The following is a 54,062-nucleotide window of genomic DNA, read 5'->3' on the forward strand; positions in this document are numbered from 1 at the left end:
ATCGAGGGCTGGTACAACCTGCACCGCCTGCACAGCAGCCTGGGCTACCGTAGCCCCGCCGACTACGAGGCAGTCGCAGCGGCCTGACCACCACAACGATGGTGTCCGTCGGAGCGGAGCAAGCTCATCGCACGGTCCCCCGGACGCCACCATGAGACGCTGAACCCTGTGGATCAACCCGCTGAAGCAGTCTTCCCTACGGACAAGCTAAGCGCGCTTCGTCTTGGCAGATCCCTCGTCGCCGAAGTCGAGGCGAGCGAGCCGCAGTACCGGGCATGGATCGAGATCCGCCCCCTGCAAACTGATGCCGACGATGCCGCCCAGCGACAGGGCTGGACCCGTAACGACGAGAGACGCAGCTTCCGGCTGACACACTGCGAATACGTCACCGAGCGCCTCGACAGCTGGGATTACGACATCGGAAGCAACGAAACCAAGCGCACCGTGGCCACCGACGAGGCCGCCCTTCTCACCCTGCTCCAGGATTGGGGCGTAGCGCCCGATCGGTTCGCCTATCCCTGGGACACCGACTTCCCTGCCTAGCGGACCCTTCCGAGGTGAAGCCTACGGCCGTCGGATTGGAAGCGGATCGCTTTCATTGCGCACCGCTCGATCGCTGAGCCGCGAAAGCTCGCATAGTCGTGGCTTCTCCCTATTTGATCATTGCGTACGTGTTCCGGGTCTTGCTGTGGTGGCGTGTCATGTTGTGGATGTGGCGAGCGCTTCCGTACGTGGGGTTCTAGCCGTAAAGCTGGATTGTCCATGGCTGGTGCTCATCTACGGGGATCCCTGGACGGTCGAGTCCCGAGACATCCGGCGTCAAGCTGGCCACCCACAACGCTCCGGACCGGCTCAATGCCGGCCTTACCAATAGCGATCAAGGCCCTGAGCTTGTCATTCAAGCACGTATGCCTTGGTGGCACTCACGGTCATCTATCGCGCATAGCTGGCGCCAGTGGTGACGCCATGCCGATTTGTCAGAGGTGATTCGAGCCGTGATGTCAGCGGAACTCGACCTCGACTCTGTGCTCGGAGAAGATCTCCAGAAGGTCGTCCAGTTCGATGCTCGGCCCCCAGTCGCGCAGGCGGTGGTCCGGCCGGTCGTAGCCGGCGACGAGGTGGCGGCGGGCCACATCAGAGTGGTGCCAGATCAGCCGGAACGGGCTGGTGGCACCCCATCCGCCGGCGAGGCAGTCGTCGAGAGCGTTGAGGTCCCAGCCGAAATAGCCGCCGGGACCGTTGATCGCTTCTCCGATGGCGCAATAGAAGGCGTCGATGTCAGTGACGAAACGACCGTCGAGGTGATAGGTCGTCCCGGCTGGCTTGTCCGGCAGTCCGCCCTGAAGAAGGTGACGACCGACTGCCAGACCAAGCCATTCGCGCTGCAGCAGCCGGTCGTAGCGTGTCCACAGGTTGGGCTGGGCCGGACCGCCGTCGTACCACATGCGGAAGATCTCGCGAGCACCACTAGGTGTCGGCTTCTCGATCCCACCGTCGAAGGTGATGTCCAGCAGCCCATTGCCCAACTTCGACGGGCGGGCGGCGATGACGGTGGCCGACAGCAGCCCGCCCTCGCCGGCGATCCGCCCGTCGTATTGAAGGGCCATGACGGAGGCCGTGAGCTTGCTTCCCTCGATGGTCCTCAGCAACGGCGGCGCTTCGGGGAGAAAGCCGATCAGGGTCACCGGCCGGATCGGCGCGGCCGGTCGCTTGCGGAAGACTCCAGCAACATCCAGACACCAGCCGAGCGTCACGTCATCAAGCGCGGCCAGCCGAAACCCTGTCACGTCCGGCTTGTCCTCCGGCAGCCCCGCGGCCGGAAGCAGCCGGACATACCCGCGCAGGTCGAGGTCGACAAGGCCGTCCCGTGTCGCCGACGGGCGTCGGCCGATCACGGTGACGTCGATGAGCTCTTCCACGCAGGTACACCCGCGCTCGTCCCATAGGCACCTGTCAGGCCGCTGGCGGTGGATGGGAAACAGGGCGATGCTGGGCAGCCACGCCCGCTCGGTCCCCAGATGCCCCAGCGCCTCCAGCAGCGGCCCCCTCGGCTCGCAGCCGAGCAGGGTGAAGGTCTCTGGTAGGGGGATGGGCTCGGGATCTGAGAAGAGCCCGTCGATGTCGTGGCACACGCCCAGTGTGACGTCCGGTTCACCCACCTCGCCGGTGTACTCGTCCAGCAGCAACCACCGCGCGCCCGGCATAGCAGGAGTTGTCATCGCGGCACACCCTAACCGCTGGCCCTCTCATTTGCACCGGTTGGCGCTGATGGCGATCTATCAGACATAGCGGACTGTGACGGTGAGGCCACGTCTGGTCGGGCTGACTCTGGCCCCGGAGCATCGGCGCAGGCACGGGGACCTCATACGGCGGGCTGAACCGGCTCCATCACATCACGCGGCTAAGGATGGCCCTGGCCGCGCTGCCGCTTCCGCGAGCAGGAAAACTAACGCGGTTGCTGTACGGCGCTGCGAAATCGAAAGGCCCCTCCCGAATCTCGGGAGGGGCCTTTGAGCTGCAGAGCCGACGAGGGGAATCGAACCCCTGACCTTCTGTTTACAAGCGAGGCCGGAGACGTCCATCGCCATCCAGCACCGACAGAAACGCCTGGTCATCAGGGGCTCCGGGCTTCGGAGACTCCAGAGCCGTCCAGGGGCGTTCAAGGGCGTTGTTAGCACCGACGTTAGCAAGATCGTGACAGTTCAAAGTGTTGTCGGCTCCAATGGCTACTCTCCAGCTCATGACAGTCCCCGAGATCATCCCCATCGTTTACGAACCCGACTACCACACCGGCACGATCGGCCCTTGGGAAGGCGGCCAGCTCTTCGGCTCCGTCGTCGCCGCCTTCCGTGAGGGCTACACCCGTACCGATGACTGGCCGACGCACAAACGCTGGTACGTCGTTCTGCACACCTTCGACACCGCCGGCCACCACCTCGACTCTCGCATCGAGCGCATCGGCACCGAAGACGACCACCGGACAGCCGTCGACCTCGCCCACGGGCGGCTGAAGCACTGGCTCGACGCGCTTCCGGGCCTTCGCTTCGACGACATCGCCATCCGGCCCTTCCAGCGCACGTTCGACGGCGTGCTGTTCGGCCTCGTCATCGAGACCTTCGAAGGCGAAGAACACGCCGAGTTCTACCCGAACAACATCGGCTTCTACGAACCATGGGACGGCCTGTACGACACTTGACCACCCGATCCGTTGGGCTCCAGCCCACGCCGCTACCTGACGGATCGTGTCGGCCGAGCTGGTCGGCAACCAGGCTCCGCGCAGGATGTTCCATAACTCCTCGCCGATGGAGTCCAGCGACGATTCAGCCTGGCGCAGGGCGTCCTTCAGGCTGCGGACGCCCTCAGGGACCATGCCCTCCAACTGGCCCATTGGCCTAGCCTGGACTGTCCGCCGGCGTACGGGCTAACAACGCTCGCAGTTCGTCTACCGCACCAGCGCACGCCCCGATAAGGGCTTGGTGCTGCCCGGTGAGCTCGCTGACGAAACGCTGAGCGGCCGGGCCGCTCCAGACGTTCTGCGCCATGAGCGCGATCGCACGGTCAAGACCGGGTCTGGCTTGATCGGTGAGTTGCTCAGCTCGGCGCAATGCCTGTTCCACTTGCTCCCGGGCCATACGTGACTCCTTCGGATGCACGATCAAGCTTCGGACCAGGGGCCTAGGGCCATTGGACTGCGCTTCACACACCTCAGCAACCGAATCGCCGGGATTGGTCTGAAGTGTCAGATGTTGCAACGTACCGCTTTAGGAGAGTGGAAGTTCGTCCCCCTGCATAGGCCAGCCGAGCTGGGGATATGGCCCACTATGCGCATGGGCTGCTCAAGATCATCCGATGCATGTCCCCAGTTCCGACTGCGAGAGCGAAGCGCTCCTCTGCGGGTGTTGGGCGGCCATGAGGTCGGAAGCCAGACGGGAGTAGGGCCGAAGGCGTTCTCATGTGGTGAGACCGAGTAGCTGCAGGACGTCGGCAGGGTGACTGCGGTAGCGGTCGGTGGCGGCGAGGTCGGTCCAGCCGAGCTTCCGTGCCAGGCCGATGCCCAGATTGCGCAGGCCAGCCAGGATCCGGGGTGCGGTGAGCTTCGGATCGGGCCGGGCTGCACTTCGTAGTCCCGGGTCAAGCGCGGCTAAGCATGAGCTGGCCGAGGGCGTGCTTGTCCCATCGAGCGGGGGCGAGCCTGTGGTGGCCTGGTCGTGGGTGACGACTTGGAGGTCGATGCCCAGGGTGGTGGCGCGATCGATTACGGCGATGCGGGTGGGCGCTGTTGGCTCAGGCATTGGTGGGTACAGGCTGGGCAGCGACGACCTGGGTGAGTAGCGGTAGGCCAGCGGCGTTGTCGGGCCCGCTGGCAGAGGTTTCACGCTGGGGGGCGTCAATCGATGCTATGAAGAGTCGACCACCATCAGGTAGATACCATGGATCTACGGGCAGTCTCCAGACTGGCAGTCTCGTATCGGCCCCACTTGTGAGATGCGCACCGAAGTCCATGCTCGTCATGGCCTCAATCCCGAAGTGACGGTGCATGCCGTGCATTGGGGCTCGTCGGCGCTGGCAAGATCACTATCATCGCGTTGATTGCACCCAAGTGGTCGTACACTGCCCGACGAAGGAAGAGCGCTCCAATGCGAGTCTTGACGACGACGCCTGCGGTAAGTCAGCGGATGAGCCGTCAGCGCAGCCGGAACACACAGGTTGAACTCATCCTCCGCAAGGAACTCCATCGCGCGGGCCTCCGTTACCGTGTGCATCGGCGGCCCCTACCTGGTCTGCGCCGTGAGGCGGATGTCGTGTTCGGTCCCGCGCGTGTGGCTGTCTTCGTCGATGGGTGCTACTGGCACGGCTGCCCCGAGCACGCGACATGGCCCAAGACGAATGCCGCCTTCTGGCGTGAAAAGATCAACCGTAACCGGGAACGTGATCGGGACACTGACCAGAAGCTCCTCGACCTCGGCTGGCTGCCCATCCGTGTCTGGGAACACGAGGATCCAGTAGAGGCTGCCAGGAGCATCGCCGTAGTTGTGCGGGAGCGACGGCATTCGCGCCAAAGCTAGCCCTTCCGTCACCCACCCCACGTACTCCGTCGTCGCTGTTTCCAGGGAAGAGTCGTGCTGACGGCTGCCGAACCACTGCTTCCGGCCACCTCATCACATACAGGGCCCTCTGGCAGTGTCTTGGAATGTCTGGGCATCAGAACCTTAAATCAGTCACACTAGCATCCCACCAGCGAGAGCCGGCTAAGATCAGCCTATGCACAACACCGGAGCCGCTGCCCCCATCACAGTCGTAGATCTCTTCGCTGGCTGTGGCGGCTTCACTCAGGGGTTCCATGAGTTTCGTCCTCAAGGTGTGGCGAACCATGGTCCCGTGTTCCGGAGTATCACCGCAGTGGAGCACGATCCGGCGGCAGCGGCCACGTACGCTGCCAACTTCGGAAGTCTCCGCCCCGATCCTGAAGGACCTGACACTCGGATCCATGTTGGTGATATCGAGAAGTGGGAACCCACCGAAGAGGACCTTCACGCAGACGTGATCATCGGAGGGCCTCCGTGCCAAGGTTTTTCGGCCTTGAATCGGAAGAAATTCGGCCTGGAGCGAAACCGACTGTGGGAAGAATTTGTTCGGATCGTGGCGAGAATCCGGCCAAAAGTATTTGTCATTGAGAACGTCGACCGTTTTCTGAAGTCCGATGAATTTCAGGATTTGCTTAAAGTCATTCAACCCGGCGGATTGCTAGAGCATTATCATTTGGCGACCCCCCCAGGAGCAGATCCGGATGGGTCGCCGGACGAGTGGACCGCACAATTCCTGCTGAACTCCGCCGACTACGGTGCTGTCCAAGCGCGTCGCCGGGCGGTGATAATAGGCGTGCGAAAGAGCCTCGGCGAACTGGGGGATTTCAGTTATCCGAACGCATCGTACGTACCGCTCCCAAAAGCGAAAGGTAAGAAGGAGCAGCCTCCACGCCGGGAAGAAATATCAGGAGACTCGCAGCCTGCCTACTGGATCCCGGTGGACGGCGTCTTTGACGAATCTTCGGCTATGACGATCAGCGGAACCGAGCTTCCCCCGATTCGCACAAGGTTTCCGGAAATCAATGACTATGTCCCGGGTATCTTCGCCACGCGAGATCTGCACGTCGGCCGCAACCCTCAGCCCCTTTCCAGGGCTCGTTACCGGGCAATCCCTCGTGGCGGCAACAGGAACGATCTATATGGCAAGTGGTACACGGTCGACGGCAACGGCAAGATTCAGATTTACTCGGAACCCAACCCCCAAGGCGTAGTCGCTCATGTCGGATACCTGTCGACGGAAAGCTGGGACAATCATAGAACGGGTACTGGTGACGTTATGGGTAGGCTTCGCCTGGGTGAGCCTTCGGTGACCATCAGGACGGAGTTCTTCAAACCCGAGAAAGGAAGATATCTTCATCCTGTCGAAGATCGCCCGATAACACATTACGAAGCCGCCCGTATACAGGGCTTTCCCGTCGACTTCCATTGGTGCGGGTCAAAGGTTGATATTGCAAGGCAGATCGGCAATGCTGTCCCCATCCCGCTTGGCCGTGCCATCGCAGGCGCCATCTATAACTTTCTGCGGGGTTGATCGTAGAGTTCGGCGCAACGGTACGGAAGTGCCTGCAGACTACGTTGTCAACAAGGCGATAATCAGGGAACGTCGTAATCAATATCTTGCGGCCCAAGACCTTTCCGACGCCTTTCTACGCCCCTATAAGCGCCTTGTGTCAGAACTTGACGCGTGCGTGCCACCTCCTGCTCCTTCTTGGCGAAGTGAGCATCCTGAATATCGCCCTCAAGAATCGCTCGATAATGTTCATAGTAGTTGCGGGCGCGCGTCTGGATCTGCTGCCAGGTGAGTAGTGCAGCATCCTGGCGATCTTCCCATGCCTTTTGTACCCTGGTGGGGATTTCGTAATTTTCGCTTGAGATGAACGCCATGAACCCAATCGTGTGAGCGGCATCAAGGCGTGCGGCATACTTCTCGAGGTTGTACAAATCATCGATCGTGACCGAGTGGCCTGTGCGTTTGATTTCTATTACCACTAGCTTTCCATCACCCGATAGCGCTAAGAAGTCGTAGCGACCTGCATACTCGGGGTCGTCGAGATCTTCGCGGCCCCATTCTCTGAGAGTGGCAGTCACCCTCTTTTCCTCGGAGAATATCTGCCACTCCGGGTTGATCAGCCAAGGGTAGTCGGCAATAAGGTCGTGCAAGTTTTCGCGACCCTTTTTCGGGGCGGTTTCGGGAGCATCGTTCACGATCAAGTCATAGAACTTGTCGATGACGTCGAGGCGCCCCCTGACCACCTCGAGCACGGCGCGACTTTCGAGCAGCTTCCAATCGCGCATGTACTCCACGGCCTGCTGAAAAGTGTGGGGATTCGCGGCAGCAACGTCCAACTCTGATATAAAGTCGTGGAATTGCCTGTACTCGAAAGCGCGCAGGATTGTGTCCGCCAGGGGATCTATTTGGTCATTTTCCGTTCCGGACTTGCCCAGTAGTACAAGAAACTTGTACACCTGATTGGCAGATTGCTTGTCGAGCCTGGCTATTCTTGCAGCGAAATCCGTGTTCTCGTGGACTGTATTCTTTACGCGTTCGCCCCGTTTTTCTATGCGTTCGCGTAGAAGTCGCCTAGTAAGTGCGTCTCCCCAAGCTTTAAGAGGGGCCGCCAGTTCGTCATCCCAATCGATTTCCTGCCTGTCTGTCGACACTCTGTCGCTATCATCGTCGACCCCGGCATCCAGATAGTCCGCTTCGATGACCCCGGTTAGATACTTCGTGCCATGCTGACCACTGGCTGTGCCTTCGACATCGAAGAAATAAGGAGGGGCCTGAGCCGTCTTTCCATTGACGATCACCGTGAACCCTTGCAACTCCTTCGGCAGAACAGTGCTACTGAAGCCAGCCCACCATCTGACGGATTGCCCAGGCGAGATTTCGACCGTCTCGTCTCCAGTCTCCGGTTCGCGCATGTCAAAGCTGATTATTGGGTCGGAGACAGGTTCGCCATTGAGGTAGATCGTCATGTCGCCGCGTACCCTGGTGCTAAATCTGCGAGCAAGGGCCTGGCCGAGTCCAGTGATGTCGACAGGTGTCTTGTGCTTGAGGTTGCGCATGACAATGCGAGTTCCACTTTCATACATTGACATGGATTCATCCACCGGCTCGAGAACACCTGGAATGGTGACACGCTCGGTGGAGTCAGGGTCGGTCTTGAGTGTGCTCGCGTCCAACGTTAAGGTGCACGATCTCATATTGCGCCAAGTAGTGACGGTCATATTGCGAGCAAGCCCAAATCCCGCCAGCTTGCCTACTCCTTTGCGCCCCATGACCGGCCGTCCCCTATTGGGGGACTGTCCAGCCGCTCGACGGTTCCTGCCAATAACCAGGTAGTTGTGCTCGACTTCGTCGTCTGTCATGCCGACGCCGTTGTCTGTGATCGTCAGGACACTGGTTCGGGGATCATACTCATGCTCAGATGGAACCATGATGTCCACACGAGTCGCTCCGGCGTCCCAACAGTTGGCGACGAGCTCAGCAATCGCGACGTCTCGTCGCTTGTACATCTGTGTGCCAAGGTGCTCCAGAGTGCGGCCCAGGACGGTGATCTTGAAGTCGCGGACAACCTTATTCAGCGCCATGGTCGCATACTAGGACATTTGTACCGGCAGTCCAAGATTTGTCCCGGTCTCACCGCAATCCGAGGCACGGGGCATTGGCATGACCCGGCGGCTCTCTGGGGTGACTGGCGTCAAGGAGGCATGCACTTTCACCGGGGCTCAAGCCTGCGATTGCTCCCGATACAAGACGCCGGCTGTCCTGAGCCGCGTGATTGTTTCGTTTGTCAACGTGTTGCAAAGATCTCGGACTTGGCGGTCGGAGAGAGCTCGCATGTCAAGGAACGCCAGGTATCGACGCAGGCGCGCGGTGACGTCGCGGATCACCGGCCTGCGCGGGACGTCTGCGGTGTGTTCGAGGACAGCTCGGGCCATTTCTCTCACAAGGCGGGGATCACCGCCGATGCTGCGGCGTTCCATGAGCTGATTGAGATCACTCTCGGTCAGGGCAGCCAGGATGTGCTCCTGGCCGGCGAACACAACCGCGTGCCACCACAATCGGGCCCAGGTGTGTCGGGTTAAATCGGAAGCAACCCATCGTTCCTTATTGTCTGGGCCGAACCGCCACATCGTGACGTGCGGCAAGGCAACGAGGGAAATGAAGGACCAGAGGTCGCGGTTGCCAGCTTCTGCCCACGACAGATCCATGTGGCTACGAATCAGATGAGCCGCGTCCCGGTCAAAAGAGTTTTTTGTATGAATATTAGGGGGAGTCGGGAAGCCACGCTCTTTGGCCAATGCGTAGATCGCGTCGATCAACTGCCTGATACGCTTCGGCCTGATGCGAGCGCCTATGGGGGCCCACGTCTGTTCCGGATGAGTGTCCTGCGGGGCGGGAGGCCGTCCTTCGATGACATGGTCATACAAGGCTTCGCTCACGACGGCGGGTAGATGGGGCCAGAGTTCGCTCACTGGAAGATCCTCCCCCTTCCGAGGCTCCGCACTGCACCCGATAGTTGAGTCCTGAACTCCGCAAGATCTATGGGCGACGGTGGTGTGACGAGGTGCAACGGCGACACAGCGATGGTCCTTGCCAGCACGTCTCCAACGCTGTTCGAGGGCCATTCCTCACGTTCTGCCAGTTCTTCGCGGAGATGTAGAGCAAGTTCCAGGAGTAGCGTAGCGACGCTGGCCTGGAGCTCGTCGAGCAGAAGCTGTTGGCGTTTATCCTTGGCGCCGCGCTTGACGGCGGCACTCAACTCCCGGTCGCGCTTGTTGATGAGCACTCGGAACGTTCCGAAGAAGGGTGCGGTCAGGTCCGTGCTCGTCTCCAAGTGCCAACTGGCGGTGGGGGAGAGCCGTGTATGGGTGAAGTCAACCTCGTGCACTGGGAACATCGAGGACGCGTTCTCCAACACCGCTTGCTGGGTATGCTCGGCGAGCACCGAGCCAGGGATGGACGCCACACCCGCCGCTTGCTTCGCGAGAGTGCCTGCGAGGCTTATGGTGCTGCGCAGCGATAGAGTTCCGGACAGGCGTTCCCCGACAAGTGTCGCGGAGACCGTAGCCATACCGTTCGAGTCGAACCTCACCGACGGCGCGGCCTCGGTCATGGCGGTGGTCGAACTCGTCCAGGAGACGACTAGTGCGACATCCGCAATGGCTATTCCTGTTTCCTGGGCAAAGCGCGCAACATCGACTCGCACGTGTCGTGCTACCTGTAGATCCGTACCCGGATCCCAACCGTCGATCTCGTCCGACAAGAGACTCCACTCGTCTGCGTCGAACAGATACCACGGTTCCCAAACGACGGTTCCGGGACGGGGCACGAGATATGGACGAACGTCAGCCTGCATCGGATGCCACCTCGTTCACCCGGAAGCGAACGACGGCGTCGGGCACGTGCGTAGCGTAGACGTACCAGTCCGATTCGTCGCCTGCAGGTATTGTGACGATCTTCCCACGTGTGACAAATCCGTCAGCAGACTGCCAAAGCGTGATCTGCGGAACAGCGGCTCCTATCGGCGGCTCACTCTCGCGGCCGCCTCCCTCGAGAACGACGTCGACGTCCGCAGATAGAACTCTTTTGGTATCCACAGCAGGGACCTTGACGTGAGCGACGAGGTACGGGTTTCCCTCGTGGACAAGCAGTATCGGAGTTCCATGCAAGCGAGGTCTTCCCCTTCGTCGAAGGGTGGCGCCGCCTCCACCATCCCGGCCGCCTCCACTGCCGTAGTGGAGGCCGGCTCCCCTCGTTTCGCTGGCATGGCCGAAGTCGCCTGCTGTGACGCCGTCATCAGACGTTTGGCTCAACCTCGCGGGGACTATACCGGCGAGCAGCGCCGACAACTGCCCTAGTCCTTGGCCCCCAGTGCCACCGCTCTGGTATCCGAGTCCGAGCCGTTCGTCCAATTGCTTCTGCACAAACGTGCGTGCTCCCACGACAACGCCCCGTGCGGTCCCGGTCAGGCCCTTGGAGATCCAGTCGTCGTGTGTGGGCGGCTCGGCGGACGCGAACAGTGCGTCGGCGTCCTCGGATGCCTTGAACACACCTGCATAAGCGAGGTGGGGGTCGGGATGGGGAGAGCCGGCAAGGTAGTCGACAACGAGCTCGGCCACGCGCATGCGGGCGACGTGGTGGGAGGGGCCGTCGAACGGTTTGGCCGCCTCTATCAGGAGCCGATTGCTCGCGCTGCTGGCAGCGGTCAGGATCATGGCAAAGCTGCCTGCGTGCTTGGGTGGAACTGTTCGTGAGAATGCGGCTCCGTTTCCTGCCCTGATCTCCTCCAGCGCTTCCACAAAGGGCGCCAGCTCATCGAGAGTGTGGGGTTCGGGAACTGGTACGTAGGATCCGTTGACGCCCACGGCGAAGCGCATGTGTCGTCCGTGGCGGTCCGGGACCATCTTCGGCCAGAGGTTCCATAGGATCGCAGACGAGATGAAGGTCGCTGCCTCCTCGGGCGTGCGGTCGCGTGTATCCGACTCGGATCCGATGGATCCCAGGTCGGCTGCCAAGACGACGATGTCTGTACCACTGCTGCCGTCATCGAATCCGGGCAATCGCAGGGCCTTGCAGATTGTGTCGGCCTGTCCGGCGAGGATCGGGTCCGGAATGTTGTCCGGCGCCACAAGACCCCACCAGTGGCGGCCGGTGAAGCATTGCTCTCCGAGGTACCAACTGTTGCCGAGCGCCGCACCCATCAGTCGGCGGGCAGCCGGACCGTCCGTAGCAGTGTGGGTGTCCACGAGAATTGCACCCGCGTTGCTCAATTGATAGAAGATACCCTTGCCGAAGCCATATGTCCCTCCGCCGAAGCGGTGGTCGCTGGGTTCCCCTACGTTGCGGAGGAACTGGACAAAGTCCGGTGTCTCCTCGCCGTGCGCGCGTTCGCCGGCACGGAGCGGACCGCCCAATCCTCTGGTGTTCCGGTCGGAGACCACCAGTACCACGGTCTCAGGGCGGAGAGCCGCATCGAGATTGACATTGGACCCACTCGGTGGCTGCGGCAGCAGCAGGTCACGCCAGGCGTGGGCGTCATCGCCGAGTGTGCGTATATCTATACGGAATTCGATCGCACCGTCGGGAAGGCGGGCGTCCCAGCTATTCTGCGCTGCTTCTCGTACCAGGACGGTCAACGGGTCCAGCGTGGGTCGTCCCAACTGTTTAACGATGCCTTCAGCCGCTGCAGAGCCTTCCGGAGCAAACGGCTGTGACCACCAACGCAAGTTCAACGGACCGCCTCCTCAGCGATCTCCGTTAGCGAAGCTCCGGTGCTGAACGGCAGTAACGCAGCGAGATCGATCTGGTAGCTGAGTCCTTTGACGCCGTCCGGCAGCTTACCCGTGATCAGCGACGACGGGACCACACGAGGGGAGTCGGGGCCTATCGTGACCCTAAGTACTTCCTCGATCGTGAAGGTTTCCAGATCGGACCGCACCAACTGCTCGGACCAGCCTGCCGCCGATAGTCGTGCTCGCAGGTCCGTCGGTGATGCAACTGCATCAAGGAGTTGCTCGACAAGGTCTTGAATAGTGCGTCCGTTGGGATCGTCGACCACGCGCAGAAGTACGAGGTCCAATGGTCGTCCGTTATGAGTGTTCAGCTGCTCCAAACCGTGGACGAGGATACGATCGCTTGTGGCGCTCATACCTTTAACCTCGAGACACCTGCCAATGGCCTCGAAGTCATGCGGTTCGTTCAACGGCCCACGCCATGCATCCACAGAGAACCCGGCATCCGCTCCGACGAGAGAGGTGAGAACGGCGAGTTCTGCAAAGAGCCCTACTTTGGCGTGATGGGGCAGACCACGTAGCAAACTGCTCCGAAAGAGGCGACGCCACCGCGCGATAGCGTCCACCGCGGTGGCAGCGGGTCGCGGTGCGTCCGCCACGGTTTCCAGCACATCAGTCACAACCTCGTCGAACTCGGGGAAGAGGTCGAACTCGACGCATGAAACGTCCACGTAGGTGGTAGCGGGGCCGCCGAAGCCGAGTTTGCGGATCACAAGCCCCAACACCGCGGGTTTGGCATCGACGGACACGGCTTCGTCACCTACAGGAACAAGTAGGTGACGAGCACCTGCCCTGTCGACCGCCACGTAGCACGGCTCCCCATGACAGATCACCTCCAGCGGGAAAGCCGCGAGCTCCTTTGCTCGTGGCCGCATCAGAACCGCCCACGCGCGCTCCAGCATGGTCGATTCGATGTCCGTCACGCCATGTCCTCGGTATCGACGCCGAGTGCCTCGTCGACGTTCTCACTTTCGACATCGGTGAGGTCGACCGCAACATGACTGGCCTGGATGAACTTCGTCCTGACGTCGCCCGGGAAGGTGATGCCTAGACCGACCACAGCCCGCGCCGCGTCGAGCGGGATGCGCGGTGGGTGTGCAACGTCCGTGTTCTTCCTGGGATTGACAGGCTTGCTGGTCGGATCGATCAGATATAGCACGACCAGGCCGCGGTCGTGACACACCGGATGTTCATTGCGCAGGGCGACAAGCTCACTCTCGCTCTTTGCCCTGGCTTCTGCGGCCGACAAGCCAAGATCGAGTGCACGGTCCTGCTTGCTCATCAGGGTCTTGATGTCGGCGCGTTCGGTATTGCCGTCATTCAACCGCGAACGTATCGAGTACTTGATATCCAGACCGCCCAGTGCCGCATCCTTGCCCTCACCGGTGACCACGGCAACAGACCACATCGCGAGACTCGGCGGATCGCCGGTGAGCTGTTGATCGATGTATTTGATCATGAGCTCTGGGTCCAGATCAGGGGAGTCCTCATGGACCTGGTACCGGGAGAGGAATGCCTTTACAAGCGACACAGGGACGTCTCGGATCAGTCGTGCGGCACCCGAATCCTCGACGTTGCCGTGTCGGACCGCCTCCTGAACGAAGCTCTCCGCGGCCTGACGGTTGCCGTCCAACCAGTCGACGTCCCGATGTTCGAAGTATCGGGTCTGCAATCGGCGTCCGGCGTAGGAGATGAAAGCCGGCTGGGCGGCACCCATCTTGGCGGTGATCCGAAGCGACGGGTGCGTCCGGATCCGCACCGCCACCTGGGAAGGTGTCAGGTTCTCTCGCTGATATCGGTCTATGTCGTCGCGCATTTCGTGCTCAACGGTGGCCAGGTGCCGGAACGCGGCGGCGAGACTCGGCGTCATCCAGATTCGAGGCAGGTCCTCATATCCGGTTCGATAGCCGAACCAGCGGCCCATCTGCAGCAAGGTGTCGTAGGCCGTCGCACCCCGGACGAAGAAGCTGACGACGAGCCCTTCCAAGGTCAGCCCGCGGGAAAGGGTGTTGCCGCCGACCGCGATGGCGACCTGGGAGGGATCGGAGTAGTCCAGTCGATCCTGGCTGCGGTAGTTGTCGAGGACGATGCGCGTGGCGGAGATGACTTCGCTCAGATAGCGCAGGACCTCGTCGAACGTGTTCTGCGTCCGGCCGAAGTCCTCGGCGGGAACCCGTGACGACTCCTTCTCCCACAGGTTGCGCCATTCGTCGAGGACCTCGGGACGGCCGGAGGCGAGTGCGGCCAAGGCCCTCTGCTGCAGTGACCGCAAGGGGGCCCGATAGCTCTCGTGCACGGCGATCTTGACGGACGTGTGGATGAGCATCGTGCTGTGGTCCGTGTCGCCGCGCGCCCGTCGGGCGGCCGTGGCCAGCCAGAACCAGCGGACGGCCGTCACCAGTTCATCGATCATGGTGGGTGTAAAGCCGTCTGCGGATTCCTTGCTGCCGGGACGCAGCAGGGGGACATCCTCCTCGGCGACCAGTCGCACCATGTCGTAGCCGTCCGGTGGGCCCTGCTCGTCGGACGTCTCCCACTCGACGGCATCGCGGCCGAAGATCTTCTCGGGGCCGAAGTAGCCGTCGGGACGCGGCAAGTTGAGGATGAACGACTTCGGATATAGATCTTCCTGCGTAGGGTCGATGAAGACATTGGCGAAGGGCGTCGCGGTGTACCCGATATACGTGCACCGAGGCATGAGCCCAAGAAGCTTGCGGATGAGCGGGTTGATCCGCCCTGTGGCCACCGATGCCTGGTCCGCCTCGTCGTCGATGATCAAGACCGGTGCTGAGGCAAGTGCCTTCCGACTGTTCGGCTTATCCAGCCACTTGATGAGTTTGTTCAGTACAGCTGCGTTCTTCTTGACGACGGCCAGAACCGTCTTCTCGTCGCTCAACGCTGCCGACGCTTCGAGAGTCTGATCGACGAAATCCCGAGCCTCACCAGTCAGCGTCATCCAGCGGTCGGGATTGAGATGTTTGAGGTATTGGTCCAGTCGTACCTGGGTCTGGCGACGCAGTCCGTTATGGATGCCTGAGAGGACGATGACCAGGCGGTACTGTACGTCCGCCATCTTGGCAACGACGGCAGTGAAGTTGGTGGTCTTCCCGCTTTGCACATATCCCACGACAAGACCCTTGGAGTTCCACGTGGAACGGTCCGGCCTGGGGGTGTGGGCGACCACGGTGCTGGACGAGTGGTCCACGGAGTCGATGCGCTCGTCCGGCCACTTCTCGGCTTCGAACTGATCCTTCAGGGCCAGCCAGTAACGGTCAGCATCGCCCGGACCGCTGTACCAGTCGTCCGAGCCGGCCGTGATTATCGGAGGGCCACCGGCCTGTACTTTCGCTTTGTCCGCCCCGAACTGATGCCGGTACGCCTCCACGGTGTCCTCGGGCAACTCCTCCGAGAATCTGGCTACAGCTGCCTCGACGCCATGGCGTCGGGCCCAGTCCGCGAAGACGGTGTACAACAGGCCCAAGACTCATCACCCTTCTACTTGCTGAAGCAAGAAACCTAGCCGAGAAGAGCAGATTTCACCATCAGGCATCGGCAGCAAAGCACCATTGACGGATAGAGTCTGCAACCGTCAATCTACTGATGCAAAGTCGCTGACTTCGCTGGTCCTTGTCGTTTCGATATGACGTGATTGTCCCCAAAAGTCCGGTGCAACGTGCCGGATCGGGCGGACGGTGCTCCAATCGGCACGCGCTCACGGGTTGTCTTGGTGGATCACATCGGTGCGTTCACAGAGCACGCCCGGTCGGTGATGCCCAACCGCAGCTTGCCACGGTGCTGAGCATCGACGGGTCCGCGGGCACGGCCGCGCTGGACTGGAATGGGCCACCGCCACCGGGACTACGGCGGTGGATCGCCGGCGCTGGCTTCGTGGACCCTGTCCGGTGAACAGGGCCTACTCGGCAAGGTCGAGGGCTGTACCATCACCGCCATGCTGGCTGGAAGGGCAACCTCGAGTGGGGACTGCGTAGTTGGCTGGCAGTGATGAGGGAGGTGAGCGCTTCCCGGCAGGTCTGACCCATCGGCTGACTGACATCGAGGTCCTCAACGAGATCTGTCGACCCTGGACGGGAAGTGCTCATGTGCACTCACCGGACGCGGCACCTGTGACTTCATAGGAGCCTGGCCAGAGGCCCCATCACCGTCTTGTCCGCCTTGCCCGGCTGGCGCGTGCCGCCCTGCCCCCGGTCAAGACGACAGGACGACGATGACCTCCATTACACCCGACAACACACCGATCTCCGAAGTCGCCGGCGGCGTGGACACCCACCAAGACACCCACACCGCAGCGGTGATCGACCCGTCGGCCGGGTGCTGGGCACCGGTTCCCCGCCACGGCGGCCGGATACACCGCGCTGCTGGGCTGGATGCGCACCTTCGGGCGGCTGAAGCGGGTCGGGGTGGAAGGCACCGGCGCCTACAGAGCCAGACTGATCCGCCTGCTCCAGGCCAGCACATCGACGTGATCGAGATCGACCGGCCGGACCGCAAGAGGCGCCGTTTCCAGGGCAAGTCCGCCCCGATCGACGCCATCGCCGCCGCCAAGACCGCACTGGCCAGCAACCGCACCGGCACTTCCAAACAGTGCGACGGCCGCATCGAAGCGCTGCGCACCCTGCGCATCGCCCGCCGCTCGGCCGTCGACCAGCGCGCCGACGCCCAGTGGCAGATCAAGGCCCTGATCGTCACCGGCTCCGAGACCCTGAGCCAAATCCTGCGCGGCCTGACGATCCCGAAACTGATTGCCACCTGCGCGCCGCTCTGTCCCCCGACCGCGACCACGTCTGGGCCGCGTGCCCAGACGGCGAAGCCTGAGCCGGGACACTCGGATCCTGCGTATGACGGCGGCAGCAAAAAGCGTGAGGTCGAGAGCAGGGCGGGACATCAGACCTATTTGAGAAGGATCTCTTCAGGGCGTCGGTTGGTGATGGTCGTGACAGTACTGCTAAGAATGTGGTCGAGGCATTCGCCCAGGTCGCCCCCGTGGTCATCGCGGGCCATGGCGCGGAGCTCCTTGATCAGGTCCATGCCATTGATAAGTACGATTGGGTACTGATCTTCTACCATCTCCATTTGTGCGGCTTCGGAATATGAACCAGTGGTGACATAAACTCCGATCCAGCCACGGCGCAGTCTCGCGACAACGCGGGCGATCTGCTCCGCCGACACCAGGCTCTCGGGTCTGATGCATTTGGCCTGCCCCAGCACGACCAGACTGGTGCCTGCAAGCCCGCTGCCCAAGTCGAGTCGTCCGACGAAATCTGCACCACCATCGCCGGATCTTCGTGTCAGCCAGCCCTCGATATACCGCTTCCCGGAGCCACGTAGCACGCGCGCAGCCACTGCTGCTGCAACGGCCTCGAAGTCATGTTTGTTTCCGTCGAATCGCTTATAAACCGCCTCAAGGGCCGCCGCATCAGGACTGCTCGCCGGCATCCTTTGATCCTTCAATTTAACGATCCTGGCCTTGGCCACTCGCCGACGCAACCGAGGCAGTGCCGATGCGCCCTGCTTGACCCAATCACGCCAGGCGCGTGGAGCGAGTTCAAGCGTCTGAGCTATCACGAGAGATTTTTCGCGGCGAGCATGGATCCAATCCCAAGAAACGCAATCATCCTCGTCGGCAAGGTCAATCAGAGCAATATCGTACACGTAATTTATGAAAGTTTTGTGTGCACGCCCCTCCCATTGAACCAGCCGTTCGGCGCGTTCGATCAGCCCGAGCCCGCAGAATTCCACATGCCCCTTGGGTTTGCCGTTACGCGACACAGCGCGAAACAAGAGAAGCGGTGCGGCCACCGCACGCTCGACCGGGCTCGGAGCTTGATGGTCCTCGAACGCTTCCAACAGGGCGGCGTTTCCGGTGGTCCCCCCCGGTGCCACCTGTTGCCCTGCCTTATGATCGCCGTAGTATCTGACATGCCCGTTGTCGAGGTCGAAGACGTCATGCCACGGTGTGTCAGCTGTACCCGCCTTCCACGGACTCGACCGAATCAGGATTGCAGGGCGGCGGGGCCCATCGGGTCCAGTGACCTTGGCCATTCTGTTTATTCCTGCTTCCAACAGCGCACGGTTCGACCCGGGTGAGTGCGTTACATGGTGGAAGTTGTCGTAACCGTCCAGCATCGGAGGAATGGGATCCTTACCGGCTGCATAGCGGAATACCTGTCCAACTCGGAGCTTGCCCCCGGCCATGGCCCCTCCCTTGCTGACTTGGCAGAGATGATGCCACCTGGGTACGACAGTCTGCTCGGAGAACGCCGCCCCTCCATGGCACACGCTCGGCGGCATCCGTTGGCTTGTGGTGACCAAGCCAGTCTTAGACGATGACTCATTTGGTGAGTCGGCGGTAGCAGATGAGGGCTGCGGCGATGGCGGCGAAGGCTGCGAAGTGGTCGGCCCGGCGTTCGTAGCGGCGGTGTAAGCGGCGGCAGCCGGTCAGCCACGAAACCGTTCGCTCCACCACCCAGCGATGGCGTCCCAGACGTTGACTGGACTCAACTCCGCGCCGGGCGATGCGGGGGATGATGCCCCGGCCGCGCAGGAAGGCGCGCAGGTGCGGGTAGTCGTAGCCCTTGTCCCCGTGGAGCTTGCCGGGCCGCCGCCGTCGGGGTCCGCGGCGGGAACGGATCGGCGGAATCGACCGCACCAGCGGTTCTAGCGCCAGGCTGTCGTGGACGTTGGCGGCGCTGATCGCGACAGCAAGGGGCAGACCGCTCCGTTCGGTGATGAGGTGGATCTTCGACCCTTTCTTGCCGCGATCGACAGGATTCGGACCTGTCAGTTCCCCCCTTTGACCGCCCGGACGCTGACCGAGTCGATCGCGCACCGCGACCAGTCCAGCTCGCCGCGCGCGCCGAGCTCGTCCAGCAGGATCCGGTACAACTTGGCCCACACGCGCGCGGTGCTCCACTCGGTGAAGCGGCGGTGCACGGTCTGCGAGGCGCCGAACACCGGTGGCAACTGCTGCCAGGCGCACCCGGTGGTGGCCACGTACACGATCGCCGCCAGAATCGTCCGATCGTCCACCCGCCATCGCCCGCCACCTTGCGGTCGCGTCGGCGCGGTCTGCCCCTATTAGGTGTGCCATCGTAAATAGGGCACTCCGTGCTGAAGTTACTGGATCACAACGGAGCTGCACTGGGGATACCGCTTGGCCTGATCAAAGTGGACGGGACGGCGAGCGTGACGCTTCCGACGCAGCGCGTGGGTGATAGTGGGTGTACTCCACGACAGATCCCACGGATACCGGTGGCGAGGACCGACGAAGTCGGTCCGCGGCAGCCGATCGCCCCAGCCCTTTACGGCGATTGTCGAAGTGGGCGATCGTCACGGCTTCAAGTGAACACTCAGCACGAATTGGTGATGCATCATGATCATGGTCCTCAGGGTGCCGCTCCGATCAGGACCGCCGACTCCACCATGACCTGTGATGATCGGGATGGTTGCCAGATGGCTACGAGGCATGTGCATATACACTTCGGCGACGAAAACGCTTGGAGTCGTCATCGACACACGGCATGATCCGCTGCGATTACCAGGCTGCTTGGGGGTCGGTTTGCTGCATCACCCGGTTCTGTACATCTGCATAGCAAATTTCCGAAAAGGGTCGTGTGTACTATTCTGATTCCCGGTAAAGAAGCCTCTCGATGGGCCAAGGGTGGCGTATAGATATCTTGCCGGATGGCTTGCTTTCGCAGACAATCCGAGGTTCTATTGGAATAGAAACAGTAGAGCATGGAGGATAGAGATGGCCGGGGTTCCAATCAAGGCGGGTGACCTTGTTGTATCGTCAGGTGGCCGCGTCATGCAGGTCGTCGGTGTTGGCAACGTCTCACCCGATACGGTGACACTCGTTCCCGCTGCCTCCCTTGACGGGGATCGCGAGCACACCATAGCTGCTTTCGTTGCGCCCTACCCGATCGACGGTCAACTGGTCGACTGCGGAATGCATCGGTCGCATCGTTGGGTCGACGCCACGCAAACCAACAGAATGACGGGTTTTCGCCAGCGACTAATTCGCTGTGTCATGTGCTTCGTCAACGACGCCGACTTTCGCGACTGCGAGATCCACGCCGTGAGCTCAACTGCTGATATCGGCGCGTTCTCCGCGCGCTGACGTATCCAATAGCCCGCGCATCTCTTGGCGCACACGCGTTCGTCGATAGCCACGGTCTCACCTCGTTCATCCCGTACACCCTCGACCCATTGCGGGCTGGTACCGGATGCTTGCATTTCCCTGGGAGCAGGTAAGGGAGCCGGTTCTCGTCTCGGTCCTTCCGACGCTTCCCCTTCGTCGAAGGATCGTTTAGGAGTCGGTGCTTCTCGCTGGGGGCGCTGTTTCAGTCATCACTGCCTGTGGTGGCGGTCGGTTCTGATCAGTTTAGGGCTTGGTGAGGACGTCGTGGTTCTGGGCTTGATCCGGTTTGACGGACATCTGAGATCAGGGGCTCGCCCCCGGAAGGATGTCCATGATGGAGAGCATGGGGAAGAAGAAGCCGCGTCCTCGCCGCTCGTTCACGCCGGAGTTCAAAGCCGAGATCGTCGAGCTGTGCCAGCGCGGTGACCGCTCGGTCGGGCAGGTGGCCCAGGACTTCGACCTGACCGAGACCGCGGTGCGCCAATGGATCCGCCAGGCCGAGGTCGACGCCGGCCATCGCGACGGGTTGACCAGCAGTGAGCGGGAGGAGCTGGCGGCGCTGCGGCGGGAGAACCGGCGGCTGCGCGAGGACGTCGACGTCCTGAAGCGGGCAACAGCTTTCTTCGTGAGGGAGACCCGGTGAGCGTGCACCCGTTCATCGAGGCGGAGAAGCAGGGTGGCCACAGCGTCAAGCGCGCGTGTGAGCTGCTGGGAGTCTCCCGTGCCGCCTTCTACGCACGCCGCAGCGCGGTGCCCGGTCCGCGCGCGGTGCGCGATGCCGAGCTGAGCGAGCAGATCGCCGCGGTGCACGCGCGCTCACGCGACAGCTACGGCGCCCCTCGGGTGCACGCGCAGTTGCGGCAGGACGGCCAGCGGTGCGGACGGCGGCGGGTGGCCCGGCTGATGCGCGGGCTCGGCCTGGCCGGACGGTATCGGCGCCGCCGGCGGCAGACCACGATCCCCGACCCGCACGCGAGCCTGCGGCCGGACCTGATCGAGCGCGATTTCATGCCGGACGCGGCGGCCATCGATACGCGCTGGTGCGGCGACATCACTTACGTGCCGACGCAAGAGGGCTGGCTGTATCTGGCCACCGTCATCGACATCGCCTCCCGGCGGGTGGTCGGCTGGGCGACGGCCGATCATCTGCGTACCGGCCTGGTCGCCGAGGCTCTGCGTCAGGCCTGCGCCCGTCGCCGCCCGGCCGGGCCGCTGATCTTCCACTCCGATCGCGGCTGTCAATATACGAGTGCCACCTACGCCGAGCTGGCCGGACGGCTCGGCGTGCGGCTGTCGGTCGGACGGACCGGGCAGTGCTGGGACAACGCGCTGGCCGAGTCGTTCTTCGCCACCCTCAAGGGCGAGCTTTTGGACGAGCGGTCCTGGCCCACCCGCGCCGCCGCCCGCAGCGCGATCTTCGAGTTCATCGAGGGCTGGTACAACCTGCACCGCCTGCACAGCAGCCTGGGCTACCGTAGCCCTGCCGACTACGAGGCCGCTCAGGCGGCCTGACCACCACAACGATGGTGTCCGTCAAACCGGATCAAGCCCAGTTCAACGCGTGGGCGGTGCTGGCCGCGACCGGCCGGAGAGCCGCAGCGCGGCCAGCGACCGCCCGACGCGCGGCGGGCCGCCGTAGGCGGGCTGCCCTTGATGACGTGCAGATAAGTTGCTTTCTGATCTTGGTCCGTGGCCTGGCCTGGTCTTCCGATGCGTCGTCGTAGGCTCGCTGCATGGGTGTTGAGATTGAGGTCATCCAGGAGGCGAGTCAGGAGCTCGTGGTGGCCTTCAGCCGGCTCTTGCCGCAACTGTCCTCGTCGGCTAAGCCGCTGGACTTTGAAGCGGTCGAACGTATCGTGAGAGGTGGCGGCAGCACGATCGTCGTCGCTCGCGCGGGCGGTGAGATCGTCGGGACGTTGACCTTGCTGCTGTTCGCCATCCCCTCTGGGGTACGTGCCCGGATCGAGGATGTGGTGGTCGACACCGCAGCGCGTGGCCAGGGAGTTGCAGCGAAGCTCACTCAGTATGCTCTGGGGTTGGCTCAGGATGCAGGGGCGCGGACAGTCGATCTCACCTCGCGCCCGGATCGTGAGGCGGCAAACCGGTTGTACGAACGTCTTGGCTTCCAGGTCAGGGAGTCCACAGTCTACCGTTTCGCGATAGGAGGGTAGCGCCCGCCCTCTCATCCAGCGATAGGCCAGTGATGAGATCCATGTCAGTCAAGCCGATCCCTGGTAGAGGGGCCGAGTGGTGTCCCACACTCGCTCGAAGCTGGTGATGTAGGCGTCCGCCGGTCCTCGATCGCTGGTGTGCGACAGGTGCATGACGGGGGCGTTGGCTGCTGGTGTGCCGTAGGCGTGGGTGTTGACCAGCAGTTCTCGATCGGCTCGGTAGATGGAGTTGTAGAGCACGGTCCGGTGGAGGCGGATCTCAACGCCTGGGACGTCACGCAACGACCGGTACAGCATGAGCGCGTTGTTGACCCGCGCTGCCATGACCTCGGCTCCGATCCCCTCATCAACGCCACGCGCGGCCACCTCCTCCCCCACGGGGTCTCCGAGAAGGATGCGCACTGTGACGCCGGCCCTGGCGCGGTCGGTGAGGATGTCGAGGATGCCCCGGTCCTCGGCGAGGAACAACGCGCTATAGGCCAGGACGCCGATCTCCTGTCGGGCTCCACCGAACAGGTTGCGCCAGACCGTCTGTGGGACGGCCCAGCGGTGCGGATAGATCGCCTCGATGCCATCGGCGAGAACCCGGTGTGGCGCCCCGACCTCGGGCCACAGCTCGACCTCGTCGACATGGAGCAGATCAGCCACAGCCCAACGATGACGCGGATACGGAATTCGGCCTTGGAGCCATCGGCTGACGGTTTTGGGGTCGACAGCCAGGGCGGCGGCGACGTCGGTGGTGTTGAGGCGGGCGGCGGCCAGTGCATAGCGAAGGTTGTCATTCATGGGGGCCAGCCTGTTCCTCTCGCGAGATGACCCTGTCCTGCGACGTTAACATCAGACGTCCCTAGACGTCCCCTAGTTGCGGTGTTCCCGCCCCTGCCCCCGGAGCGACGCTCGACCCACACCCCACGAGCCCGCACCGGACGTCAGGGAGACGAAGCCATGCACACGAGCAAAACCCTCAAGGAACAGCAGCACGCCTACACCCAGCGGCTGCTGGCTTCCTTGTGCAAGCACCTCGCCGAACGCGGCATCGCGAGCGTTCTCGTCATCACCCAGGACGGCCGTCCCGCCCTCGACGTCACCGACACGCACTGTCGCACTCGACGGGTGTTCGCCCACCTGTCGTTCTGCTGGTTCTACTGGGGCGACCGCAACGACGAACGGGTGTCGTTCCTGGAGATGGCCGACGCCGTCGATCGGATCGAGGAGGCAGCGGAGGAGGGCTGGCACGAGGGCGAACAGGGCGACCTCAGCATCAACCTCGACAGCATCCTCGACACCTACCGCGGCTGACCCCCGTGTCGACCGGCCGATGGCTGACCGGCGGGCGAGTCTATCCTCAGATCGCCGCCCGCGTCCGCGAACGCATCCAGTCGGGCGAGTTCCCGCCGGGCACGGCCCTGCCGTCTGAGGCGGAGCTGTGCCGGACGTTCGGGGTCGCGCGCAACACGGTACGGCGCGGCCTGGCAATCCTGGAGGACGAAGGGCTCCTGGTCTCCGTCCCGTCCAAGGGCCGCGTCGTTGCCGGCGCTGGCGCGGCGGCCCCGTACCTCTACCAAAGCATCGCCGCGAGGCTGCGCGAGCAGATCACACAAGGCCACCTCGTCCCCGGTGCCGGCCTGCCCAGTGAGGCCGCGTTGCGGCGCCGGTTCGCAGCCTCGCGCAACACCGTCCGGCAGGCTCTCGCGCTCCTGGAGCAGGAAGGGCTGGTCGTGGCCAGGCATGGCCGGGGCCGGTTCGTCCGGGTACAAAACGCCGATGGTGAGACGTCCTGGGACCTCTAGGCTCGCCCTCTGGATTCGCCCCCGCCCTTGCTGCCTATCGTGAACCACGTGGGACAAGTTGAGTGGGCCTACGACCTGGCCAAGGACCTGCTGGAGACGACGCTGCCCCGGCGCTGGGCACACACCCGGGGCGTCGCCGACCAGGCCGAAACCCTGGCCCCGATCCTCGGCGCGGACACCGACACCCTGATTGCCGCGTGCCTGCTGCATGACATCGGGTACGCGCCGGATCTGGTCGACACCGGCATGCATCAGCTCGACGGCGCTCGCTACCTGCGCGACGTCGCCAAGGCCGACGAACGGCTGTGCCGCCTGGTGGCCTACCACTCGTGCGCGGACAACGAGGCGCGGCAACGGGACCTGCTCGACGTGCTGGTCAAGGAGTTCGACCAGGAGCAGCCTGACTTGGCGCGGGCGCTGACGTACTGCGACATGACCACCAGCCCGGATGGCCGGCACCTGGACGTACGCGACCGGCTGGCCGAGATCCACTCCCGCTACGGCCCCGAGCACGTGGTCAGCCGGTCGATCACCGACGCCACCCCCTGCATCGTCTCATCGGTGCGGGCGGTGGAGGCGGAGCTTGCGGCCAAGGGTGGACCTGGGTCTGATCGTTCGTCGCTGACAAGCTGATCTCGTGATGCGATTACCGCTGCCGCTCCATGTCCGTCAGGGTCTCGTGGTGCGCCGTTACGTCGTCACCGGCCGGGGTTCGGTGCGTCGGTATCTGCGGCTGCTCGGCGGGTTCGTGTTTCTGATGTCGGACCGGCAGGTGGTGCGGTTCGGGCGGTCCTTGGCCAGGGACGCCCGGCGGATCGCTGACAGCGATCTGGAGATGTTGCTCGAATCGGACTGGCGGTGCCGGTTGACCGCCGCGTGGTTGATTGGTCTGGATCGGCGTACGCAGTTCCGGGAGCGGCTGGGCGCGTTGCTCCTAGAAAGTGAGTATCCGTACGCCGGGGCGGGCTACTGCTTCGCTCTCGCCCGCTTCGGCGAAGAGCGTGACGCGGAGATCCTCACGGCCTACCTGGATCGGTGGCTCCCGCAGGACTCCTGCGACTACAACCAGGGTGACGCGATGGGCGGGCTCCTGTACCTGGACGAATTGCACTCGGCCGATCGCGCAACGCGGTTCCTCGCCGCCGACGGCCTGTGGGAGAGGTCGGCCGTGGCTGACCAAGACCCTGCCGTGGCTAAGGCGTACATGGAACTGCTTCTCGGGTTCGCCGCGTGCTGCATGACCGGCCGCCCCGAGCAGTGGTTAGCGCATCGCCGGCGATATGTGGACCAGCTCGGGGATTAGCCGATGTACGGGGATGAGAGCCCGGACAGGTAGTGCTTGATGCGCAGGTACATCGAGCGGTCCATCTGAAGTCCGCCTACCTGGTTGCGAGGCACCCAGCGGACTTCGCGGGACTCATCGCTTGGGGTCGGTTCGCCGCTGACTGCGCGGGCGGTCAGCACGATGGAGAACTCCTGCCGCGCCTCGCCATTCGAGGTGTAGAGGATGACGTGGCGGGGGTCGCTGTAGGTGCCGACCAGGCCGGTGATCTCGCAGGTGATGCCGGTCTCTTCGAGCGTTTCGCGTACGGCGGCCTGTGGGATGGACTCGCCCAGGTCGATGGCTCCGCCGGGGACGGCCCAGTTGTCGTTGTCGGTGCGGCGGATCATCAGCAGGTCGCCGGCCTCGTTGGTGACGATGACGTTGACCGAGGGGACGAGGCTGTTGGGGGCGGGTGCGTCGGGGTCGTCGTAGAAGTCGATGCGGCGTGCCATCAGGTCTCCACCGGCGTGGCCTGGGCCCAGACCTTCTCGAAGCTGTCGGCGTACGTGGCGACCATGTCCCCGCCGGCCACCCGCCGTAGGTGCAGAACGGGCGCGTTGCCGGCGCGGGTGCCGTACACGTGGGTGTTTATCAGGTACTGGTCGTCGGCGCGGTAGATCGAGTTGTACAGCACCGTGCGATGCAGCCGGATCTCGACGTTCTCCAGGCCCCTGATCGGCTGATACAGCACCAGCGCACTGCGGATCTGCGCGGCCATCCCGTCGCCAACGCCCTCATCGCTCCCCCGCTGGGCCACTTCGGCGCTGTCGGGGTCGCCGAGCAGGATGCGCACCCGCACCCCCGCCCTCGCCTTGTCGCCGAACAGGCGCACCATGCCGCCGTCGTCGGCGAGGAAGAGCCCGCTGTAGACCAGGACGCCGATCTCCTCGGACGCCCCGCCGAACAGTCGTCCCCAGATGTCCCGGGGCACCGCCCACCGGTGCGGGTGGATCGCGATGACCTCGCTCTGGGAGGCGGCGGTGACCTGTTCGCGGGTGAGGGCGTCCGGCCACAGGTACGACTCGTCCACGCCCAGGTACGAAGCCGTGGCAAAGCGGTGCTTTCGGTACGGCTCGCGGCCCTTGGTGACCCACCTTTCGACGGTCTTGGGGTCGACCTCGATGGCCTGGGCCAGATCCGCGATGGACACGCCTTTCTGCAACAGGGCTGCGCGTAGCCGTTCGTTCGCCATCTCACCTGCTCCGAGGGACGTCCGGGGACCTGGCCATCGTAGGCCGGACGTCTTGAACATGTCCCGTCGTGTAGTGATCTCGTCCTGACGCTGCGTCGCATTCTCAGTTCGCAAGCAAGAACGGCGACTGAGAAGGAGGCGATCCCCATGACTGACGAGATCTACCCGGACCCCACCTGCGAGTGCAGCGCCCGCCTGGACGATGGCGAGACCCGGTGCCGCAAGTGCCGCTCCCGTGAGCGCTGGATCAAGAAGCAGGCCGGCAAGCGCAGGCGTACCGGCCGGCGCGGCGAGACCCGGCGTCCCCCGCGCGCTCCGCGCGGCCTGGCCGTGGCGGGGGTGATCTGGTCATGACCATGATCCCGCTGATCATCGCCGGAGTGCTCGGCGTCGCGCTGCTGGTGGGGTACGTGACGGTCCTGGTCGGCATCCGCCGCGAGGACAAGGCGCTCAGCCTGCGCCGCAGCCCTGATGGGGCGTCGGCGTCGCTGGCCCGGAAGGTTACCGGCTGCTACGTCCGGAACGGCGTGTCGTGGACATAGCCAACTGCTCTTCGACCTTCGCCAGCCGGACGGACAGGTCCTGGACGGTGGCGCGCAGCTCGGCCAGCTCGTCGCCGGCCTGCGGGGCGGGCGGGAGTTCGTCGGCGGCGCGGACGAACACGCCCTTGCCCTGCTGGCCGATCACCAGGCCCTCGGTGCGCAGCACGCCGACGGCGAGCTTCACCACCGACAGCGAGGCGTCGTACTGCTCGGCGAGCCGGGTGGTGGACGGCAGCGGGGTTCCGGGCGCGAGAGAGCCGCCACGGATCTGCGCGCGCAGGTCGTCGGCGATCTGGAGGTAGGCGGGCTGCCCGGTGTTCTTGACCATCGCCCTTCTATCTCACCACGAATGTTCGACCTGGCCAACCGAGGGAACATTGACAACCGAGCCAACTAGGTTAACTATGTTGCTCACGATGAAAGAGGAGGTCACCCATGCGTTCCGTCCCGATCCCCGTGGATGTCAGCAAACTCGCCATCACCTGCGTCAAGGCACCCCGCCCGCGCGTGCTCAACCGCGACACCGGCGAGATCAAGACCGACAAGAACGGCAACACCGTCTACGAAGTCACCGTCTCCGTCGAGGACGAGTTCGGCCGGATCGAACTCGTCAAGATCGGCACCACCGGCGAACCGCCCATCGGCGTCGGCGACCAGGTCAACGCCGTCGGCCTGCTCGGCTACGTCTGGGAGATCGCCGGCCGGTGGGGCATCGCCTACCGCGCCACCGCGCTGCTCCCCGTGCGGGAGGCCGCCGATGTCTGACGCGCTGTTCGTGCTCGCAGTCCTCGCCGTCGTGGCGGCGGGGCTGTGGGCCTGGCGCCGCTACCACTACCCCTCGTTCTGGCTGGCGGTCGGCTTCCCGATCGTCGCCCTGTCCGTGCGCGCCTCCTGGCGGCGCGTCGCGCTCGGCTGCGGGCTGACCAAGAAGCGGCAGCGCTGGTGGTTCACCACCGTCCCCGGCGCGATCGCCTCCACCGGCCTGGTCAAGGTCCGCCGCCGGTTCCAGCGGGTCGCCGTCGACACCAAGCCGTTCATGTGGCTGCCGCTGCCGACCCGGCACGGCTGGCGCGTCAGCCTGCACACCCTGGAAGGCCAGACGCCCGGCGACTACGCCGACGCCGCCGAACGGCTCGCTCACTCCTGGGGCGTCCATGCCGTACGGGTGTCCTCGCCCCGGCCGGGCCGTGTCGTGCTGATGGCGACCATGCGCGACCCGCTGGTCACCGTCGACCAGCTCCCGCCCTCACCCGACCTGCTCAAGGTCACCGTGGGGCGTCTGGAGACCGGCAAGCCGTGGGTCATCGACTTCCGAACGGTGCCGCACTGGCTCAACGCCGGGGCGACTCAGTCCGGCAAGTCCAACCTGGCCAACGCGCTCATCGTCGGCCTGGCCCCGCAGCCGGTGGCGCTGGTGGGGTTCGATCTCAAGGGCGGAGTCGAGTTCACCCCGTACGCGCCACGGCTATCGGCGCTGGCTACTTCGCGCACCGAGTCGGTCAGCCTGCTGTGTGACCTGGTCGGGCTGATGATCGACCGGATGGGGCTGTGCCGTCAGGCTGGTGCCCGCAACATCTGGCAACTCCCGCCTGCCATCCGCCCCGTCCCGGTCGTGGTCCTGGTCGACGAACTGGCCGAGCTCTACCTGATGGCCGACAAGAGCGAGAAGGACGAGATCGCCAAGACCTCCACCGCGCTGCTGCGGGTCGCGCAGCTCGGGCGGGCCTTCGGCATCTACCTGTTCTGCTGCGGCCAGCGCATCGGCTCCGACCTCGGGCCTGGGGTGACCGCCTTGCGTGCCCAGTGCTCCGGGCGGATCTGCCACCGGGTCAACGATCCGGAGACGGCGACCATGACGCTCGGCGACCTCGACCCGGCCGCGCTCGTCTCAGCTCGCGCGATCGCCGCCGAGACACCCGGCGTCGCCATCGTCGCGAGCCAGGACGGCCAGTGGTACCGCGCCCGCTCCTACTACGTCACCGATCAGACCGCCGAACAAGCGGCGAACGCTCACGCCCACCTCGCCCCGGACTGGGACGAGATCACCGCCCACCTGCCCGCACCCGTCAACGCCTGAACCACGAAGGGAGGGGCAACGATGCGCCGCTTCGCCTGCTGGCTGCTCGACACCGGCCCCGTCCTTGTCCTGGCCGTCATCGCGGGAGCCGGATCGTTCACCCACATCCGCGACACCGCCACCGAACACGGCCAGACCGGCTGGATGGCCTGGGCCGTGGCCGTCTGCATCGACCTCACCTGCGTCATGGCCGCTCGCGAACGCCAACGCGACAAGAAGACCGGCAAAGGCCGGCTCGGCCGTAGCACCTGGCCCGTCCTCGTCCTGACCGGCGGCATCATCCTGTCCCTGGCCGCCAACCTCGCCCAAGCCGAACCGACCGTCTGGGGCTGGATCACCGCTGCCACCCCGGCCGCCGCCTTCCTCATCGCGGTCTCGATGCTGGAACGCCGCGCCACCCGCACCCGTACCGAACCTTCCGCCGTCCCAGCACCCTCGCCCGTCCTAGCCCCATCGCCAGTTCCCGAACTCGTCCCGCACGACAAGCCGGACGACAACGGCCCGCAGGACGGCACCTTGGCCCCGGCCCTCGTCGACTACGCCCGCCGCGTCGCCGACGAGCACCACACCAAACACGGCCGACCCATCACCCGCGACGCCCTGCGCACTCACCTCGGCGTCTCCAACCAGCTCGCCTCAGACCTGCTGCGCACCCTGCACACCGCCTGACCGGAAAGGAACCAACAGGCATGCGAGTCCGCATCGACGGCACCCGAGCCGAAATCATCGACGCCCTGTTCCGCCTGCGCCTGCACTTCACCGTCTACGCCGTCTCCCGCGCCTACCCCGACCGCGCCAAGCCCCACCACTGGCGCATCTACCTCACCACCCGCCCACGCGAAAGGAGGTAACCCATGCTCGCTGAGCTGCCGGTGATCCACTACCGCTGCTGCACCTGCAGCGGCACCGGCCTGCACCTCGAAGGCGACCGGTGCGCCGACTGCGACGGCACCGGCATCGACAACCACGGCGCATAAGCGCAGCGCCCCCGGCCTGGCCGCACATCCGCCAAGACACACGCCAGGTCGGGGGCCATCCCCATCACCCGAACGAGTGAGAGGAGGTCCCCATCATGCCCACAACACACGCCAACGCGCACGCCATCACCGGCATGATCAAGCGCCTGAACCGCCCCGACTACGACCGCTGGGCAACCCAGATCCGCCACACCGGCGGCTGCCGCCAACCCATCCACCTACGCGGCAAGGTCGACCACTACGACCGCACCACCGGCCAACTCCTGCACCGCTACACCACCCGCACCGAGCCTGACGGCATCCTGCGAATCCCATGCAAGACCCGCCGCGCTTCACGCTGCCCCGCCTGCGCCGAGACCTACCGAGCCGACACATTCCAACTCATCCGCGCCGGACTCATCGGCGGCAAGGGCGTCCCCGACACCGTCACCGCGCATCCAACGCTGTTCGTCACCCTGACCGCCCCATCCTTCGGCGCCGTCCACGCGCGCAATGAGAAGAACGGCAAGGCCCAGCCCTGCCACGCCCGCCGCAACGCTGAAACGTGCCCGCACGGCCGCGTCATGTCCTGCACCGAACGCCACAGCAAGGACGACCCTCGCCTCGGTGAACCGCTGTGCCCCGACTGCTACGACTACACCGGCAGCGTCCTGTTCAACGCCCTCGCGCCGCTGCTGTGGAAGCGCTTCACCGACTCCGTACGCCGCCACCTCGCCAAGACCGGCGGCCTGGCCCTCAAGGACCTGCGCCACCATCTGACCCTGTCCTTCGCCAAGGTCGCCGAATACCAGCGGCGCGGCGTCGTCCACTTCCACGCCGTCATCCGCCTCGACGGCCCAGCAGGACCCGCCACACCACCCCCGGCCTGGGCCACCGCCGACACCCTCACCCAAGCCATCGGGCACGCCGCCAAGGCCGTCACGGCGACCGCATCGGCCCACGCCAACCAACCAGCGCGCGTCCTGCGCTGGGGTGCCCAACTCGACATCCGGCCCATCACGATGACCGGCGACCTCACCGAACAAGCAGTGGCCGGCTACATCGCCAAGTACGCCACCAAGGCCGCCGAATGCGTCGGCACCCTCGACCGCCGCATCAACCCCCTCGACAACCTGGAAGCCTTCAACCTGCGCGACCACGCCCGCCGCCTCATCACCACCTGCATGCACCTCGGCGCCCTGCCGGAACTGGCCGAACTCCGGCTTGCCGACTGGGTCCACATGCTCGGATTCCGCGGCCACTTCTCCACCCGATCCCGCCACTACTCCACCACCCTCGGCCAACTCCGAGCAGCTCGCGAACACCACGCCCGCGACAACGACATCACCACCGGCCGCCTCCCCCTCTTCGACGAAGACACCGTCCTCGTCATCAGCGAATGGGAGTACGCAGGCAAGGGCCACTCCCTCGGAGACGCCCTCCTCGCCGCCGCCCTCACCGAGACACCGCTGCCGACGTCTCAGCACGCCGTTGAGGCCCGCCCATGACCCGGCTACTGCTCACGGTCCCTGAGGCCGCCGAAGCGCTGTCCATCTCGCGCAGCAAGCTCTACCAACTGCTCGCCACCGGCACTGTCACCTCGATCCGCATCGACGGCTCCCGCCGCATCCCCGTCTCCGCGCTCACCGACTACGTCACCCGCCTGACCAGGAAGGAGGCAGCCGTATGACCAAAACCCTCGTCGGCACGCCGGACGAGCAACCGCGCAAGAAGAAGGCACCCAAGCTGCGCGACGGCGTCATGAAACGCGGCACCACCTGGTCGTGCGTGATCAGAGTCCGTGACCCTGAAACGGGAGAGAGCAAGCCTAAATGGGTAGGCGGCTTCACCACAGAGGACGACGCCAAAGCCGCCCGCGACGAAGCCCGTGTAAAAGCCCGGCGCGGCGAATACATCGACCGGAACACCATTACCGTCGCCGAATACCTCGCCGAGTGGATCGAGGGCCACGCCGTCGAGATCAAGCCGCACACCCTTAAGGGCTATCGCGACATGATCCGCCTCTACATAACCCCACGCATCGGCACCGTACGCCTCCAGGCACTACGCCCTTCGGTGATCACCAAGTTCTACCGAGACCTCCTGACCAGCGGCGGCAGGAAGAATAGCCCTCTCGCTCCCAACACCGTCAAGCACGTCCACACGGTGCTGCGAAAAGCACTCACGGACGCCGTACTCGTGGACGAGCTCCTGCCTAACAACCCAGCGGAACGGGCCAAGCTCCCCCGGGTCTCATCCACAGAACCCGGCATGGTGTGGACGCCCGCTGAACTCCGGGCGTTCCTCCAGACCGCGCGAGACCATCGCCTCTTCGCCTTCTTCCACCTCGCCGCCTACACAGGCGCTCGCAGAGGCGAACTGCTCAACCTCCGCTGGACAGACGTGGACCTCGACAAGCCGCAAATCCACATCACAGGAACCGCCGCCGTCCTCGACCGCCAGCGCATTGAAGGCACCACGAAGAGCGGCCGTTCCCGAGTCGTCTCCCTCGACGCGGGCACGGTCAAGGTCCTCAAGGCCCACCGCGCCCAACAGGACGAAGAACGCCTCAAGCTCGGGGAGTCCTGGAAAGGCGGCCACGCTTACGTCTTCACGACCGGCTGGGGAGATCCGATCTTCCCCGACACGCCCAGTTCCCTGATGCCCAAGCTCATCGCCACCCACAACAAGCAAAACCCAAGGACGCCACTCCCCCACGCCCGCCTGCACGACCTGCGCCACATCCACGCCACCACACTCCTGATGGCCGGCACCCCCGTGCACGTCGTAGCGGCCCGTCTCGGCCACGCCGACCCCGCCATCACCCTCCGCGTCTACGCCCACGTCATCCACGAGCAGGCCGCCACAGCCGCCGACATCTTCGCCCAGGCGGTGGCCTCCTGTTAGCAAGGGTGTTAGCAAGATCCCGACATTGTCCTGACATACGAAAAGCCCCTGAACCGGAATCACCAGTTCAGGGGCTTCTTCATGCAGAGCCGACGAGGGGAATCGAACCCCTGACCTTCTGTTTACAAGACAGATGCTCTGCCGATTGAGCTACGTCGGCACGGCCTACCAGTGTAGACGCTCAACCACGTCGGTGACGAGCGACCTCGTACAACGTCACTCCTGCGGCCACTCCCGCGTTGAGCGACTCCGCCGCGGCGGCCATCGGGATGCGGGCCACCACGTCGCACTGTTCGCGTACGAGCCGGGACAGGCCCTTGCCTTCGGAGCCGACGACGACGACCAGCGGCTCGCCGAGCAGGTCGACGTCGCCGATGTCGACGCGGCCCTCGCCGTCGAGGCCGATGACGAAGAGGCCGGCCTCGCGGTATTCGCGCAGGGCGGCCGTCAGGTTGGAGGCGCGGGCGACGCGGAGGTTGGCGAGGGTGCCGGCGGAGGTCTTCCAGGCGCCGCCGGTGACGCCGGCCGAGCGGCGTGAGGGGACGAGCAGGCCATGGGCGCCGAAGGCCGTCGCGGAGCGGGCGATGGCGCCCAGGTTGCGCGGGTCGGTGACGCCGTCGAGGGCCACGATGAGGGGCGTCTCGGCGGCGTCGTGGGCCAGCTCGACGAGCTCCGACGGGTGGGCGTAGTCGTAGGCGGGGATCTGGAGCGCCACGCCCTGGTGGACGGCGCCTTCGGTCAGCCTGTCGAGCTTGTCGCGGGTGACTTCGAGGAGGGCGATGCCGCGCTCGGCCGCGATCTTGATGGAGTCGCGTACGCGGTCGTCGTTGTCGATGCGCTGGGCGACGTAGAGGGCGTTGGCGGGCACGCCCGCCTGCAGCGCTTCAAGGACGGGGTTGCGCCCGCCGATGTGCTCGGGGGCGTCCTCGGAGCGCTTGGCGCGCGGGGCCGGGCGGCGTCCGCCGCCGCCGCGGTCCTCGCGGGCGATGCGCTCGGCCCTGGCCTTGTCCTTGTACCAGTGGCGCATTTCGGCGGGCGGGGTCGCGCCGCGTCCCTCCAGACCGCGCCGTACCTGCCCACCGGTGCCCTTCGAGGGGCCCTTCTTCTTCGCGGGCCTGCCCGACGCCCTGCCACCAGCTGCCATGCGTCCAAGGGTAACGGGTCACGCCTGGTGGCTGAGCTCCCAGCGCGGACCGTGGGGGGTGTCCTCGACGGTGATGCCGGCCGCGGCGAGCTGGTCGCGGATGGCGTCGGCCGCCGGGTAATCCTTGCGGGCGCGGGCGGCCTTGCGCTGCTCCAGGGCCACTGCGACCAGGGCGTCGACCACCGGCTTGAGGTCGGAGCCGGCCGAGCGCCACTGCGGCGAACGGGGGTCGAGACCGAGGACGTCGAGCATGTTCTGGGTTTCGGCGAGCAGGCGGGCGACGGCCTCCTTGTCGCCCTTGGCCAGCGCGACGTTGCCCTCGCGGACCACCTCGTGCACGACGGCGAGCGCCTGCGGGGTGCCGAGGTCGTCGTCGAGCGCGTCGGCGAACGCCTGCGGGAGCGGCGCGTCGGCGTCGACGTCGTGGATGACCTCGGCCGCGCGGGTGACGAAGCCCTCGATCCGCTGGTAGGCGGCGGCGGCCTCGCGCAGCGCCTCCTCGGAGTATTCGATGGAGGAGCGGTAGTGCGGCGCGGCCAGGTAGTAGCGCAGCTCGACGGGGCGCACCTTCTGCACCATGTCCGGGATGAGCAGCGAGTTGCCCAGCGACTTGCTCATCTTCTCGGCGCCGATCTTGAGCATGCCGTTGTGCATCCAGTAGCGGGCGAAGCCGTCGCCGGCCGCCTGGGACTGGGCGATCTCGTTCTCGTGGTGCGGGAAGATCAGGTCGATGCCGCCGCCGTGGATGTCGAACGTCGGCCCCAGGTATTTGGTGGCCATCGCGGAGCATTCGAGGTGCCAGCCGGGGCGGCCGGGGCCCCAGGGGGTGGGCCAGGTCGGCTCGCCCGGCTTCTCGCCCTTCCACAGGGCGAAGTCGCGCAGGTCGCCCTTGCACGATTCGTCCTCGGTGTCGGCGGCGGGGCGCATGTTCTCCAGCCGCTGGTTGGAGAGCTTGCCGTAGTCCTCCTCGTAGGAGCGGACGTTGAAGTAGACGTCGCCGCCGGAGGCGTAGGCGTGGCCGCGCTCGATGAGGCGCTCCATCAGCACGATCATCTCGGGCACGTGCCCGGTGGCGCGCGGCTCGACGGTGGGCGGCAGGCAGCCGAGCGTGTCGTAGGCCCAGGTGAAGGCCCGCTGGTTGCGCTCGGCGATGACGAACCAGGGCACGCCTTCCGCGGCCGCCACCCGAATGATCTTGTCGTCGATGTCGGTGACGTTGCGGCAGAAAGTCACGTCATAACCGGAACGTGTCATCCACCGGCGCAGCACGTCGAAGTTCACGCCAGACCGGATATGTCCGATATGCGGCGGAGCTTGCACGGTGGCACCACACAGGTAAATCGACGCCCGGCCGGCTTCGACCGGTACGAATTCGCGGATGGCGCGTGTGGCGGTGTCGTAAAGGTGCAAGCTCACGAAGGCAAGGCTAACGCCTCTTCACCCCCGTAGCGTGACCTTCTCCGGCTTGATACGCACGATCACCCGCTGGGCGCCCGGCTTGTCATGGAACGGCCCGCCCGTGTACTTCTGCGACAGCTCCTGAATGAGCGCGCCCTCCGGGTCGTCCTCCATGGTCACGCGCCCCCGGACCTCCACGTATCGGTACGGGTCGTCGGGGTCGATCACCAGCAGGCTGGTGCGCGGGTCGCGGTCGAAGTTGCGCGGCTTGCGGCGCCCCTTGACGGTCGAGAACAGCACGTCGTCGCCGTCCAGACGCACCCACACCACGGTCGACTGCGGTGAGCCGTCGGGGTTGACGCTGGTCACCGTGGCGAAGTTGGGCGCGTCGAGCAGCTTGCGCGCTTCCTCGGTGAGCTCGGTCATGTCGCTCCTCCAGATCGGTCCGGGCTGTCATTCTTCTGTAGGCTCGAGACCGCCATGGACGTGACTCCCCCCTCTACGCTCCGCCGGCTGGGCATCGCCCTGGCCGGGCTCGCCGTCGCCGCCCTCACCGGGGCCGCCTGCGCGCTCTCGTTCGACGACCTCAGGGCTCTCGCCGTGCGCGGCGAGGCCAGGCCGGATCTGGCCTACCTTTACCCGGCCGGGTTCGCGGCACTCCTGGTGGTCGCGCTGATCGGCGTGCTGCTGCTGCGTTCGGCGCGGACGCTGGTCCGCGTGCAGGCGGCGGTGGTGCTGGTGCTCCTCCTCGTGGCCGCGGCGGCGGCGGACGCCGCGGTGGCGCTGCGGGTGGAGTTCCAGGTAGCGCCGACGGCCGTCGGCGTGGCGATCGCGCCGTGGGTGATGCTGGCCGTCGCGCTGTGGCTGTGGCTGCTGCTGATCAAGCACGTACAGGATCGCCGGACGTCCGGCGGCGGCGAGCGGCCGGACGAGGACGACATCGTGCCCTTCCACCGGGCCCCGGAGAACGCCCCCGAGATCACGCCTGAGACCGCCCCGGCCGCTCCCCAGCAGGCTGCCGCGCCGGCGGCCGAGGAGCCGCGGGGCCGGCTGGAGCCCACGCCGGTCGTCGGCCCCACCCCCGCCCCGGAGACCCCGCCCATCTCGGAGCGGGTGACCCACTGGCAGGCTCAGGAGCCCAAGGCCGAGGAGCCCAAGGCCCCGGAGCCCGAAGCCCAAGAGCCCGAGGCCGACGAGCCCGAGCTCCAGGAGCCCGAGGTCCGGCGACCCGTGGAAGCCGCTCCTCCGGAGATCCTGCAGCCGCAGGAGGAGGAGCCGCGCCGTCCGGTGCGCTGGGGCGACCGGGTCAAGCCGACCGACGTGCTGGTCCACCCCAAGGCCGCCGGCAAGGACGCCGACACGCAGCCCGTCCCGGTCGTCGCCGACGTCCCCGATCCCGCGCACGGCCCCGAGGCCGCCGACCCGCAGTCGAAGGACGACGAGCGCGACGCGCTGGAGGACACGGCCCCCCATCCCGTCGTCACCCGAGCCGAGGCCGAGGCCCCGTCGGGCCGCCTGCGCAGCACCCCGCTCCCGCCCGAGGAGTGAACGGAACGGGCCCGCCCGGCATGACCGGACGGGCCCGCGAGAAACCGTGGCGGCGTCAGATGCTTCGTCCGCTGCCGCTGCCGCGGCGTAGCCCGGCGACCAGGCCGACACCCACGATGGCGAGCACGACCTGCATCACGAGCTCGATCCAGTCGATGCCGGAGGTCGTCTCGACGCCGAGCACCTGAGCGATCAGCGTGCCGACGAGGGCTGCGACGATGCCGACGACGATGGTGAGGATCCACCCGATGGCCTGCCTGCCGGGAAGCAGGAGACGACCGATCGCGCCGATCACGGCGCCGATCACGATGGCGCCAAGGATGGATTGGATTGTCATGTCACAAACCTCCCCGTGAGGGTGAGCCGTTCATCCTCACGGGGTGGTGGCTACCCGTGACGCGACGAATATGCGCGATGGTAAAGAATCGGCAGGTCAGGCGGTTGTGCGGCCTGTTCCGGGGCCGCCGCGCCTGCCGCTGGTCGTCATGCGGGCCACGATGGCCACGCCTATCACCGCCAGGGCGAGCTGGAGCAGGTGTTCGATCCAGTCGATGCCCTTGGTGTCGGCCCAGCCGAACATCTGGGCGATCAGGGTGCCGAGCAGGGCCGCCACGATGCCGACGATCAGCGTCAGACCGATGGACATGTTCTGCCTGCCGGGCACCAGCAGCCGGGCCAGTGCTCCGACGATGGCCCCGATGACTACAGCGGAAACAATCGCGCCGATCATGTGTGACTCCCCCCGAGACGTTCACATGTCTCAAGGGGGCCTACCCGGCAAAAGTGAAGTTACCCCTGAAAGACGGCGGCCCGTACCGCGCCAGTGACGGGCCGCCGTCGCCCATGGACACCCCGGCAGAGAGGACGCGCGAGTCTCAGGAACGGTTGTCTCAGGAACGGTCGACGACGAGCGCCGTCGCGACGGCCGCGACGCCTTCGCCGCGCCCGGTGAGGCCGAGCCCGTCCGTAGTGGTCGCGCTGAGGCTCACAGGGGCCCCCAGAGCGGCGCTGAGGGCCTTCTCGGCCTCCTGGCGCCGGGGGGCGAGTTTGGGGCGGTTACCGATCACCTGGACGGCCACGTTGCCGATCTCGAACCCGGCGGCGCGCACCTGGCGCGCGGTCTCCTCCAGGAGGGCGGCGCCGGACGCGCCGGCCCAGCGCGGGTCGGCGGTGCCGAACAGCCCGCCGAGGTCGCCGAGCCCGGCCGCCGACAGCAGGGCGTCGCAGGCCGCGTGGGCGGCGGCGTCGCCGTCGGAATGGCCGGACAGCCCCGTCTCGCCCGGCCAGTGGAGGCCGGCGAGATGGAGCTCCCGGCCGGATGCGAACGGGTGGACGTCGACACCGACGCCCACCCGTGGAATGTTCGTGTTCAGGAGTTGAGAACCTCGTCGAGCAGGGCTTCCGCCTTGTCCTCGTTGGTCTTCTCCGCGAGCGCGAGCTCACTGACCAGGATCTGGCGAGCCTTCGCGAGCATGCGCTTCTCCCCCGCGGACAGGCCGCGCTCGCGGTCCCTCCGCCACAGGTCGCGAACGACTTCGGCGACCTTGTTCACATCGCCGGAAGCGAGCTTCTCAAGATTGGCCTTGTAACGGCGAGACCAGTTGGTCGGCTCTTCCGTGTGCGGCATCCGCAGGACGTCGAAAACCCGCTCAAGGCCTTCCTGACCGACAACATCGCGCACACCGACGAGTTCTGCGTTTTCGGCTGGCACCTGGACGGTAAGGTCGCCCTTGTCGACCTTGAGCACCAGGTAGGTCTTTTCCTCACCCTTGATGGATCGCTTCGTGATTGCTTCGATCCGAGCAGCCCCATGGTGGGGGTAGACGACAGTGTCGCCGACCTGGAAAGTCATGTGACAAGTACCCCTTCCGCTGTACTCCAGGGTACCACGCATCCACAGGCTCCCGGAACAGTGAAATCATCATAACTGCAGGTCAAAGCCGCATATTGGGGGTTGACAAGCGGTCAAGCGTATGAATCGCATATCCGGACATGGCTAATGACCTGCGGGGGTGCGGATATGACCATGGAATCGGATCGATATGGTAGGCGCTGCCCATCCCGCACGCGCGAGACCCAAGGAGAACCCGCCCGTGACCAGCCGTCGCTGGATTGTCGCCGCCGCCGCGTTCCTGGCTGCCCCCGTACTCGCCGGCTGTTCGGTTGGATTCGACGCCAACACCAACAAGCCCTACGCGCCCGTCGAGGGAGCGGCCCTCATCGAGCAGGGCAGCTACGGAAAGCAGACCGTCCACATCCCTCAGGCGTTCATTCTCGGCCCCGACTCCGGCGGCCAGATTCCCTGGCGTGGTTCCGCCCCGGTCTACCTGCACATCCTCAACTCCTCGGGCACTCCCGACAGCCTCCAGGCCGTCAGCGCGGGCAACGCCGCCACGGCCAAGCTCGCCGCCCCCGTGCAGCTCCCGAGCAACCAGCTCGTCGACACGGGCAAGCCGAGCCCCCAGATCATGCTGGAAGGCCTCTCCAGGGCCCTCAGGGGCGGCGAGAGCATCCGCCTGGACCTCCAGTTCGCCAACGCCGGCGTCGTCTCCATGAACGTCCCTGTGGTCACGCGCAGCCGCGAGTTCGCCCAGTACCCGGCCGTCCCCGGCGCCGTCCCCCCGCCGACGCCCACTCCCACCCCGTCGGCGCCCGCGGAAGAGGCGCACTAAGACGCCTCAAGACACGGCAAAACCTCTGTTTCCCGTACGGACTCCCGTACCGGAAACAGAGGTTTTCGTGTTGTATGCGGCTATTCCTCGACCGCGTCGAACTTGTAGCCGAGGCCGCGCACGGTCAGGATGCAGCGCGGGTTGGACGGATCGGCCTCGATCTTCGCGCGCAGGCGCTTGACGTGCACGTCGAGGGTCTTGGTGTCGCCCACGTAGTCGGCGCCCCAGACGCGGTCGATGAGCTGGCCGCGGGTGAGCACCCGGCCGGCGTTGCGCAGCAGCACCTCCAGCAGCTCGAACTCCTTGAGCGGAAGCTGCACCTGCTCGCCGCGCACGGCCACGACGTGGCGGTCGACGTCCATCCGGACCGGGCCGACGGCCAGCACCGCGGTCTCCAGCTCCTCCACGACGTCGCCCTGACGGCGCAGCACCGCCCGGATGCGGGCGACGAGCTCACGCGAGGAGAACGGCTTCGTCACGTAGTCGTCGGCGCCCAGCTCCAGGCCCACGACCTTGTCGATCTCGCTGTCCTTGGCCGTCAGCATGATGACCGGGACCTTCGAGCGCTGCCGCAGCGAGCGGCACACCTCGGTGCCGGGCAGGCCGGGCAGCATGAGGTCGAGCAGCACCAGGTCGGCGCCGCTGCGGTCGAAGGTGTCGAGCGCCTCGGGCCCGGTCGCCGCGACAGAGACCTCGAACCCCTCCTTGCGCAGCATGTAGGACAGGGCGTCGGAGAAGGACTCCTCGTCCTCCACGACCAAAACTCTGGTCATCTGACCGTCTCCAGGGGAATCGAGGGTGGTGCGGGCAGCGCCGTCCCGCCGAAGGCGGGCAGGCGCAGCGTGAAGGTCGAGCCGGAGCCTTCCTTGCTCCAGACGGAGACCTCGCCGGCGTGCGCGGCGGCTATGTGTTTGACGATGGCCAGGCCCAGGCCGGTGCCGCCGGTCGCCCGGGAGCGGGCGGCGTCGACGCGGAAGAAGCGCTCGAAGATGCGTTCCTGCAACTCCTCGGAGATGCCGATCCCCTGGTCGCTGACGCTGATCTCGACGCTGTCGCCGGCGGGCCGCGCGCTGATGACCACGCGGGTGTGCTCGGGGCTGTAGACGATCGCGTTGTCGATGAGATTGCGCAACGCGGTGACCAGCAGCTCGTCGTCGCCCCAGATGCGCAGCCCCTCGGTGCCGCCGGAGACGAGCGTGATGTCCTTGGCCCCGGCCCTGGTGTTGCAGTAGTCGATGGCGTCCTGGACGGCCTCGTCGATGGAGACCTGGCCGGGCGTGGGGATGGCCTCGGCGCCCTGGATCCTGCTCAGCGTGATGAGGTCCTGGACCAGGTAGGTGAGCCTGGCGGCCTCGTGCTGCATGCGGCCGGCGAAGCGGGTGACGGCCTGGGGGTCGTCGGCGGCGTCCTGGATCGTCTCGGCGAGCAGGCTCAGCGCGCCCACGGGGGTCTTCAGCTCGTGGCTGACGTTGGCCACGAAGTCGCGCCGCACGGCCTCGACCCGGCGGGACTCGGTCTGGTCCTCGGCGAGGACGAGCACCTGCCCGTAGGAGCCGAGCGGGGCGACGCGCACCGCGAAGCTGGTGGTCTCCTGCCCGAACTTGTGCCCGGCGACGTCGATCTCGGTCTCCCGGATCTCGCCGTCGCGGCGCACCTGGCGCGCCAGCGCGAGCAGCTCGGCCGCCATCAGCCGGTCGCCCTTGACCAGCCCGAACGCGCGAGCGGCCGAGCTGGCGCGCAGCACCCGGTCCTGGCCGTCGAGCACCACGGCGGACGAGGGCAGCACGGCCAGCACGGAGGCGACGCCCTGCGGCAGCGCACCGGGGTCGTTGTCGGTGGCCGCACCGGCCCGGCTGGGCGCCTCGATCTGATTGCGGTAGAACAGCACCGCGAGAGCCCCCACGACGAAGCCGGCCAGGGCCGCGAAGCTCATGGCCATCTCACTCATGTCTTCGATGGTAGGCGGCGCCACGCCGAGCACACCCCTCTCACCTGCGGATGAACCCGGCTTTCCCGGAAAGTTCATCTCGGCGTAGGAGTTCGTTCATCGACGCCCACATACGGTGACGACATGCGCGACGCGTACCATGAAGAACTTGATTCCCTGACCGACAAGCTGGTCGAGATGACCAGGCTTGTCCGCTCGGCCATTTCCCGGGCCACGACCGCCCTGCTCGACTCCGACCTCCAGCTCGCGGAGAGCGTGATCTCCCGCGACGAGGAGGTGAACGCGATCTTCGCGGACATCGAGGCGTCCATCTTCGACCTGATGGCCAGGCAGCAGCCGGTCGCGGTCGACCTGCGGATGGTCGTCACGGCGCTGCGCATGGGCACCGACCTGGAGCGGATGGGCGACCTCGCGGTGCACGTCGCCAAGGTGGCCCGGCTGCGCCACCCCGACTCGGCCATCCCCGCGGAGATCCGCTCCACGATCGTGGAGATGGGCCAGATCGCCGAGAACCTGGTCACCAAGGCCGGCAGCTGCGTCGCCTCCCGCGACGTCGAGTCGGCCCTGGAGCTGGAGCAGGACGACGACGCGATGGACCGGCTGCACCGGCGGCTGTTCAAGAACATCCTGGGCAAGGACTGGGCCCACGGCGTCGAGCCCGCCATCGACATCACGCTCATCGGCCGCTACTACGAGCGCTACGCCGACCACGCGGTCCGCGTCGCCCGTGACGTCGTCTACCTGGTGACGGGCTCCCGTCCCGGCTGAGCCCCGGCGATCAGCTCCGTGGCGCGGCGCATCGCCGCCCGCACCTCGGCGGGCGCGTCGCCGCGCTCCAGCGCGGCGAGCGTCGCCGCGCTCACCGCCCCCACCGCCGCGCCCACGAGCGCGGCCGCCCCGATCGGGTCGAGTTCGTCCGGGTACGCCTGCCGCAGGGCCTGGGTCAGCTCGTGCTGCGCGGTGACGTAGCGGTGCAGCAGCCGGGCCTGCAACGCCGGGGCGGTGGCCGCCAGCCGGACCCGTAGCTGCGCCAGCCCGCTCGTCAGGTCGGCGTCCCAGGCGTTGCCGATCATCTCCTCCATGGCCCGCGCGACCACGTCGGCGGGCCTTTCGCCTTCCCCGCGCTCGGCGACCACGCGCAGCCCCAGGTCCACCCGCACGTCCGCGTTGGCGAACAGCACGTCCTCCTTGGCCTGGAAGTGCAGGAAGAACGTCCGCGTCGACACCTCGGCCGCCTCGGCGATCTCCGCGACGGTGACCTGCTCGAAGCCCCGCTCCTCGAAGAGCCGGACGGCCGCCTCGACCAGCGCCTGCCGTGTGCGCTGCTTCTTGAGTTCCCGCAATCCCGTCATGCCCGCAAGTTTAGTACATTTGATGTAGTAATACATCTGATGTAGTCACTTGGAGAGAGGCAGGACCCCATGGGCAGTCTTGACGGGCGCGTCGCCCTCATCACCGGAGCGGGCCGCGGCATCGGCCGCGAGGAGGCGCTGTTCTTCGCCGCGGAAGGCGCCAAGGTCGTCGTCAACGACCCCGGCGTCGAGATCGACGGCAGCGGCGGCGACACCGGCGTCGCCGCCAAGGTGGTCGAGGAGATCGTCGCTCGCGGCGGCCAGGCCGTCGCCAGCACCGACAGCGTCGCCGACTGGGAAGGCGCCCGCCGCATGGTCGCCACCGCCGTCGACACCTTCGGCGACCTGCACGTCGTCGTCAACAACGCCGCCGTCGAACGCAACCTCGGCCTGGCCGACCTGGGCGAGGCCGAGTTCGACGACGTCGTGGCGGTGAAGCTCAAGGGCACGTTCGCCGTCACCCGCTGGGCGGCCCGCCACTGGCGCGAACGGTACGAGGCCGGCGACCGCGCCGACCGCGCCGTGATCAACACCTCGTCCGGCTCCGGGCTGCTCAACCCGCTGCCCACCCAGGCCTCCTACGCCTCCGCGAACGCCGGCGTGGCCGCCCTCACCACCGTCGCCGCCCTCGAACTCGGCAGGTACGGCGTGCGGGTCAACTGCGTCTCGCCGTCCATGGCCCGTACCAGGCTCACCCTGGAGGTGCCCGGGATGGGCGGCGAGCCGCCCGCCGAGGGCTTCGACCCGCTGCACCCCGCCGCCGTCGCCCCCATCGCCGCCTACCTGGCCTCCGCCGCGTGCCCCCGGACCGGGCAGGTGCTGTCCGTCAGAGGCGGCACGGTCACCGTGAACCAGGGGTGGACGGCCGGGCCGGCGGTGCACAGGGACGGGCCGTGGACCGTCGCCGAGCTGGCCGAGGAGCTGGGGGCGGTGCCCATGCAGGACCCGTACGACCGGCTCGCCGAGGCGCTCGGCGGGGCGCTGGGGGTTTCGGGACGGGAGCAGTTGCAGGGGATGATCAACGCGCTGCTCGACCGGCGCTGACCGCCCTACGGCGGTGCCCGCACCGCCGGCGGTCCTTTTCCTGCGAGGGGCCTACCGGCCCCTCGCGCTCCCCGGCCGTTCACCGTACGGCTCGGCCCATCCTGAACGGCGCCACGTTCAGAAGCGGAAGCCGAAAAGGCCACCTGTGACCTGGTCGGTCAGGTGGGGCTCGATGACGTACGGGGCCGCGTCAAGGCCCGCCGAGCCGGCCTTCCGCAGATCGTCGGAGTTGATCGTGACGACGTACTGCATTCCTTCGGCCGCGGTCACCTCCGCGGCGAGCTGCAACGCCCGGACGATCTGCCTCTCATCCACGCCGTCGTACAGATGACTGTCGTGAACCAGGAAGTCAGGACCACGCCCGGCCCTGTGAGCTATCACCGAAGCGGTCAGGTCGAAGCAGAAGATGACCATGTTGTGGATGCCACGGCTGCCGTCATCCTCGATACGGGGCTCGATACGCATGCGCTGCTTCGTGGGGCTGAACGTCAGGTACGGATTCTTGCCGTCGCCGTACAGACGCCTCGCATACTGGTTGAACAGCGCATTGGCCTCCCGGGTCGCCGCGTCCCTGTCTTCGAGGTCGGTGACCATCTCCTGTTCCAGCTCCAGTCGCTTGGCGTCGATCTCGCGCCGGCTGGCCTCCAGGGCCTGCGCCGCCTGGAACCTGTGCCTGAGCGATTCGAGATGTGCCTGCTCGCGTGCGAGGGCGTACTGAAGCGAGGTGAGCGCGTCGAGCGCCCCGCCCGAGTTGAGAGTGCGCAACAGGGCCGCCTGCCTCTCACCGAGGCGCTGCCGGGCCAGGTTGCGCTCCGACAGACGCTCGCGGAGGCGGGAGGCCTCCTCGCTCAGGTGCTTCTCGCGATTTCTCACCACGGTCTCGTGAAACACGCGGACATCGTCGAACCGGCGTCGCACCTCCTGGCCGAGGATGACTCCGAGCTGGCGGTAGGCGGTCTCGAGGTAGCGGTCGTCGGGCTCCACGACGTCGGCCATCGCCCGCTCCATGTCCTGAAGATTGCGGCGTTCGATGGCCTCCTCTGCCCGGAGGTCCCTGATCTGCTGATCGACCTCATCGGCTTCCCGGCGGATGTTCTCGTACTCCGGGACCACCTGAAAATCGGCGATCTGCCTTTCGAGCTCGGCGAGACGCTGCTCGACGGCTCCGATCTCACCGCGGAGCTCTGCGGAACGACCGACGATCTTTCCCCACACCGGATCCTTGGCCGCCTCGACCAGCTTCTTTCTGGTGGCTTCCTGATTGGAGAGCAGCCGGTATCTCGCCGCCAGGCCCACGTCCAGCCCGAACAGGTGGCACAAATTGAGCATGGAATCATGCGGCGACTGCTGGCCGAAGGTTTTCGTGGGCTCCAGGAAGCCGCCGACGTCGACTCTTCTGATGGCGAAGGACAGGAGCGTTCTACCGCTGATGTCGACGTTCTGGGATGTGGCCCCGTAGAGATCCCGCTCGATCACCCACTGCCAGTCCTTGAGCGATATCTCTGCGGGCCGATCGAAAAGACCCCTCGGCGTCCCTCCGGTGACGTCCGGGTCGACCACTATCTTGTTCGGCCTGCCGACGGCGCGCGTGACCACCAGCGGCTCCGACCTGCCCGGCCAGTCCAGCTCCAGCGTGAACACGTGATCACGCAGGCTCGGACTGGTCCACAGCGCCTTGTTCGCGTTCTGCGCGCCCAGGACGAAATGCAGCAGCTCTATCATGCTCGACTTGCCGGAGCCATTACGGCTGTCCGTGTCGGTGGAGGCATCGGTGCGCTCGGCCACGACAATGTTGAGACCGGAGCGGAATTCGACGGCCTTGAATCTCGAGTCGTTCGATCCCAGGCTACGGAGCATCGCTGCGCGCCCGGAAGATCAGGACATCCCGCTCCAGCTCGACGAGCCCCATCGCGAAAAGCAGATCAAGGGACAGCGCGAACCACCAGAACGTCAGTGGGGCGCGATGGTCGTTGGCCTCCCGCCACGCCAGGAGGCGGCGCCATGCCTGATTGATGGTCACCGGCTGCCGCTCAGTGGCGATCACGATCTGCGCGCCGACAGCCAGCAACGCACGCTGGGGAGCGACGCCCTTGGTCGGCACGATCACGCGAGCACCTCCACCCCTGTCTCAGGAGCCCACCCCGCGGGCGGCACCTTGAAGATCTCACACTCCTCGAAGAAGTACATCAGGACGACGAGCGCGTTGAGCTCCATGGGCGACCGTTGCGAGGCGTTGCCGAGGATGTGACGTTCGAGCTGCCAGAGAATTTCGTCCGCGTCAGCACTCGCCCGGGCGATCATCTCGTAGTGCGCCCGGAACCCCGCCGCCACCTCGTCGCGCTCGTTCGGATCCAGGCGTCCCCGGTAGTACTCCTCCACGTGTTTCACGTACGGCAGCGCAAGACAGAGACGATGCCTGACGTCCCAGGAAAATCCGTTGTAGTCCATCTTGGTCAGAGGGGGCCTGGGAATCGCGGGCAGGTCTTCGAACGGACGGCGAAAGGCCGCCAGATGGTCCAGCAATGGGATGAGCTCGTCGAGTACGACGCTGACGGCCACCGGAGCAGCGGGGAAAGGGCCCAGGAAGTCTTCCACCTGCCACCTCTCCATCCGGCAGAGCCGGGTGTAGAAGTGGGTTCTGCCGAAGTTCTCGAAGGTGAGCTCCGGATAGTTCGTGCGCGCCCCTGCCAGCAAGGACGCCACCTCGGGATGGATGCCCCGCCGGTCGCTGTGGACGAAGACGAAGGTGTGAAACTCGTTCTTGCGCTGCTCCAGCGCTTTGAAGAGATCGCTTTCGAACTTGTCGGCGATCTTCGCAGGTGTCACCGTCTGCGGTGCGTAGCAGGCATAAAGCTTGCGGTCGGAGAGCAGCAGTCCATCCGCTCCCTGGTCACCCCTTCGTCCCGCGGTCCGGACATTGAGAAAGCCGGGCTCCGAAACACACATGACCCTGTGGAAGAACTCTTCGAACGCCTCGCCGTGCAGGTCGTCGAGCTTCGCGTGGAGCATGAACCTGACCGACGAGCGCTCCCAGAGCTCCACAACTCCCCCACATAAATCACCGGGCGCGATCGCGCGATCATGTCAAGGGTACGAAGGATAGCCTGGCAGGATTTGAATCGTTGTCGATTTCCACTTGCCCATCCCTTGGGTCGAGTATCAAGGTGCTATTTGTGCGCAGGCGCGGAGTTTGCTCTTGAAATCGGTCGCGCTGGAGAGCTGTCATGGGCCTCGGTGAAGGTGGTGAAATGGCGCCCGGCGCCATCCACGACCCGACGGCGGGCCTACGCCAGCCCAGGCATCAAGGCTTGGGCGGCACCCGCGCCATCGCCACGTTGAAGACCTGGAAGACTCCTGACCCGGCTGTGCCGGCTACTCACGATGACGGCGCTCACGGTTGATCTATTCTTGGCTTCCCACTGTGCGAGTAAGTCGAGGCCATATGAGTTACGCAGCACTGATCCGGCCCGTGGTCGACCGGGTGTACGCGGGGTTCCGGGGCACAGGGCATGAGCGCGTCCAGGCTGTCTACGACGCGTACAAGATTCGGCCGGGCTTCGAAAGGAGCTTCTATTTCGGCCTGCTGGCCCGGCCGATGCCTGCCGAAGCCTTCGCGGCGGTGACCACGTACTCCGGCTCGGACATGACCGACGAGCTGGCGCAGGGTGTGGCGGAGGTCGACGGTGACGGAACGTGGCGGCTGACTCCGCTCGGCCGGGAGTTGGCGCTGGAGGTGCAGCGCACGTACGCCGATTGGGCTGAGGTGTACTGGGACCAGAAGCTGGTCGAGACGATGCCGGGCCTCACCGTGGTGCCACGGCTCGCCGAACTGGTCGGCCGCCTCCTGGAGGCGGGTCAGGCCACCGGTGGTCCGGCGTTCCGGGCGGTGGCTCCGGTGTACGAGCCGGCCGACGCCTCCCCGACGCTCCGCCTGACCAGTCGCCTCGGGGCGCTGCGCCACCACCGGGGCGACGCGCACCGGGCCGCCTGGTCCGCCGCCGGGCTCACGCTCGCTCAGTTGAGGGCACTGCCCGCGGACAGCCCGCAGCGGCGGGAGATCGAGGACGAGACGAACCGGCTGGACGAGCCCATCTACCAGGCGCTGTCACAGGGGGAGCGCGACGAGCTGCTGGCCGGCCTGGGAGCTCTGCCGGGCTGACCAACCAGGAGGGGCTCCCACAGTGCGCGTCGCCCAGCGGTCCAGCCATGAGGAGCTGCCCCGCAACACCTGACCCTGTGGAAGCCGAACTTGCGCAACCGGCCGGGGAGCGCGAGGGGCCAGGCAGGCCCCTCGCCGGGGGGCTTGCCCCCGCTGAACACAGCCCGAGTGCCGGAGGCGCGAAGCGCCTGACAACGAGGACCATGCCGTTGGGCGCGGGACGCGCCCCGCAAAACAGCACAGCCCAAAGCCGACAACGAGGACCGAACGCGCGTCAGCGTCCCTGGTTGGCCACGGCCTCGATGGCCGCCTTGGCCGCGTCCGGGTCCAGGTACTCGCCTCCACGCCGCACCGGCCGGAACTCGGCGTCGAGCTCGTACCGGAGCGGGATCCCCGTGGGGATGTTCAGCCCCGCGATCTCCTCGTCCCCGATGCCGTCGAGGTGCTTGACCAGGGCGCGGAGCGAGTTGCCGTGGGCGGCCACGAGGACGGTCCGCCCGGCGGACAGGTCGGGCACGATCGCGTCGTACCAGTAGGGCAGCATCCGGTCCACGACGTCCTTGAGGCACTCGGTGCGTGGCATCAGCTCGGGCGGGAGCAGGGCGTAGCGCCGGTCGCCGGCCTGGGAGTACTCGTCGTCGTCGGCGATGGGCGGCGGGGGCGTGTCGTAGGAGCGGCGCCACAGCATGAACTGCTCGTCGCCGAACTCCTCGCGCGTCTGGGCCTTGTTCTTGCCCTGGAGGGCGCCGTAGTGGCGTTCGTTGAGCCGCCAGGAGCGCTTGACGGGGAGCCAGAGCAGGTCGGCCTCGCCGAGGGCGTACTGGGCCGTCTGGATGGCCCTGGTCAGCAGGCTCGTGTGGACGACGTCGGGGTAGACGCCGGCTTCGGTGAGGAGTTTGCCGCCGCGGCGGGCCTCGTCCTCGCCCTTCGCCGACAGGGAGACGTCCACCCAGCCGGTGAACAGGCCCTTCGCGTTCCAGTCGCTTTCGCCATGCCGTAGCAGCACCAATGTCGCCATGCGGCCAATCCTATGGTTTGCGGGCGACCCCGCAGAGAAAGTGGGGGGTGGGCGGCCGGACGAGGTCTTCGGGGCGCCATTCGGGCACGGTGACGACGCCGGGTGGCAGCAGGTCGAGGCCGGCGAAGAGGGGGCGCGGGTCGGTGGTGCCGTCGGAGACGTGGGAGAGGACGAGGTGGCTGCCGGGGGCGAGGGGGGCCATGAGCTCGGCGATGAGCGGCTGGGGGTCGTCGGCGACGTAGTGGGCGATGGCGAGCAGGAGGACGGCGACGGGCCGGTCGAGGTCGAGGTGCTGGCCGACGGCCGGGTTGTTCAGGATGTCGGTGGGTTTGCGCAGGTCGCCGCGGACGGCGAGGGCTTCGGGGACGCCGTCGAGGAGGGTGCGGGCGTGGCTGACGACCTGGGCGTCGGAGTCGACGTACACGGTGGTGCGGCCGGGGACGACCTCATGGACGCTGCGGCAGGTGGGCAGGCCGGAGCCGATGTCGAGGAACTGGCCGATGCCGTCGTCGGCGAGTGCCCGTACGGCGCGGCCGAGGAAGGCGCGGTTGGCCCGGGCGTCCTCGCGGATGCCGGGCACGATCTCGAGGACGTGGGCGGCGGCCTCGCGGTCGACGCGGTAGTTGTCGTGGCCGCCGAGGAAGTAGTCGTACATGCGCGCGACGTGCGGAACGTGCGGCTCCATACCTCCTGTGTCACTCACGCCCCAGGATCTTACGCGCGTTCCGGGTCGGCGAACCGGGCGAACGCCTGCAGGTTGGCCAGCGATTCGCCGCGTTTGGCGCGCCATTCCCATTCGCGCCTGATGGAGGAGGCGAAGCCGAGTTCCAGGGCGCGGTCGAACCAGTCGTCGGCGTAGGTGAGCACGCAGCCGAGCAGGCGGTCGATCTCGTCGGCGGTGACGGCGGCGAGGGGGATGCGGCCGACGAGGTAGACGTCGCCGACGGGGTCGACGGAGAAGTGGACGCCGTACATGGCGCCGTTCTTGCCGAGCAGCCATTTGTAGAACTCGGCGTGGTTCTCGTCGGGCTGGCGGCAGAAGAACGCTTCCACGTGGAGGACCCGGTCACCGACGATGAGCCAGGTCATGGTGGCGAGCTTGTGCTGTCCGGGCAGTTTGACCAGGAACGCTCCGGGCCGCGGCTCGTCGTAGGTGACGTCCGCGGCCTTGAGCGCGGCTTCGACAACGTCGCGCATCAGTACACCCTAGGAGACGGCCTACGAGTTGACCGCCACCGGCACCCGGTGCAGGTTGGCGATGGCGGCGGCGTAGACCTCGGTGAGGCGGGAGGCGGTGGCCTGCCAGCCGAAGGCGGCGGCGTGCTCGCGGGCGCCGGCCGACAGCATCTCGCGCCATCGGGGTTCGGTGACGAGGCGGCGCAGGGCGGCGGCCCACTGGTGCGGGTCGTGGCCGTCGACGAGGAGGCCGGAGACGCCGTCGCGGACGGCGGTGCGCAGCCCGCCGACGGCGGCGGCGACGACGGGGGTGCCGCACGCCTGCGATTCGAGGGCGACCAGGCCGAACGACTCGCTGTGCGAGGGCACCACGGTGACGTCGGCGGCGCGGTACCAGTCGGCGAGCTCGTGCTGCGGCGCGGGCGGCACGAGGCGGACGACGTCGGCGATGCCGAGCTCGGCGGCCAGGTCGGTGAGCAGGGACGGGCGGGCCAGGCCGTTGCCGGAGGGGCCGCCGACGCAGGCGACGACGAGCCGGCCGCGCAGGGAGGGGTCGTCGATGAGCATCCGGGAGGCGGCGCGCAGCAGCACGTCGGGGGCCTTCAGCGGCTGGATGCGGCCCACGAACAGCAGCACGTGGGCGTCCTGCGGCAGGCCGAGCCGCTGCCGGGCGGCGCCCTGTGAGGCGGGCTGGAAGACGGTCAGGTTGACGCCGGGGTTCACCACGGCGACGCGTTCGCGGGGCGCCCCGTACAGCTCCATGAGCTCGCCGGCCTCGTCAGCGGTGTTGGCGACGAGGCGGTCGGCGATGCCCACGACCTGTTCCTCGCCGACCTCGCGGGCGGGCGGCTCGGGCTTGTCGTCGGCGGCCAGGAAGCGGTTCTTGACCTTGGCCATGGTGTGCATGGTGTGCACGAGCGGCACGCCCCAGCGTTCCTTGGCAAGCCAGCCGACCTGGCCGGACAGCCAGTAGTGCGAGTGGATGACGTCGTAGCGGCCGGGTTCGTACATGGCCTCGGTGCGCAGCACCTCCGACAGGAACGCGCAGAGCTGGCCGGGCAGGTCGGCCCGGTCCATCTCCTCGTACGGCCCGGCGGTCAGGTGGCGGACCAGGATGCCGGGTTCTAGCTCGGCGACCGGTGGCAGGTCTCGCGCCGTGGCGCGGGTGAAGATCTCCACCTCGACGCCCAGGCGCGCCAGTTTCCTGGCCGACTCCACGATGTACACGTTCATCCCCCCGGCGTCGCCCGTTCCGGGCTGGTCCAGCGGGGACGTGTGCATGCTGATGGTCGCGACCCGGTTGACCCGTCGTCGCCTCACCCGACACCACCTCCAAGCGGATTACAACTGCTCAGATCATCCCGACATTCCCGGCAGAAGGTCACAACCGGGGGGCCTGGCAGGATGTTGGCCATGAAGAGAACGGCTGTGGTGACCGGCGCGAGCAGCGGGATCGGCGAGGCGACCGCCCGCCGGCTGGCCGCCGAGGGGTACGACGTGGTGGCCGGCGCACGCAGGCGGGACCGGCTCGACAAACTGGCCGCCGAGACGCCGGGAATCAGGGCTGTCACGCTCGACGTCACCTCCCAGGAGTCGGTGGACGCGCTGGCGGCCTCCCTCGACCGCTGCGACGTGCTCGTCAACAACGCCGGAGGCGCGCTCGGGCTGGAGCCGGTGGCCGGCGGCCGGCTGGACGACTGGCAGCGGATGTACGACACCAACGTGCTCGGCTCCCTCCGCCTGACCCAGGCGCTGCTGCCCAAACTCGTCGACTCCGGCGACGGCGTGCTGGTCATGCTCACCTCGACGGCCGGACTGGTGTCGTACGAGGGCGGCGGCGGCTATTGCGCGGCCAAGCACGCGCAGACGTCGATGACCGAGACGCTCCGCCTGGAGCTGGTCGGGCAGCCGGTGCGGGTGGTCGAGATCGCGCCGGGCATGGTGAAGAGCGAGGGCTTCGCGGTGACCAGGTTCCGCGGCGACGAGGCGGCGGCGGCCAAGGTGTACGAGGGCGTGCCCGACCCGCTGAGCGCCGACGACGTGGCCGACGCCATCGCCTGGTGCGTCACCCGGCCGGCGCACGTCAACGTGGACCGGCTGGTCATCCGGCCGCGCGCCCAGGCCGCCCAGCACAAGGTGCACCGCGTCAGTGGCTAGGCCGGTCGGCGCGATCACCCGGGGCACGACCGGGCACAACCGGCTGCGCCGCGCCGACCGCTGGACCGCCGCCGTGCACGGCCCGCTGCTGCGCCGCGCCTCCCGCCCGCTCGTGGTGGACCTCGGCTACGGCGCGTCGCACACGACGACGCTGGAGCTGTTCACCCGGCTGCGGCGGGTCGCGCCGGACGTGGAGGTCGTCGGCGTCGAGATCGACCCGGCCCGGGTCGCGCTGGCCAGGCCGTACGAGCGCGAGGGGCTGAGCTTCCGGCTCGGCGGCTTCGAGCTGCCGGTCGAGCGCCCGCCGACGCTCGTGCGGGCCTTCAACGTGCTGCGGCAGTACGGCGAGGCCGACGCCTGGCACTACTGGGAGCTGCTGCGCGGCAAGCTGGCGCCGGGCGGCGTCCTGGTGGAGGGCACCTGCTCGGAGACCGGCCACCGGGCCGTGTGGGTGGGGCTCGACCGCGACGGGCCGCGCACGCTCACGTTCTCGGCCCGGTTCGACGCCTTCGAGCGGCCGTCCGACCTGGCCGACCGGCTGCCGAAGACGCTGATCCACCGCAACGTGCCGGGCGAGCGCGTCCACGCGTTCCTGCGGGACTTCGACCACGCCTGGGCGGTGAGCGCGCCGTACGGGGCGCACGGGCTGCGGCAGCGCTGGCTGGCCGCAGTCGGCGTGCTGGCGGGCTCGTGGCCGATCCCCCGCCACCCGCCGCTGGGCGGCCGGGCGCGATGGCGGCTCGGCGAGGTGACGCTGCCGTGGTCGGCCGTCGGCTGAGCCGGGACTACCGCCCGAGCTCCCGCTCGAAGGCGGCGTACGCTTCGGCGTCGAACAGGACGAACCGCACGTCCTTCACCGGCGCGTCACTCCCCCGCACGGCCGCGACCGCGATGGGGGCGCCGTCGTCGAGCGGCCAGCCGTAGATGCCGGTCGAGATCGCCG

61 protein-coding genes, 1 tRNA gene and 1 pseudogene (1 of these 63 running past the window's edge) are annotated in these 54,062 nt (G+C 66.3%); 29 read left to right on the forward strand and 34 right to left on the reverse strand.

Annotation, left to right across the window (positions count from 1 at the left end; all coding sequences use genetic code 11):
- Positions 1–168: 168 nt before the first annotated feature.
- Positions 169–543 (forward strand): hypothetical protein, encoded by a 375-nt coding sequence (locus ACBI99_RS43395; RefSeq protein ID WP_375075130.1) that lies wholly within the window; start codon positions 169–171, stop codon positions 541–543.
- Between the two features lie 458 nt (positions 544–1,001).
- Here the strand turns inward: ACBI99_RS43395 and ACBI99_RS43400 are convergent, their stop codons facing one another.
- Positions 1,002–2,219 (reverse strand): barstar family protein, encoded by a 1,218-nt coding sequence (locus tag ACBI99_RS43400; RefSeq protein WP_375075131.1) that lies wholly within the window; start codon positions 2,217–2,219, stop codon positions 1,002–1,004.
- 521 nt (positions 2,220–2,740) lie between these two features.
- Between ACBI99_RS43400 and ACBI99_RS43405 the strand changes: the two genes are divergently transcribed.
- Positions 2,741–3,196 (forward strand): hypothetical protein, encoded by a 456-nt coding sequence (locus ACBI99_RS43405; protein WP_375075132.1) that lies wholly within the window; start codon positions 2,741–2,743, stop codon positions 3,194–3,196.
- A 754-nt stretch (positions 3,197–3,950) separates the two neighbouring features.
- Here ACBI99_RS43405 and ACBI99_RS43410 read toward each other — a convergent pair.
- Complete coding sequence (locus ACBI99_RS43410; RefSeq protein ID WP_375075133.1) at positions 3,951–4,292, reverse strand: hypothetical protein; 342 nt, start codon at positions 4,290–4,292, stop codon at positions 3,951–3,953.
- Positions 4,293–4,676: 384 nt separating this feature from the next.
- On the opposite strand from ACBI99_RS43410, the gene ACBI99_RS43415 reads away from it, so the two are divergent.
- A complete protein-coding gene (locus ACBI99_RS43415; protein ID WP_375075174.1) occupies positions 4,677–5,066 on the forward strand; it encodes a very short patch repair endonuclease in 390 nt (129 codons plus the stop codon).
- Between the two features lie 196 nt (positions 5,067–5,262).
- Complete coding sequence (locus ACBI99_RS43420; protein ID WP_375075134.1) at positions 5,263–6,618, forward strand: DNA cytosine methyltransferase; 1,356 nt, start codon at positions 5,263–5,265, stop codon at positions 6,616–6,618.
- 62 nt (positions 6,619–6,680) lie between these two features.
- On the opposite strand, the gene ACBI99_RS43425 is transcribed toward ACBI99_RS43420, so the two are convergent.
- The 9 genes and pseudogenes from ACBI99_RS43425 to ACBI99_RS43465 form a co-directional block, all read right to left on the reverse strand.
- Positions 6,681–8,678 carry an ATP-binding protein gene (locus ACBI99_RS43425; protein WP_375075135.1) on the reverse strand — a complete coding sequence of 666 codons (1,998 nt, stop codon included), beginning with the start codon at positions 8,676–8,678 and terminating at the stop codon, positions 6,681–6,683.
- A gap of 138 nt (positions 8,679–8,816) precedes the next feature.
- Positions 8,817–9,566 (reverse strand): hypothetical protein, encoded by a 750-nt coding sequence (locus tag ACBI99_RS43430; protein WP_375075136.1) that lies wholly within the window; start codon positions 9,564–9,566, stop codon positions 8,817–8,819.
- Positions 9,563–10,450: a hypothetical protein gene (locus ACBI99_RS43435; protein WP_375075137.1), complete on the reverse strand. Its 888-nt coding sequence runs from the start codon at positions 10,448–10,450 to the stop codon at positions 9,563–9,565. Before ACBI99_RS43435 ends, ACBI99_RS43430 begins: the two co-directional genes overlap by 4 nt.
- Positions 10,440–12,230, reverse strand: a complete 1,791-nt coding sequence (locus ACBI99_RS43440; RefSeq protein WP_375075138.1) for a hypothetical protein — start codon at positions 12,228–12,230, stop codon at positions 10,440–10,442. Before ACBI99_RS43440 ends, ACBI99_RS43435 begins: the two co-directional genes overlap by 11 nt.
- Before the next feature lie 92 nt (positions 12,231–12,322).
- Positions 12,323–13,309 (reverse strand): PD-(D/E)XK motif protein, encoded by a 987-nt coding sequence (locus ACBI99_RS43445; protein ID WP_375075139.1) that lies wholly within the window; start codon positions 13,307–13,309, stop codon positions 12,323–12,325.
- The gene (locus ACBI99_RS43450; protein ID WP_375075140.1) at positions 13,306–15,867 is read right to left on the reverse strand and encodes a Z1 domain-containing protein; all 2,562 of its coding nucleotides are present in this window, start codon (positions 15,865–15,867) and stop codon (positions 13,306–13,308) included. Before ACBI99_RS43450 ends, ACBI99_RS43445 begins: the two co-directional genes overlap by 4 nt.
- Before the next feature lie 954 nt (positions 15,868–16,821).
- Complete coding sequence (locus ACBI99_RS43455) at positions 16,822–17,289, reverse strand: hypothetical protein (RefSeq protein WP_375075141.1); 468 nt, start codon at positions 17,287–17,289, stop codon at positions 16,822–16,824.
- 5 nt (positions 17,290–17,294) lie between these two features.
- Entirely contained in the window at positions 17,295–18,599 is a 1,305-nt protein-coding gene (locus ACBI99_RS43460; protein ID WP_375075142.1) for a restriction endonuclease, read from the reverse strand.
- 136 nt (positions 18,600–18,735) lie between these two features.
- Positions 18,736–19,466: pseudogene (locus ACBI99_RS43465) on the reverse strand (IS5 family transposase); the annotation flags it as partial.
- A 688-nt stretch (positions 19,467–20,154) separates the two neighbouring features.
- Here ACBI99_RS43465 and ACBI99_RS43470 point away from each other — a divergent pair.
- The 4 genes from ACBI99_RS43470 to ACBI99_RS43485 all read left to right on the forward strand — a co-directional run bounded on the left by ACBI99_RS43470 (position 20,155) and on the right by ACBI99_RS43485 (position 22,715).
- Positions 20,155–20,523, forward strand: coding sequence for a hypothetical protein (locus ACBI99_RS43470; RefSeq protein ID WP_375075143.1), 369 nt, complete (start codon positions 20,155–20,157; stop codon positions 20,521–20,523).
- A gap of 364 nt (positions 20,524–20,887) precedes the next feature.
- Complete coding sequence (locus ACBI99_RS43475) at positions 20,888–21,187, forward strand: transposase (RefSeq protein ID WP_375075144.1); 300 nt, start codon at positions 20,888–20,890, stop codon at positions 21,185–21,187.
- Positions 21,184–22,056: an IS3 family transposase gene (locus ACBI99_RS43480; protein ID WP_375075145.1), complete on the forward strand. Its 873-nt coding sequence runs from the start codon at positions 21,184–21,186 to the stop codon at positions 22,054–22,056. The genes ACBI99_RS43475 and ACBI99_RS43480 overlap by 4 nt, the downstream gene beginning before the upstream one ends.
- 221 nt (positions 22,057–22,277) lie before the next feature.
- The gene (locus tag ACBI99_RS43485; protein WP_375075146.1) at positions 22,278–22,715 is read left to right on the forward strand and encodes a GNAT family N-acetyltransferase; all 438 of its coding nucleotides are present in this window, start codon (positions 22,278–22,280) and stop codon (positions 22,713–22,715) included.
- 48 nt (positions 22,716–22,763) lie between these two features.
- On the opposite strand, the gene ACBI99_RS43490 is transcribed toward ACBI99_RS43485, so the two are convergent.
- Positions 22,764–23,501 (reverse strand): XRE family transcriptional regulator, encoded by a 738-nt coding sequence (locus tag ACBI99_RS43490; protein ID WP_375075147.1) that lies wholly within the window; start codon positions 23,499–23,501, stop codon positions 22,764–22,766.
- Between the two features lie 159 nt (positions 23,502–23,660).
- Here ACBI99_RS43490 and ACBI99_RS43495 point away from each other — a divergent pair, with 159 nt between their 5' ends.
- Genes ACBI99_RS43495 through ACBI99_RS43510 form a run of 4 tightly spaced genes read left to right on the forward strand, consistent with a single transcriptional unit; the run spans position 23,661 to position 25,808 of the window.
- Positions 23,661–24,014: a hypothetical protein gene (locus ACBI99_RS43495; RefSeq protein WP_375075148.1), complete on the forward strand. Its 354-nt coding sequence runs from the start codon at positions 23,661–23,663 to the stop codon at positions 24,012–24,014.
- A gap of 5 nt (positions 24,015–24,019) precedes the next feature.
- Positions 24,020–24,505, forward strand: coding sequence for a GntR family transcriptional regulator (locus ACBI99_RS43500; protein ID WP_375075149.1), 486 nt, complete (start codon positions 24,020–24,022; stop codon positions 24,503–24,505).
- A 48-nt stretch (positions 24,506–24,553) separates the two neighbouring features.
- Complete coding sequence (locus ACBI99_RS43505) at positions 24,554–25,138, forward strand: HD domain-containing protein (protein WP_375075150.1); 585 nt, start codon at positions 24,554–24,556, stop codon at positions 25,136–25,138.
- A gap of 7 nt (positions 25,139–25,145) precedes the next feature.
- On the forward strand, positions 25,146–25,808 hold the full coding sequence (locus ACBI99_RS43510; RefSeq protein ID WP_375075151.1) for a DUF6000 family protein: 663 nt from the start codon (positions 25,146–25,148) through the stop codon (positions 25,806–25,808).
- Here ACBI99_RS43510 and ACBI99_RS43515 read toward each other — a convergent pair.
- Positions 25,805–26,281 carry an NUDIX hydrolase gene (locus tag ACBI99_RS43515; protein ID WP_375075152.1) on the reverse strand — a complete coding sequence of 159 codons (477 nt, stop codon included), beginning with the start codon at positions 26,279–26,281 and terminating at the stop codon, positions 25,805–25,807. The genes ACBI99_RS43510 and ACBI99_RS43515 overlap by 4 nt on opposite strands.
- On the reverse strand, positions 26,281–27,021 hold the full coding sequence (locus tag ACBI99_RS43520) for an XRE family transcriptional regulator (protein ID WP_375075153.1): 741 nt from the start codon (positions 27,019–27,021) through the stop codon (positions 26,281–26,283). Before ACBI99_RS43520 ends, ACBI99_RS43515 begins: the two co-directional genes overlap by 1 nt.
- Before the next feature lie 147 nt (positions 27,022–27,168).
- Between ACBI99_RS43520 and ACBI99_RS43525 the strand changes: the two genes are divergently transcribed.
- Both ACBI99_RS43525 and ACBI99_RS43530 read left to right on the forward strand, forming a co-directional pair.
- Positions 27,169–27,375, forward strand: a complete 207-nt coding sequence (locus ACBI99_RS43525; RefSeq protein ID WP_375075154.1) for a hypothetical protein — start codon at positions 27,169–27,171, stop codon at positions 27,373–27,375.
- Positions 27,372–27,563 (forward strand): hypothetical protein, encoded by a 192-nt coding sequence (locus ACBI99_RS43530; protein WP_049572426.1) that lies wholly within the window; start codon positions 27,372–27,374, stop codon positions 27,561–27,563. Before ACBI99_RS43525 ends, ACBI99_RS43530 begins: the two co-directional genes overlap by 4 nt.
- Here the strand turns inward: ACBI99_RS43530 and ACBI99_RS43535 are convergent.
- A complete protein-coding gene (locus ACBI99_RS43535) occupies positions 27,523–27,891 on the reverse strand; it encodes a winged helix-turn-helix domain-containing protein (RefSeq protein WP_375075155.1) in 369 nt (122 codons plus the stop codon). The two genes, ACBI99_RS43530 and ACBI99_RS43535, sit on opposite strands and share 41 nt — an antisense overlap.
- A gap of 107 nt (positions 27,892–27,998) precedes the next feature.
- Here ACBI99_RS43535 and ACBI99_RS43540 point away from each other — a divergent pair, with 107 nt between their 5' ends.
- From ACBI99_RS43540 to ACBI99_RS43575, 8 genes are all read left to right on the forward strand, one after another.
- Positions 27,999–28,328 (forward strand): hypothetical protein, encoded by a 330-nt coding sequence (locus ACBI99_RS43540; RefSeq protein ID WP_364171533.1) that lies wholly within the window; start codon positions 27,999–28,001, stop codon positions 28,326–28,328.
- The gene (locus ACBI99_RS43545; RefSeq protein ID WP_375075156.1) at positions 28,321–29,640 is read left to right on the forward strand and encodes an FtsK/SpoIIIE domain-containing protein; all 1,320 of its coding nucleotides are present in this window, start codon (positions 28,321–28,323) and stop codon (positions 29,638–29,640) included. Before ACBI99_RS43540 ends, ACBI99_RS43545 begins: the two co-directional genes overlap by 8 nt.
- Before the next feature lie 21 nt (positions 29,641–29,661).
- Positions 29,662–30,309, forward strand: coding sequence for a DUF2637 domain-containing protein (locus ACBI99_RS43550; RefSeq protein WP_375075157.1), 648 nt, complete (start codon positions 29,662–29,664; stop codon positions 30,307–30,309).
- Between the two features lie 20 nt (positions 30,310–30,329).
- The gene (locus ACBI99_RS43555; RefSeq protein ID WP_375075158.1) at positions 30,330–30,491 is read left to right on the forward strand and encodes a hypothetical protein; all 162 of its coding nucleotides are present in this window, start codon (positions 30,330–30,332) and stop codon (positions 30,489–30,491) included.
- A gap of 3 nt (positions 30,492–30,494) precedes the next feature.
- On the forward strand, positions 30,495–30,617 hold the full coding sequence (locus ACBI99_RS43560; protein ID WP_375075159.1) for a hypothetical protein: 123 nt from the start codon (positions 30,495–30,497) through the stop codon (positions 30,615–30,617).
- 95 nt (positions 30,618–30,712) lie between these two features.
- Positions 30,713–32,104, forward strand: coding sequence for a replication initiator (locus ACBI99_RS43565; protein WP_375075160.1), 1,392 nt, complete (start codon positions 30,713–30,715; stop codon positions 32,102–32,104).
- Positions 32,101–32,286, forward strand: a complete 186-nt coding sequence (locus tag ACBI99_RS43570) for a helix-turn-helix domain-containing protein (protein WP_049572410.1) — start codon at positions 32,101–32,103, stop codon at positions 32,284–32,286. Before ACBI99_RS43565 ends, ACBI99_RS43570 begins: the two co-directional genes overlap by 4 nt.
- Complete coding sequence (locus ACBI99_RS43575; protein ID WP_375075161.1) at positions 32,283–33,503, forward strand: tyrosine-type recombinase/integrase; 1,221 nt, start codon at positions 32,283–32,285, stop codon at positions 33,501–33,503. Before ACBI99_RS43570 ends, ACBI99_RS43575 begins: the two co-directional genes overlap by 4 nt.
- An 87-nt stretch (positions 33,504–33,590) precedes the next feature.
- Here ACBI99_RS43575 and ACBI99_RS43580 read toward each other — a convergent pair.
- The 4 genes from ACBI99_RS43580 to ACBI99_RS43595 all read right to left on the reverse strand — a co-directional run bounded on the left by ACBI99_RS43580 (position 33,591) and on the right by ACBI99_RS43595 (position 36,471).
- A tRNA-Thr gene (locus ACBI99_RS43580) sits at positions 33,591–33,663 on the reverse strand.
- Positions 33,664–33,684: 21 nt separating this feature from the next.
- The gene (gene rlmB, locus ACBI99_RS43585) at positions 33,685–34,647 is read right to left on the reverse strand and encodes a 23S rRNA (guanosine(2251)-2'-O)-methyltransferase RlmB (RefSeq protein WP_357592759.1); all 963 of its coding nucleotides are present in this window, start codon (positions 34,645–34,647) and stop codon (positions 33,685–33,687) included.
- An 18-nt stretch (positions 34,648–34,665) separates the two neighbouring features.
- The gene (gene cysS, locus ACBI99_RS43590) at positions 34,666–36,063 is read right to left on the reverse strand and encodes a cysteine--tRNA ligase (RefSeq protein ID WP_357592760.1); all 1,398 of its coding nucleotides are present in this window, start codon (positions 36,061–36,063) and stop codon (positions 34,666–34,668) included.
- Between the two features lie 21 nt (positions 36,064–36,084).
- Positions 36,085–36,471: a PPOX class F420-dependent oxidoreductase gene (locus ACBI99_RS43595; RefSeq protein WP_219515679.1), complete on the reverse strand. Its 387-nt coding sequence runs from the start codon at positions 36,469–36,471 to the stop codon at positions 36,085–36,087.
- Positions 36,472–36,525: 54 nt separating this feature from the next.
- On the opposite strand from ACBI99_RS43595, the gene ACBI99_RS43600 reads away from it, so the two are divergent.
- The gene (locus ACBI99_RS43600) at positions 36,526–37,593 is read left to right on the forward strand and encodes a hypothetical protein (RefSeq protein WP_375075162.1); all 1,068 of its coding nucleotides are present in this window, start codon (positions 36,526–36,528) and stop codon (positions 37,591–37,593) included.
- Positions 37,594–37,648: 55 nt separating this feature from the next.
- Here ACBI99_RS43600 and ACBI99_RS43605 read toward each other — a convergent pair whose 3' ends face one another.
- From ACBI99_RS43605 to ACBI99_RS43620, 4 genes are all read right to left on the reverse strand, one after another.
- Positions 37,649–37,930 (reverse strand): GlsB/YeaQ/YmgE family stress response membrane protein, encoded by a 282-nt coding sequence (locus tag ACBI99_RS43605; RefSeq protein ID WP_219515705.1) that lies wholly within the window; start codon positions 37,928–37,930, stop codon positions 37,649–37,651.
- Between the two features lie 96 nt (positions 37,931–38,026).
- Positions 38,027–38,323 carry a GlsB/YeaQ/YmgE family stress response membrane protein gene (locus ACBI99_RS43610; protein WP_375075163.1) on the reverse strand — a complete coding sequence of 99 codons (297 nt, stop codon included), beginning with the start codon at positions 38,321–38,323 and terminating at the stop codon, positions 38,027–38,029.
- Positions 38,324–38,483: 160 nt separating this feature from the next.
- Complete coding sequence (gene ispF, locus ACBI99_RS43615; RefSeq protein WP_219515735.1) at positions 38,484–38,945, reverse strand: 2-C-methyl-D-erythritol 2,4-cyclodiphosphate synthase; 462 nt, start codon at positions 38,943–38,945, stop codon at positions 38,484–38,486.
- A 17-nt stretch (positions 38,946–38,962) separates the two neighbouring features.
- On the reverse strand, positions 38,963–39,445 hold the full coding sequence (locus tag ACBI99_RS43620) for a CarD family transcriptional regulator (protein ID WP_043624891.1): 483 nt from the start codon (positions 39,443–39,445) through the stop codon (positions 38,963–38,965).
- Between the two features lie 241 nt (positions 39,446–39,686).
- Between ACBI99_RS43620 and ACBI99_RS43625 the strand changes: the two genes are divergently transcribed.
- Entirely contained in the window at positions 39,687–40,265 is a 579-nt protein-coding gene (locus ACBI99_RS43625) for a copper chaperone PCu(A)C (RefSeq protein ID WP_308126136.1), read from the forward strand.
- 80 nt (positions 40,266–40,345) lie between these two features.
- Here the strand turns inward: ACBI99_RS43625 and ACBI99_RS43630 are convergent, their stop codons facing one another.
- Together ACBI99_RS43630 and ACBI99_RS43635 are read right to left on the reverse strand one after the other, a co-directional pair.
- Positions 40,346–41,038: a response regulator transcription factor gene (locus tag ACBI99_RS43630; protein ID WP_357592766.1), complete on the reverse strand. Its 693-nt coding sequence runs from the start codon at positions 41,036–41,038 to the stop codon at positions 40,346–40,348.
- Positions 41,035–42,204 carry an ATP-binding protein gene (locus ACBI99_RS43635; protein WP_219515870.1) on the reverse strand — a complete coding sequence of 390 codons (1,170 nt, stop codon included), beginning with the start codon at positions 42,202–42,204 and terminating at the stop codon, positions 41,035–41,037. Before ACBI99_RS43635 ends, ACBI99_RS43630 begins: the two co-directional genes overlap by 4 nt.
- A 132-nt stretch (positions 42,205–42,336) precedes the next feature.
- On the opposite strand from ACBI99_RS43635, the gene phoU reads away from it, so the two are divergent.
- Positions 42,337–42,981: a phosphate signaling complex protein PhoU gene (gene phoU / locus ACBI99_RS43640; protein WP_219515778.1), complete on the forward strand. Its 645-nt coding sequence runs from the start codon at positions 42,337–42,339 to the stop codon at positions 42,979–42,981.
- Here the strand turns inward: phoU and ACBI99_RS43645 are convergent.
- Positions 42,951–43,565, reverse strand: a complete 615-nt coding sequence (locus ACBI99_RS43645) for a TetR family transcriptional regulator (RefSeq protein WP_219515781.1) — start codon at positions 43,563–43,565, stop codon at positions 42,951–42,953. The two genes, phoU and ACBI99_RS43645, sit on opposite strands and share 31 nt — an antisense overlap.
- 69 nt (positions 43,566–43,634) lie before the next feature.
- Between ACBI99_RS43645 and ACBI99_RS43650 the strand changes: the two genes are divergently transcribed.
- Positions 43,635–44,609 (forward strand): SDR family NAD(P)-dependent oxidoreductase, encoded by a 975-nt coding sequence (locus tag ACBI99_RS43650; RefSeq protein WP_375075164.1) that lies wholly within the window; start codon positions 43,635–43,637, stop codon positions 44,607–44,609.
- Between the two features lie 117 nt (positions 44,610–44,726).
- Here the strand turns inward: ACBI99_RS43650 and ACBI99_RS43655 are convergent, their stop codons facing one another.
- From ACBI99_RS43655 to ACBI99_RS43665, 3 genes are all read right to left on the reverse strand, one after another.
- The gene (locus ACBI99_RS43655) at positions 44,727–46,394 is read right to left on the reverse strand and encodes an ABC-three component system protein (RefSeq protein WP_375075165.1); all 1,668 of its coding nucleotides are present in this window, start codon (positions 46,392–46,394) and stop codon (positions 44,727–44,729) included.
- Between the two features lie 61 nt (positions 46,395–46,455).
- Positions 46,456–46,716: an ABC-three component system middle component 6 gene (locus ACBI99_RS43660; RefSeq protein WP_219515861.1), complete on the reverse strand. Its 261-nt coding sequence runs from the start codon at positions 46,714–46,716 to the stop codon at positions 46,456–46,458.
- Positions 46,713–47,651, reverse strand: coding sequence for an ABC-three component system protein (locus ACBI99_RS43665; RefSeq protein WP_375075166.1), 939 nt, complete (start codon positions 47,649–47,651; stop codon positions 46,713–46,715). Before ACBI99_RS43665 ends, ACBI99_RS43660 begins: the two co-directional genes overlap by 4 nt.
- A gap of 400 nt (positions 47,652–48,051) precedes the next feature.
- Between ACBI99_RS43665 and ACBI99_RS43670 the strand changes: the two genes are divergently transcribed.
- Positions 48,052–48,768, forward strand: coding sequence for a hypothetical protein (locus ACBI99_RS43670; RefSeq protein ID WP_219517859.1), 717 nt, complete (start codon positions 48,052–48,054; stop codon positions 48,766–48,768).
- Between the two features lie 274 nt (positions 48,769–49,042).
- Here the strand turns inward: ACBI99_RS43670 and ACBI99_RS43675 are convergent, their stop codons facing one another.
- The 4 genes from ACBI99_RS43675 to mshA are packed head-to-tail and all read right to left on the reverse strand — an operon-like array spanning position 49,043 to position 52,282.
- The gene (locus tag ACBI99_RS43675; RefSeq protein WP_219517858.1) at positions 49,043–49,786 is read right to left on the reverse strand and encodes a phosphoglyceromutase; all 744 of its coding nucleotides are present in this window, start codon (positions 49,784–49,786) and stop codon (positions 49,043–49,045) included.
- Positions 49,787–49,796: 10 nt separating this feature from the next.
- Positions 49,797–50,489, reverse strand: coding sequence for an SAM-dependent methyltransferase (locus ACBI99_RS43680; RefSeq protein WP_375075167.1), 693 nt, complete (start codon positions 50,487–50,489; stop codon positions 49,797–49,799).
- An 11-nt stretch (positions 50,490–50,500) separates the two neighbouring features.
- Positions 50,501–50,983: a YbjN domain-containing protein gene (locus ACBI99_RS43685; protein WP_219517856.1), complete on the reverse strand. Its 483-nt coding sequence runs from the start codon at positions 50,981–50,983 to the stop codon at positions 50,501–50,503.
- A gap of 21 nt (positions 50,984–51,004) precedes the next feature.
- Positions 51,005–52,282, reverse strand: a complete 1,278-nt coding sequence (gene mshA / locus ACBI99_RS43690; protein WP_308126190.1) for a D-inositol-3-phosphate glycosyltransferase — start codon at positions 52,280–52,282, stop codon at positions 51,005–51,007.
- Positions 52,283–52,375: 93 nt separating this feature from the next.
- Here mshA and ACBI99_RS43695 point away from each other — a divergent pair, with 93 nt between their 5' ends.
- Together ACBI99_RS43695 and ACBI99_RS43700 are read left to right on the forward strand one after the other, a co-directional pair.
- Positions 52,376–53,119 (forward strand): SDR family NAD(P)-dependent oxidoreductase, encoded by a 744-nt coding sequence (locus ACBI99_RS43695; RefSeq protein WP_357584335.1) that lies wholly within the window; start codon positions 52,376–52,378, stop codon positions 53,117–53,119.
- Complete coding sequence (locus ACBI99_RS43700; protein WP_375075168.1) at positions 53,112–53,897, forward strand: class I SAM-dependent methyltransferase; 786 nt, start codon at positions 53,112–53,114, stop codon at positions 53,895–53,897. The genes ACBI99_RS43695 and ACBI99_RS43700 overlap by 8 nt, the downstream gene beginning before the upstream one ends.
- A gap of 7 nt (positions 53,898–53,904) precedes the next feature.
- Here ACBI99_RS43700 and ACBI99_RS43705 read toward each other — a convergent pair whose 3' ends face one another.
- Positions 53,905–54,062 carry the end of an O-acetyl-ADP-ribose deacetylase gene (locus ACBI99_RS43705; RefSeq protein WP_375075169.1) on the reverse strand. Its footprint extends 352 nt past the window's final position, so only the last 158 of its 510 coding nucleotides appear in the window; its start codon lies beyond the right edge, outside the window; it ends in the stop codon at positions 53,905–53,907.

The sequence above is a fragment of the Nonomuraea sp. ATR24 genome (assembly GCF_041950485.1).
Classification (GTDB): Bacteria; Actinomycetota; Actinomycetes; order Streptosporangiales; family Streptosporangiaceae; genus Nonomuraea; species Nonomuraea ceibae.

Bases quoted from the DNA above. Each gene is read 5' to 3' on its own strand.
- ACBI99_RS43400 (WP_375075131.1), bottom strand. From the start codon at position 2,219: ATGACAACTCCTGCTATGCCGGGCGCGCGGTGGTTGCTGCTGGACGAG.
- ACBI99_RS43405 (WP_375075132.1), top strand. From the start codon at position 2,741: ATGACAGTCCCCGAGATCATCCCCATCGTTTACGAACCCGACTACCAC.
- ACBI99_RS43410 (WP_375075133.1), bottom strand. From the start codon at position 4,292: ATGCCTGAGCCAACAGCGCCCACCCGCATCGCCGTAATCGATCGCGCC.
- ACBI99_RS43415 (WP_375075174.1), top strand. From the start codon at position 4,677: ATGAGCCGTCAGCGCAGCCGGAACACACAGGTTGAACTCATCCTCCGC.
- ACBI99_RS43420 (WP_375075134.1), top strand. From the start codon at position 5,263: ATGCACAACACCGGAGCCGCTGCCCCCATCACAGTCGTAGATCTCTTC.
- ACBI99_RS43425 (WP_375075135.1), bottom strand. From the start codon at position 8,678: ATGGCGCTGAATAAGGTTGTCCGCGACTTCAAGATCACCGTCCTGGGC.
- ACBI99_RS43435 (WP_375075137.1), bottom strand. From the start codon at position 10,450: ATGCAGGCTGACGTTCGTCCATATCTCGTGCCCCGTCCCGGAACCGTC.
- ACBI99_RS43455 (WP_375075141.1), bottom strand. From the start codon at position 17,289: ATGTCCCGCCCTGCTCTCGACCTCACGCTTTTTGCTGCCGCCGTCATA.
- ACBI99_RS43460 (WP_375075142.1), bottom strand. From the start codon at position 18,599: ATGGCCGGGGGCAAGCTCCGAGTTGGACAGGTATTCCGCTATGCAGCC.
- ACBI99_RS43470 (WP_375075143.1), top strand. From the start codon at position 20,155: ATGGCCGGGGTTCCAATCAAGGCGGGTGACCTTGTTGTATCGTCAGGT.
- ACBI99_RS43475 (WP_375075144.1), top strand. From the start codon at position 20,888: ATGGGGAAGAAGAAGCCGCGTCCTCGCCGCTCGTTCACGCCGGAGTTC.
- ACBI99_RS43485 (WP_375075146.1), top strand. From the start codon at position 22,278: ATGGGTGTTGAGATTGAGGTCATCCAGGAGGCGAGTCAGGAGCTCGTG.
- ACBI99_RS43490 (WP_375075147.1), bottom strand. From the start codon at position 23,501: ATGAATGACAACCTTCGCTATGCACTGGCCGCCGCCCGCCTCAACACC.
- ACBI99_RS43495 (WP_375075148.1), top strand. From the start codon at position 23,661: ATGCACACGAGCAAAACCCTCAAGGAACAGCAGCACGCCTACACCCAG.
- ACBI99_RS43510 (WP_375075151.1), top strand. From the start codon at position 25,146: ATGCGATTACCGCTGCCGCTCCATGTCCGTCAGGGTCTCGTGGTGCGC.
- ACBI99_RS43515 (WP_375075152.1), bottom strand. From the start codon at position 26,281: ATGGCACGCCGCATCGACTTCTACGACGACCCCGACGCACCCGCCCCC.
- ACBI99_RS43520 (WP_375075153.1), bottom strand. From the start codon at position 27,021: ATGGCGAACGAACGGCTACGCGCAGCCCTGTTGCAGAAAGGCGTGTCC.
- ACBI99_RS43525 (WP_375075154.1), top strand. From the start codon at position 27,169: ATGACTGACGAGATCTACCCGGACCCCACCTGCGAGTGCAGCGCCCGC.
- ACBI99_RS43530 (WP_049572426.1), top strand. From the start codon at position 27,372: ATGACCATGATCCCGCTGATCATCGCCGGAGTGCTCGGCGTCGCGCTG.
- ACBI99_RS43535 (WP_375075155.1), bottom strand. From the start codon at position 27,891: ATGGTCAAGAACACCGGGCAGCCCGCCTACCTCCAGATCGCCGACGAC.
- ACBI99_RS43540 (WP_364171533.1), top strand. From the start codon at position 27,999: ATGCGTTCCGTCCCGATCCCCGTGGATGTCAGCAAACTCGCCATCACC.
- ACBI99_RS43545 (WP_375075156.1), top strand. From the start codon at position 28,321: ATGTCTGACGCGCTGTTCGTGCTCGCAGTCCTCGCCGTCGTGGCGGCG.
- ACBI99_RS43550 (WP_375075157.1), top strand. From the start codon at position 29,662: ATGCGCCGCTTCGCCTGCTGGCTGCTCGACACCGGCCCCGTCCTTGTC.
- ACBI99_RS43555 (WP_375075158.1), top strand. From the start codon at position 30,330: ATGCGAGTCCGCATCGACGGCACCCGAGCCGAAATCATCGACGCCCTG.
- ACBI99_RS43560 (WP_375075159.1), top strand. From the start codon at position 30,495: ATGCTCGCTGAGCTGCCGGTGATCCACTACCGCTGCTGCACCTGCAGC.
- ACBI99_RS43565 (WP_375075160.1), top strand. From the start codon at position 30,713: ATGCCCACAACACACGCCAACGCGCACGCCATCACCGGCATGATCAAG.
- ACBI99_RS43570 (WP_049572410.1), top strand. From the start codon at position 32,101: ATGACCCGGCTACTGCTCACGGTCCCTGAGGCCGCCGAAGCGCTGTCC.
- ACBI99_RS43575 (WP_375075161.1), top strand. From the start codon at position 32,283: ATGACCAAAACCCTCGTCGGCACGCCGGACGAGCAACCGCGCAAGAAG.
- rlmB (WP_357592759.1), bottom strand. From the start codon at position 34,647: ATGGCAGCTGGTGGCAGGGCGTCGGGCAGGCCCGCGAAGAAGAAGGGC.
- ACBI99_RS43595 (WP_219515679.1), bottom strand. From the start codon at position 36,471: ATGACCGAGCTCACCGAGGAAGCGCGCAAGCTGCTCGACGCGCCCAAC.
- ACBI99_RS43600 (WP_375075162.1), top strand. From the start codon at position 36,526: ATGGACGTGACTCCCCCCTCTACGCTCCGCCGGCTGGGCATCGCCCTG.
- ACBI99_RS43605 (WP_219515705.1), bottom strand. From the start codon at position 37,930: ATGACAATCCAATCCATCCTTGGCGCCATCGTGATCGGCGCCGTGATC.
- ACBI99_RS43610 (WP_375075163.1), bottom strand. From the start codon at position 38,323: ATGATCGGCGCGATTGTTTCCGCTGTAGTCATCGGGGCCATCGTCGGA.
- ACBI99_RS43620 (WP_043624891.1), bottom strand. From the start codon at position 39,445: ATGACTTTCCAGGTCGGCGACACTGTCGTCTACCCCCACCATGGGGCT.
- ACBI99_RS43630 (WP_357592766.1), bottom strand. From the start codon at position 41,038: ATGACCAGAGTTTTGGTCGTGGAGGACGAGGAGTCCTTCTCCGACGCC.
- ACBI99_RS43635 (WP_219515870.1), bottom strand. From the start codon at position 42,204: ATGGCCATGAGCTTCGCGGCCCTGGCCGGCTTCGTCGTGGGGGCTCTC.
- phoU (WP_219515778.1), top strand. From the start codon at position 42,337: ATGCGCGACGCGTACCATGAAGAACTTGATTCCCTGACCGACAAGCTG.
- ACBI99_RS43645 (WP_219515781.1), bottom strand. From the start codon at position 43,565: ATGACGGGATTGCGGGAACTCAAGAAGCAGCGCACACGGCAGGCGCTG.
- ACBI99_RS43650 (WP_375075164.1), top strand. From the start codon at position 43,635: ATGGGCAGTCTTGACGGGCGCGTCGCCCTCATCACCGGAGCGGGCCGC.
- ACBI99_RS43670 (WP_219517859.1), top strand. From the start codon at position 48,052: ATGAGTTACGCAGCACTGATCCGGCCCGTGGTCGACCGGGTGTACGCG.
- ACBI99_RS43675 (WP_219517858.1), bottom strand. From the start codon at position 49,786: ATGGCGACATTGGTGCTGCTACGGCATGGCGAAAGCGACTGGAACGCG.
- ACBI99_RS43685 (WP_219517856.1), bottom strand. From the start codon at position 50,983: ATGCGCGACGTTGTCGAAGCCGCGCTCAAGGCCGCGGACGTCACCTAC.
- ACBI99_RS43695 (WP_357584335.1), top strand. From the start codon at position 52,376: ATGAAGAGAACGGCTGTGGTGACCGGCGCGAGCAGCGGGATCGGCGAG.